The organism is Cellulophaga sp. L1A9 (assembly GCF_009797025.1).
In the GTDB taxonomy this organism is placed as follows: Bacteria; Bacteroidota; Bacteroidia; order Flavobacteriales; family Flavobacteriaceae; genus Cellulophaga.
The window spans coordinates 3,748,644-3,806,314 of sequence record NZ_CP047027.1 but is presented as its reverse complement, the minus strand read 5'-3'; the positions used below and the strand labels follow the sequence as shown (position 1 = coordinate 3,806,314).

Below are 57,671 nucleotides of genomic sequence, written 5' to 3'. Positions count from 1 at the left end.
AAGCTTCTTTGTATTTAGTAGCTATGTTTTCTGTAATTGCACAGAATACAATACTTACTTCATATGCAGTATTAGTTAGTAAGTCTTGTTGTGTTGTTGTTACGGTGATATTATTACCATTAATAGCTACAGATTCTGCAAGAACTCCCCCTTTTACAACAAAACCTTTATTATTAATTGCGTAAGCATGCAATTGACCAGATTTGTAGTATTGGTTGTATTCTGCTGGAATATCAATAGATAGTTGTAGTTGACCATTGGTAATATTTACCGTAGGTTTTACGTGAAAAGTAATTTTAAAACGATTATGCCAATTAGTAAAATCAATCCCTGTGTAATAAGTGTCTATAGATGGCTTTCCATTAAAATTGGTACTTACAAATCGTCTGTTACTCCAATTTCCAAATTCGGCTAATTGACTATCCTTTCTTCCTGTATTTGTAGGTGTATCACTTTTATCGTAAACAATAGCACCATTTTGAAGAATGGCATAGTTAATATCACCTTTATAATTAGTTGGAAAAATAGATGAGTTTAATTGCGAGAACCCTTGTTTTTTTGATAAAGAATGTTCGTTAACCAGTAGGCTATTTATAGAAAGGTTTTTATAATCTATGTTTAATGAATAGCTACTGGTGTAATTGGTAAAACTTCTGTTTTCTGAAATAGAAGTTTTCCAATTGTTATTCCAATAGGTATAATTATATGAATTAGTATAGTTGTCATAAGATTCTTGATTTACGGCTGTTAAACTGCTTTGAGAAAAGCAAATATTACTAATACTTATAAGTAGTAATATTAGTGAGAATCTTGATGTTATAAAACTGTTTTTTAGATGTTTGTTCATTTTTAAAGTTGAATAAATATTAATAATACGGTAATGATTTATGTTTAACATACAGGAATCTTTACTATGTATTAGTAATTTAAATATTTCGATTTGCTATATAAGTTATTTATTAGGTATCGCATATTTAGAATAATTCTCTTTTTTAGCTGTTAATTCTTTTCTGGTAGGCATTTCTGGATAACTCACTAAAAAGTTATGTTCATCAATTAAATTAATTACGTAATGCGTTGTTCCTTTTGGTAAGTCAACGATTACGGTGTTTTTAGAAGTTATCTTTGCATCTGCTTTGAACCATTCTTCGTAGTGATGTCCACCATTAGTTGTATAAATTAAATTGGCTTTTACAACCTTTGCACCATTTTCTTTATAGGTAAAAGTGACTTCATTTTTATTTTTAGATGCAACTATAGCTGTAGGTACAGTTTCTTTATGCTCTAAGTCTTTTTTATAATATGGATTGTAAGAAGGATAGCTAGCTTTCATTTCTGTTAAAAGAGAAGTAAGCTTATCATTCATTAGTTTGGCTCTTTCAGGGTCTGATGTTGCTAAGTTATTCGCTTCTTCAATATCCACTCTTTTTGATGTCCCTGTTGAGGTGTCATAGAGTTTATAAAGTTCAAATTCTGTTTTTCTTGGGTTTGGGTTATTTTTATAATCGTAATTTCTAATCAACTTATAATCATCAATACGGATTGTACTTTGATAAGAAGAATGGGGAAAATGCCACATCATAGTGGTTCTTTCTTTTCCTTTTTTATTTAAAACTAACTTAGAGTTGGTTGGGTCTTTTAACAATAGGGTTGATAAATCATCTCCATCTAAATTTTTGTCTTTTGGTTTGTCAATATTTAGCAAGGAAAGAATCGTTGGATAAAAATCAAGTCCGTTTACAGCAACGTCAGACTGAACACCTTTTTTAATTCCAGGACCTGAAATTAGTAAAGGAACTCTTGTGCCTCCTTCTTTTGCGTTTATTTTTCCCTTGTCTAGTGGGTAGTTATCTGTAATAACTTCTCCAGGATGGCTTTCCATACCTCCATTGTCAGAAGTAAAAATAATATAAGTGTTTTCGCTTAATTTATGTCCTGGCCAGCGAGGATCATCAGTAGTTTCTAAATAATTAAAAACCTGTCCTACATAATAATCTAACATCTCTACCATAGCACAATAAAAAGGGTTGTTCTGTCCTTCTAAGTCCCAATGTTTAGGGTCTGCTGGAAAAGCAACTCCTAGTTTTTTACAGTATTTTTCTAAAAGAGCCTTACTTCTCGTATGGATGGGTGAATGAACTAAAAAGGTAGCATAATACAAGAAAAATGGATCTTGTTTGTTTTCTTCTAAAAAGTTTAATGCATCTTGATTATTTTGATGAAAAGGAAAACCATTCTCATCCAATCGGTAAGGGTCAGATTCTTTATTAGTGGCAAAGTCCGTTAGTCTGTTAGGTCTTTGAGGACTTGTAACACCACGATTTGCTGTAGATACATCAAAACCTTGATCTGTTGGTTGAGGGTAGGCAGAGTGATCGATAGCCATGTGCCATTTTCCTGAATGACCCGTTTTGTAACCATTTTGCTGTAGCACTCGAGCCAAGGTCATTTCGTTTTCTGGCATACGTCCACTGTACCAAGGATCGATAATACGTTGTATGTTTTTATTGGCATAAACTGTAGGAGGTGCACCACCAACAACATGTGTTTTTTGTGCTCTTGCAGGATGATTTCCACTCATGATAGCACATCTACTAGGTGCACAAGTAGGGGCGGGAGAATACGCTTGCCAAAATTGTACTCCTTTTTTTGCGAATGCATCTAGGTTTGGTGTTTCGTAGGGAGATGGTTCGTCAATGTCGTAGCATTTTACGTCTTGCCAACCTAAGTCATCTGTAAGTATTAGAACTACATTTGGATTAGGTCTATTGTCTTTTAAATTTTTATAACTTGTGTATTGTTGTGCGTTTACGATAATAGTTAAGCTTGCTATTATAACTGTAAGAAAAAATTTTAATTTCATTTTAATAGTTGTTTTGTCAGTATTTTTTTTCTGTATTTTAAATTAAAGTGCACAGAATAAGTTTTTATTATATTTCAAGTACTTCATTGAAATTTTTTCTTATAGCAAAATTATTTTACACAGGTTTTGTACTCTCTTTATTTATTAAAGTTGTTAAAAATGCTTGTTGGTTTATTTGATGAAAATTATAAAATCTAGCAACAATAAAAATTGTTGCGTTCCTTAATCTAAATTGTTAATTTTTATGAGAATTTTAGTAGGTGTTGTCCTAAAATTAAATGTATTAGTGCCTCATTCTCATTATGGTGTCAATATGTTTATATCATGTTAAAACATTTTAATCGCTTAATAACTGTTTTTCCTTTAATAAGAAATACACATATGCAGAATGCACGAAATTTAGCATTACATATTTGTTTTATATTTAAAAGAAGAGGTATTGTAAACGTTCTTATATTAACCTGAATTTGATTAATGTTGTATCTTAATAAAAAACACACTACTATTCAGAACATTATTTTATTGTCAGGTTGAATGCAGTTAAAACTTCATTATTATTTTAAGAATTTTTGAATGTGTTCTAAGTGAAATATAATTGTTCTTTGTCTGTAAGTTTTTTTACTTTAATTAGTTATGGATCAAACTCAGGTTGTTGGGTAAATATTTCTATTTATTTGAAAATTGTTTTTTCAGAAATACTAAAAGTTTACTTTTTATTCTGTATTCCTGCTTTATTGAGTTCTGCTCCTCTTTTTTTACCGAAAGTTTCATTCACTTTTTTTCGAAATTCATCCCAGGATTCTACTCTTTTAGCTGCAATAGCTTCATCATCACCTTTTAGCTCTTGGCCTGCCTTGAATGCGGTACTGCTTTGTTCTAATTTTAATTCTAAAAGTTTTGTTTTTTCCTCAGGTGTGACTTTAATATTGCTAGCAACGAATTCGACATATTTAGTAGCATGTTTTACCACGTGCTGTGGGTAACCTTCTTGTGCTTTTGCTGTTAAAGTAACTGTAAAAAAGATTGTTAAAAGAATAATAATTTTTTTCATAATATGTTATAAATTTTAAGTTGAAACAAAGGTATTATAGGTAAGTAGTTTTTCGTTGCTTTATTCAATTAAGATGTTGCTCTATTCTTTTTAATATATTCATTAACAGCTATAGGTGTTTTGACCCCTATAAAACAAGAGTAATCTTTTAAATTTCGATTATAGCTTAAGCTGTTATTTTTTTCATTAGAATTAGGTGTTTATCAGCGTTCCATTTTTCCATTGGTGTAATACGCCCTAAGAGCCCATGTAACCTAGTATTGTTGTAAAAAGTCACATACCTTTTTAAGATTTGTTCAATTTGCCCAAAACATGTGTAATCCACTCTTTTAAAAATTTCTTTTTTTAGTATTCCATGATAGGCTTCTATATGCGCATTTTCTTCTGGTGTGGCTATATGTGTAAATTCTTGCTGAACCCCAATTAGTCCAAGGTATTCACGTACATTATTTGCAATAAACTGACTACCGTTGTCACTTCTAATAACAACGTTATCAGGGTATTGGTATTCTGCAAACAACTCTGATAAAAACGCTATCACCTTATCCTGTTTAATAGAAAAAGAAAAATAGTCTTTTAATATTCTACGAGTATGTACGTCTATGATGGATAATAAATAAGCGTTTTTACCCACATTAGGAATCCATACCATCTTTATATCCATCTCTAAACATTCCATTGGTCTTGAGGTATTTACTTTTCTGAATTTTACAAATTTACGCCCAGAACCACTCCTGTTTATCCGATTCTCTAGTTTTAGCATTCCCTGTTCTTTCATAATTCTGTAGAGCTTTTTATGATTAATCAGGTATGCTTCTTTTTTTAAGTAAGAAGTCATTAATCGGTAACCACAATCTATAAATTCATGACTTAAAATCTCTTTTATAGAAGCAATAACAGCGTCTTGATTAACCCAACCTCTAGATTTATGATAGGTGAGTTTACTAGGAGTATTACCCTTTTTACCAAAACTGGGAGTACGGTAATAGCTACTATGAACCATCCCTACCATATTAATTATGTTGGTTTTACTAATTTTATGCTTGCTATAAACAGCATTCACTAAATCTTTCTTGGATCGGACGTTCCAAACTTTTTTTTTAAAAGTTCTCGTTGTACTTCTAATTCAATTTCCTTATTGCTTAGAAGCTTACGTAGTATTCGGTTTTCTTCTTCTGCCTGCTTGTGTTCTTTACTTTTAGTATCATAGATGACTTTTAAGCCTGCTTCTCCTTGACTCTCATGTTTCGTCTTCCAACTATAAAAAGTACCTGTACTAACTCCGTATTTACGACAGGCTTCTATGATGCCGATCTCTTCTGAAATAGAGAGAATTTCTAACTTCTGATCTAAGGTCCATTTCTTGTATTTCATATCTCAAATATATTAAGTTTGAAATTTAAAAGATCACTCCGAACTTATTAGGGGCTAAACTACTTTGCACTAAAAAAGAAATTAAATTTTGATGAACTTAAAGACTTAGTTAAAGATATTCATACAATTAGGTCAGATAAATCGAATTATGTTCAGTTAACTTTATTCTCAAAAATAAACGATGACTCATTGTTAACAGAGTTAGATAATCAACTTAAGGAAAAATTAGCAAATGATGTAATATTGCACAATTCGCCTCAAGAATTGCATAAAATAAAAGAGGGAATTATAGAAGTCATTAATCCAAAAAAGTTGGAGAAATTTTACGAGTGTGACAAATTTAAAGTTAGGTTTTTAAAATCCTGGAGTAAGAATGACAGAGTTGTATCAGATAAAGAAGATTTATACTTTGAGTGTACTGAACATATATTTAATAGTCTAAAGAAAATAACAGATAAAAGTGAAATAAAATTAAAACTTTTTGACTTGAACGTAGTTGGCGTTATTGGCGAAAAGGATTCCACTTTTGGGCATTTTTATTCTCATATAGTTAGCGAAAGTACTTATCAATCAAAAAAGTATTTCAGAATAGATGCTAAATGGTATTATTTAGAAAATAAATTTTTAAAAAGAATAAATAAAGATGCAATTAACACTTATAGACAAAATGAACTTTCGGAAATTACTTTAAATGAATGGCCAAAAGATTGGGATGAGGATACTTATAATAAAAGTCATACTCAAAGTAATTACTTAGTTTTAGATAAAATATTAGAGGATTATATCGAATTATGTGACATTTTAGTCCACAAAAACAACACGCTTTATTTTGTACACGTGAAAAATGGATTTACAACTCAAATGCGAAACCTATACATTCAAGTAATTCTATCAGCAAAAAGATTGAATAATGATTTGTTCAACAATATAGGCAGTAGTTATTTCACAAAAACTATTAAAAAATACAACTCAATAAATAAAACTAAAATTGACGCTAAAGATTTACTTCAAAAAATAATTAATAATGAATTGAAAATTGAGTTTGTTATGGCATATAACAATTACTCATATATAGGAAATGCACCAGTAGATAAAATCAATTTAAGTGATTCAAATATTGCTAAATATTCTTTAGTTCAAACTGTAAGAGAAATGAGAGCATATCAACGCTTTGGAATAAAGGTTATTGATATATCGGGAATAAAAACTGCAGGTAACAATGTATATAAAACATAGCTAATAAAGGCTTTCCGAGAGGTTTGTGTGTATTTGCGAAGACCGCCAAATTTTTAAATTTGGCTTTTAGTAAAATAGAGAGAAAAATTTAAAAATTCGGCTCGTGTATAACCCGAAACGAAAGTGTCTTTTAACACGCTACTTTCCATATACAAACCGTTAGCCAAAATTATAAAAAAGCCCATGAAACTAATTTCAACTTTAATCATTTTCCTTTTCCATTTGTCATTATTCTCACAAAATATTGCGGAAGGCACAATCAAAGATTTAGAAACAAAAAATCCGATTCCATACGTGAATGTTGGAATTATTAAAAAGAACATAGGAACGGTGTCGGACTCGAACGGAAAGTTTGACTTTGAAATTCCGAAAGCATTTCAAAACGACTCAATTAAAATATCTTCAATCGGCTATAGACCAAAATCAATGCTTGTAAAGGACTTTTTATCAAACTTAAAAACTAATCCTGTGGTTGAACTTGTACCAGAGATTACGGAATTGAATGAAGTTGTAGTTACAAGTAAAAAAATGAAAGAAAAAATAGTCGGGAATAAAACTAAATCAGGAAAATTCAGAGGTGGATTTAGGAACGCAACGCTAGGTCACGAAGTCGGAATAAAAATAAAAATAAAGGATAGCCCAACGTATATTAAAAAATTTCATGCAAATGTAACATCGAACACAAGTGAAACCATGAAATTCCGAATGAACTTCTACAATGTAAAAAACGGACTGCCCAACGAGAAAATAGTCAAGGAAAATATAATATTCCCGATTAACGTAAAGGAAGGAGAATTTACCTTGAACCTTGAAAAATACAATATCGTGGTAGAAGAGGATTTCTACTGTACAATCGAATTGGTAGAAAATCAAAAATCCGAAGACGAAATATTCTTTTCAGCCGGATTTTTGGGTAACACCATGGCATTCAGATTAACTAGCCAAGGCGAATGGGATAAATCAGGTACGGTAGGAGTTGGATTTAATTACACGGTAAAGTACTAACGGGAAATAACTTTGGCTAACAAAACCTATAAACAATACGGGTTTCGGGCTTAATCGAAAGGTTTATGTATTTTTATGATGACCGCAAAATCTTTGGGATTTTGCTTTAAACAAGAAAAGAAAAAACAAAACAAAAAGATTTTGCTATTTGCGTGGCGGAAAGCAAACGCTAGTTTACTCCCGTACTGTTCATAGCTCCATCGTTGTAGCCAATTTAAAAAATGATAGAATTTCTAAAAAAATATATTTTACAAAAATGGTGGCTACCATTGATTTTGTTTCTTCTTTCGGCTTTAACCTTTCGAATATTCATATCCTCAACCGATAAAACGCTTCTAAACTTATCAGACTCCTTTCTTCTATTTACTATCTGTTTATTGCTAATTGCTGGAATTTGGCAACTCATCAAAGGAAAAGTGCATTTAGGATTATTACAACTAGCTATTTTATTTATTGGGGTTGTCGGATTAATTATTGTTTCAACTTTTATGTCAATGTTTGGACCTGACACAGATACGTTTGCGGATAATTTAAAATTACCCGAAAATATAGTGCTGGAAAAACCACTTGACACAAAAATGGGAGAAAATTTCGACGGAATAAGACCTGACAGTATAAATCAAATTATAAAAACCAAAATCGATTTTCAACTTTATAACTCTTTTCAACCGGGGCTATATGAATATGATTTGTGGTTTAATTCCAAAAAGAATGGAACAGTTTTTTTTAAAGCTTTTGAAATAACCCAAGAGATAGAACTGTCAGCTTCAAGACTAAGAGAAAGTTCTAGTATTAGAATTAATATAACTAATGACAGTATTAAGAGGTTTAGAACTCATGATGATTTCACAATTTATGAAGGAGATTGGGGAAAACCTTATGGAGCAAGATTTGAAATTTGGTTCAAACCAGACAATGAAGAAAATGAAATAAAAATACTGGAGAAAAATTATATAATTGAAGGCTGGATGCGCTAAAAACTGGCTACAACACAACCTATAAACAATACGGGCTTCGCACTTAATCGCTGGGTTTGCGTATTTTTATGAAGTCCGCAAAATCTTTTGGATTTTGATCTGGACAGGAAAAATAAATCAAAACAAAAAGATTTCGCTATATGCGTGGCGGAAAGCAAACGCTAGTTTGCTCCCGTACTGTTCATAGCTAAAACGTTGTTACCACACATTGCCTAAAATAGGTCTAAGCTGCACGGTAAATTGCAAAGTCATCGGGTTACGGCCTAGATCCCTGGCAGGATTCATATTTCCACCGAAAAGAGCGTTAAGAATCAAATGCTGTTTGAGCGATAGCGAGTTCATTTGATTTAGCGAATAAGGATGTGAAATATATCCGAAGGGTCAAGCCTTGATTTTTTTGGTTCGTTTTTTTATCAAGAAAAAAATGAATAAACAAATACCTAAATCTTTCTGAAATTGCAATAAACTAATAATCAGTACACTACAACAAATTTATTTTCATATTACCTTGGAAAGGAGTAACTTGAGAAAGTCGTGCAAGCGAGGAGCGCTTAAGCACAGAATGAACAAGTTACTCCCTACCCCTTAATTTGAACATCGATTTTTAGCAGATTTCTACGGTAATTATACCAATACTTCAAAAGGAATTTAGCTAGTTTACCTAAGCCGAAATTCTTACTCAAACGCAACTGTTACGGTCGGATTTTAGCCTGTTTATGCGCAAAAGAATTCTACACTCAAAACTAAATAGTAATCGCCAATCTTTACGGAAAATAAAAGCGGAAAAGCGTTACGTAGTCGTATGTTAGAATAAAAAACGTGTGGTAACAAACCCTATAAGTAATGCGGAGGTTTGGTGTTTAATTAAATCGTTTGTGTATATTTACTATGTCGCCAAACCAGTTTGATTAGACATTTAGAACCAAATAAAATTAAACGCAAATAAAATGCTTTGGCTAAGTGCTTAAAGGTAAGTTAAACGCAAGTTTGCTTCCGCACTACTCATAGCCTAAACGTTGTGATGCCATTTGCAATACCGCTAAGACATTTTTTTAAAGTTTATGAATAAAGGTTTATGAATAAAGAAATGGGAGATCTCCTGTTTTGTTAGTTATAAATTACAGCCTTTAGGATGGAATTATAACTCAAGTATTGCGCTTGATGGCGTAGAAAGAAGACTTTCTAAACGTTATCACGTTAAAATACTTGTTATAAGGACGTTAAAATAAAATACAAAGTCAAATAATTATGGATTTATAACAAAATAGGAGATCGATTTTTCTGTTTCCCATACTAACGTTTCATGCTTCTACATAAAAACATAAGTATGGGTAATCTTTAAAAAAATGGATCTATTACGTTCGGTATTTTAAACGGTTACCTTTTTTATTGCTAATTTTAGAAAAGTAAAAATTAAAATAAAACGGCACACAACACGCTGTATAATTTATGGCCTAAACTAACTGATATGAATAAAGGCCACAAATTATACATCTATCGTTACCAACCATATGAGAAAAACAATATTCTTAATACTATCATTATTGATTTTCCAAGTCGGAATTTCTCAAAACTTAACTGAATCTGATTTAATTGGAGAATGGGAGTTTATAGAATTGCAAGATGAGAATGGAGAAAAGCAAACTAAAATTCCTTTGATAAGATTCGGAAGAGATATGGGAATTGAAAATGTGAATAGAGATAGTTATATTTTCAATGAAGATGGAACATATAAAAGTTTTAATCCGTTGAATGTGTCATTTGGAACTTGGTATTTTGACAAAAAGACTCAAGAGATAAATTTAGAATTACAAATTGCACCTGACAGTCCATATTTGCCATCTCTGAAAAAAGCAAAAATTGTAAAGAAAAGAAAAGACGGATTTTATTATCAGAAACCTGTAAAGGAAAAAATATTGATTTATTCAAAAGATGGAATGACAATAGCAGATAGAGAAAAATACGTTTTAATTTACAAACGGAAATAAATACTGTTTACAACAATAGTAACCGTTGCACAACTCCATAATTTATAAAATAATGGCCTTTATAACCGCCTTTTAAGGCGGTTTCATTTTTCAATTAGTTAAGTAACTGGTTATTTTTGAGGTGCTTAAACATGAGTTTTTTAGAGCATATAAGGTCTTTTTTAGAAGAATGAATAAAGACCCCATTCCTGCTCCACTTTTTACGTGTTTTTGAGTGAATTTCAGGTACTCCTGCCTGCCGGCAGGCAGGTCTTCAGATTATAGGCTATTGCTGATAGGTGCATCACCTTATTGGCTTGTTTTAAGCCTAGCGTATTTATTTTCCGTAAGCCCATAAACTGCGTTAAAGTACCAAATACGGGTTCAACTGTACTTTGCCGTTTGCCTTTCATGTATCTGCCCTGTGGACTGTGTACCCTAGCATTATTACGTTCATATTCTTCTCGGTAATACGTTACACTAAACTTCTTTTCTTGGGCACTTTTCCCTAGACAACTACTGCGCATTGGGCAAGCAACACAAACATGTTTTCGTGCCCTATATTCTTTCTTTTTTGTTCCTGTTCTATAATCATTAAACGCTTTAGTAAAGGGGATAATCTTTCCTTGTGGACACTGATAATAATCTTCTTCTCTATTATAAATAAAACCATCCGGACCACCTTTATAGGTCCCATGTGGAGGAATAAAACTTCTAAGTCCTTTCTGCTCTAAATAAGCATAGTTCTCGCCACTACTGTAGCCAGTGTCCGCAACACAATTTTCCCAAAACAGACCCTGTTGCCACAAACGCTTATGTAAACGTTCTACTATATCTGGTAATTGTTGATTGTCTTTTCCATCAGCATGATACGCCCGAATGTCGGTGATGACATGACTAGCCGTATCCACACTTAACTGACTCAAGTAATTTAGCTTCCGAGCCTTGCCAGGCTTTACACTAATCCGAGCATCTGGATCAGTAGGACTATAATGGGTTTTATTACTGGTATACTTCGAGCCTTTGTTTCCTGACCCTGGTCGTTGTCTTGATCTGTACTCCATTTCTTATTTCTGCTTTGGATAGCACCTAGTTCTTTCTTGCTCGCTGTAACGATACGCTGACCTCTATCTGACTTATCGCCTTTGCTTTTACGATGCGGTGTTTCTTTGTCCATAGAACTAAACACACGAACCTTTCGCAAATGTGCTTGCAAATCTTCTTCAGGTACTTTAAGCTCCAAAGTATCCATACTTGCATTCGCTTTTATAGGGGCAGAATCAATAGCTTGTGTATGGCCACTCACCATGCCCTTTTCTATACACATACTAAGTACTTTAGTGAAAACTTCTTCAAATACTGACTCAGGAAACAACTGACGAGTCCTACTTATCGTACTGTGCCAAGGAAGCTCCTCGTCTAAATCGTAATCAATGAAATAGAGAATATCTAATCGCATAGAACAATGCTGTATTAATTTACGGTCACTGATAATATTCTCTAAATAACCAACTAAACACAACTTGAAAAACACTACCGGATCTATACTCTTCTGGCCACTGTCGCCATAGTAACTCTTGGTTTGAACATAGAGAAAATTTAAATCTAATACACCTTTTAATAAACGATAAAAATTGTCTTGAGGAACTCGTTCGCTTAAGCGAAAACTATTAAAAAGCTTTTCTTGATATGTTTTTTTGCCTTGCATCCTTAAAGTTAAGAAATCAATCAATAATTTACTTTAACGCTATGTCAATTAATTGCTAACTTGTGCAACAGGCACACTATATATAGCAAATTGGGAGATTAGTGTTTAATCCAAAGGTCTGTTTCTATTTGCAAAGTCGCCAAATCTTTTGATTTGGTATTAAATAAGAAAAATTAAAACAAAATAAAAAGATTTGGCTTGTGGTTAAACCGAAAGTAATCGCTTATTTTCTGCCCAACTTGCCATATATTTAACGTTACCAACTATTTTGACAAACATTAGAGATGGAAAAAAAATTAAAAGTTATCGAATTTAATAAAAAGCAAAAACTTGTAGATTTTGTGAATGCAAACACAAATAAGTTGGAAATTGTATCTATTTCTGGTTCACAATATGGCTCGTATCAGCATTTTTTATGGTATTACGAAGTCTAAACGAAGCGGAAAAAATACGTACGGATTTCTGAAAAACTATATGTGGGAATTTTTACTCTTGCGCAATCGAAACGCAGACGGACTTTTTAGCAAGTTTGCGCAGACCGATTCCAGTCGAACGGAAAAAAGTACGGATAGAATTGTAAATCTGAACGGATTCAAAAAAAGGAAAATGTGACGGACTTTTTACTCGAGCGGAATAAAAAGAGAAAGGAAACCCAAAGATAACGGAACACTCGGACGAAAAAAAACAGTTGGTAACAACAGTAACCGTTGCACAACTCCATAATTTATAAAATAATGGCCTTTATAACCGCCTTTTAAGGCGGTTTCATTTTTCAATTAGTCAAGTAATTGGTTATTTTTGAGGTGCTTAAACATGAGTTTTTTAGAGCATATAAAGTCTTTTTTAGAAGAATGAACAAAGACCCCATTCCTGCTCCACTTTTTACGTGTTTTTGAGTGAATTTCAGGTACTCCTGCCTGCCGGCAGGCAGGTCTTCAGATTATAGGCTATTGCTGATAGGTGCATCACCTTATTGGCTTGTTTTAAGCCTAGCGTATTTATTTTCCGTAAGCCCATAAACTGCGTTAAAGTACCAAATACGGGTTCAACTGTACTTTGGCGTTTGCCTTTCATGTATCTGCCCTGTGGACTGTGTACCCTAGCATTATTACGTTCATATTCTTCTCGGTAATACGTTACACTAAACTTCTTTTCTTGGGCACTTTTCCCTAGACAACTACTGCGCATTGGGCAAGCAACACAAACATGTTTTCGTGCCCTATATTCTTTCTTCTTTGTTCCCCGTTCTATAATCATTAAACGCTTTGGTAAAGGGAATAATCTTTCCTTGTGGGCACTGATAATAATCTTCTTCCCTATTATAAATAAAACCATCCGGTCCACCTTTATAGGTCCCATGTGGAGGAATAAAACTTTTAAGTCCTTTTTTGCTCTAAATAAGCATAGTTCTCGCCACTACTGTAGCCAGTGTCCGCAACACAATTTTCCCAAAACAGACCCTGTTGCCACAAACGCTTATGTAAACGTTCTACTATATCTGGCAATTGTTGATTGTCCTTACCATCAGCATGATACGCCCGAATGTCGGTGATGACATGACTAGCCGTATCCACACTTAACTGACTCAAGTAATTTAGCTTCCGAGCCTTGCCAGGCTTTACACTAATCCGAGCATCTGGATCAGTAGGACTATAATGGGTTTTATTACTGGTATACTTCGAGCCTTTGTTTCCTGACCCTGGTCGTTGGTCTTGATCTGTACTCCATTTCTTATTTCTGCTTTGGATAGCACCTAGTTCTTTCTTGCTCGCTGTAACGATACGCTGACCTCTATCTGACTTATCGCCTTTGCTTTTACGATGCGGTGTTTCTTTGTCCATAGAACTAAACACACGAACCTTTCGCAAATGTGCTTGCAAATCTTCTTCAGGTACTTTAAGCTCCAAAGTATCCATACTTGCATTCGCTTTTATAGGGGCAGAATCAATAGCTTGGGTATGACCACTCACCATGCCCTTTTCTATACACATACTAAGTACTTTAGTGAAAACTTCTTCAAATACTGACTCAGGAAACAACTGACGAGTCCTACTTATCGTACTGTGCCAAGGAAGCTCCTCGTCTAAATCGTAATCAATGAAATAGAGAATATCTAATCGCATAGAACAATGCTGTATTAATTTACGGTCACTGATAATATTCTCTAAATAACCAACTAAACACAACTTGAAAAACACTACCGGATCTATACTCTTCTGGCCGCTATCGCCATAGTAACTCTTGGTTTGAACATAGAGAAAATTTAAATCTAATACACCTTTTAATAAACGATAAAAATTGTCTTGAGGAACTCGTTCGCTTAAGCGAAAACTATTAAAAAGCTTTTCTTGATATGTTTTTTTGCCTTGCATCCTTAAAGTTAAGAAATCAATCAATAATTTACTTTAACGATATGTCAATTAATTGCTAACTTGTGCAACAGGCACACAACCTATAAACAATACGGACTGCGGGCTTAATCGCAGGGTTTGTGTATTTTTATAAAGTCCGCAAAATCTTTAGGATTTTGCTTTAAACAAGGAAAAGAAAAAACAAAACAAAAAGATTTCGCTATGTGCGTGGCGGAAAGCAAACGTTAGTTTGCTCCCGTACTGTTCATAGCTAAACCGTTGTATGTAATTACATACCTAAATATAAATAAAATCTTATTAAAAAAATGAGGTTTTATTTATAAAAAAGTAATCTAATCATGACAAAATATATATATTTAATAGCTACTACAATGTTTTTGTTTGCTTGTGATATTCAAAATGAAGCAGAAAATAAACGTATCAAAGAACTTGAACAAAAATTACGAATTACAAAAGATTCTCTTACTGATATAAAAATAAGATATAAGGATATTCTTCGAAATCAAGAAAATTTTCGTGATAGTGTTATTTTTTTAAAGCAAAAGTTAAAACAAAGTTCGAGCGTGTTAAATTATCTCCCTATAGATTATAAACAAACTGTTAAAGACGAATATTGGAAACGTGGTGAATTTTACACTTCGAAAAATGAAGGTGAAATATATTGTAACGTTAAAGTTAGTGAACTTAATGGAAAAATGTATTTTTATTTTTTAGGAATACAAAATTATTCAAAAAACAATTTTAATGTGGCTCTATATGAATTAGACGAGTTAAAGCAAATAATCGTAATAGATACTTTTAAAATACCTTCAAAAGGTGCATATTTTGATCATCATACTGAAGAGAGACATCTTGATGATTCTCTATTAAAGCAACTAGACAATATTATTATAAAGGGCAATGATGTATATTATTATAAATTAAACGCCGACCGTAAAAAGGAATTTTATGTTTACAAGATTAACTCTAAGAAAAAATCAGAAAGAGTTTATGATAATATTTTATCAGATGTTTATTTTAATGAAGGCTATCCTATGAGGGCATTTTTCAACTATAACAATTCAATAGTTGCGATTACTGATGCTTATTCAATTGATTTTAGATATAGACAATTTGAATCTTTTAGCTTTAACAAATTGAATAAATTAAAAAAGATTGATTTTAATTTTAATAGTTTTTTTACAGTTGATAACGATTATATTATAGATAATGACTCAGACAAAAAACTATTTTTTGGAGGATTAGACTGGCACAATACCAAGAATATACTATATTTTGATAATAGTGGTTTTAATTATCGATGTATTTGGGAAGCTGATTTAGAAAAAAAGCAAGTGATAAAAATAGTTCCAGAACATGAGGCCATTCATCCATTTTTTATTAATGAAAAATACATAGCATATATTCAAAACAACAAAATTATGATTTGCGAATCACCACATGTTAATTAAGTTTTTCTAAACAACCAACCAAATTTATATTTTACAAACTCAAATATCAGTTTTTTCATTTTAAAGTTAAGTGTTATTATACTTAGATAAATTCAAATCACAATACAATTGGGAGTTTCATTAAATACATAAGAAAATTATAAAAAATTGATGAATAAATAGTCAGAAATAAAGAAAAAATCTATAAACATATAACAAAACTACATACAACAAAGAACTGAGGTAAAAAACAAGTAAATTCTTCCTTAATCTGAGACACTATTATTCTAGGCTCATAAATTCAAAAAACAGATTCTTGAGCTTTTTTTATTCGGTTTATTCCCTATTTATTTAGGTAATACAGAAACATAAGCTTCATCATAGGGTCTGCCAGATTTTGAGATAGCAAAGGACTGTTTAAGTAGTTTGTTAGCAACTGCTATCAGTGCCAGTTTCTTGCTCTTCCCTTTGTTCACGATTCGCTCATATACCTCTCTGCATGCCTTGTTGTGTTTACAGGCATTGAAAGAACATAGAAACAATAGATTACGAAGCTTTCTATTACCGACCTTACTTATTCTCGCTCGACCTCTTACGCTGCTCCCCGACTCTCGTATCGTTGGGGTTATACCTACATAACTACAAAGCTGTGATGCCGTTTCGAACTTACTGAAACCATCAGTGACCACTATTAGGAACAATGCGGTCTTTTGCCCTATACCAGGTATTGACGTCAACAAGGTCAATTGCTCTTGTTGGTCCTCTTTCACTAATGATAGAATCTTTGATTCAATTGCCGTTACTTCTTTATTGAGCTGCTTCTTGTTGCGTATCAACGAACGATAAACAAACTTTGAGGGTATACCTAAAACCGCTTCCCCATGTATTTTGTTCTTGGTTGCCGTTCGTTGTTTTAAATAGGCATCCAATAACCGGAACAACTGTAGACACTCACTCTGGGTATCCGTCAAAGCATTGTAAATAGGAACCTCGTTGATAAGGGCATATTCACATATAGCCTTGGCATCGCTCTTGTCCGTTTTTACCTTGGCCAGTTTCATTTGAATGAACCGCTTTATCGATAATGGATTTACTACTGAAACTACTACTCCTTTCTTGTAAAGAAACTGTGCAAGTCTGTAATGATAATAACCGGTAGCTTCCATAACGACCAATGAACTTTTGGGTAATTCCTTAAGGAATTTCTTAAATCCAATTTCATCATTCTTATACTGGTCGTGACCTTGGTTACTACCATGTACATCAAAGACATCCCTGCCTGCCGGCAGGCAGGTTTACTGATGTCAACTCCAAAAGTTTCTTTATATTTATTCATAAGAAATGTTTTATGAAAGAACTAGCTACTTCTGCTCACAACAACTTGAAAACGAGATCTAAAGTCTCACACCTGTCTGCCGACAGGCAGGGAACTGAACGTGATTTAAGTAGTAAAAGAGAGAGGATTATCAATGTTGTCGAAGTCTAAAGCTTCACCGTGTATACTAACCTTAATTCTCTCTTTTGTTCTTTCTAGTTATAGCAACAATTTACTAAGAATCAAACTTAAGCCGTATATAAAAAATTGCTAGTTTTAGCTTAACCAATGTGAGTTGCTTTGTTTGCTTGCATCCGATTTTCCTTCGGAAAATCCACGCACTCAAACACGCAACTTTCCATATACATAAACGTTGTAAGTAATTTTAAAAACCATATAATTATGAGAAAAACACTAACATTATTACTATTAATTGCTAGCTATAATTTAAGCTCACAGAATTTAGTTCGTGAAGAGCTGAATATGGAAGAATTAGAATATCTGTCCAAAAATCTTGGAGGAGGAGTTTTCAAAGCTGAACAGAAAGACTATGATGCAGCAACAAAAAACAATTTGGTTAATTATGAATATGAAATTATTTATAACGAACAGGTCATTTATCGTGGAACTATAAAAAAGCCTGGGATTGCCGGACTTTCGGAAGGAATGAATAGGACTAATGGTGTTTTTTGTTTGGAATATGATTTATTTGACACCGAAACAAAACTTGAACTGACCGAGAATCGGAAAATAAATTTATCGGAATCAGAAACAGGAAAAAAATATTTTTGGGCGGACAGATTCGAGTTTTTCCCCAGACCCTCTTATCCGTCTAAAAAATTCACGGTCAACGACAAAATAGCTGAAAATATAAAAATAAAGTTTTATAAAACTTATTATTAGTCACTTTGCGTGTAAAAAACTAATTACAACACAACCTATAAACAATACGGGGTTCATTCTTAATCGCTGGGTTTGCGTATTTTAAGGAAGTCCGCAAAATCTTTTGGATTTTGCTCTGGACAGGAAAAAATAAATCAAAACAAAAAGATTTTGCTATGTGCGTGGCGGAAAGCAAACGCTAATTTGCTCCCGTACTGTTCATAGCTCCATCGTTGTACATAATGCCAAAAAAAATGAAATTTATATTCTTATTGACATTAATTTTATTTAATATTTCTTGTAAAGAGAGTCCTAAAACCAAAAACTCTAATTTAAAAATAGATGTGATTTCTAAAAAAACTGCACCTATTATTGATGATAAATTAGACTTTAATAAAGACACTATTATAAATAGCTATGACGAACTCGCTAATACTCAAAATAGAGAGAAATATACTGTTTCGGAATATAATACTGATGATAAAGAAATAGAAAACATAAAGCGTCCTAGTAAATCAATCGTTCGAAATCTTGAAATTGATACAACTAATGCTTTTGGAATTTGGACTTTAGACCCAGACGGCCCACACGCTGATTTTTTACTTGACAAAAACTCTTTTTATATCGTTGATTATGATGGTGATGGTGCAATGCCATATATTTTAGATAAAAATGAGATTACTGTATTTTATAATGACTTTATTCAAAAAGGAATCATTAACTCTTCAAATAAGGACACTCTGAAAATTAAATGGAAAGATTATAAAGAGGAAACTACTTATGTGAAATTCCCACAGTAAAACACTATGTACAACACTATATATAGCAAATAGGGCGGCTTATTGTTTATTCGAAAAGCCTTTGTTTGTTTGCTAGGTCGCCAAATCTTTTGATTTGGCTTTATGATAAAAAAGATAAATCAAAATACAAAAGTTTGGCTTAGTGCTTAACCGAAAGTAACTATTTATTTTCTGCCCTAAATGCCATATATTTAACGTTGTAAGTAATTTTGACCCGTCCTGAAATATGTATACAAAACACTTCAAGTATATGTATAAAAATGATGGATATGTAAAACGCTATAGTGAGAGCTTTAAGCTCAAAGTCTTGGCAGAACTTACCAAAGGAAACCATTCCAAAAGACAAATTGCATTAACTTACGGTATACAATCCAGTACTATAAATGTATGGATCAAAAAGTATGATCGTAAAGATTTAATGAACACCCGTGTAACCGTGCAAACAGACGATGAACTTTCCCGTATCAAAGCCCTTCAAAAAGAGCTGAAACAACTTAAGGACCTTCTTATTAAAAAGGACCTAGACAAACTGGTGACCGACAGCTATCTTGAGGTAGCCGCCGAAAACCTGGGCTATAGAGATGTTGAAGAATTAAAAAAAAACTTAAACATAAAGCCTTGATGAAAGTAGCACCGATAAACCGTAATGAAAGGCTGTATTCGATTGGTACTATCTGTAATGCCTTTGATATGAAAAGAGATGCCTATTACAAATTCCAAAAACGTTTTGTTATCAAAAAACAGATAGAACAAGATGTACTCGAACTTGTTCGAAAAAGCAGAAGAACACTACCTCGAGAAGGTACCAGAAAACTCATGAGATCATTAAAAGATGAGTTTCATAAGTACCACCTTAAAGTAGGTAGAGACCAGCTGTTCCGTATCTTAAGAGAAAATCGATTGCTCATTAGAAGAAAGAAGTACTCCTCTAGAACCACCAATTCATATCACCGGTTTTACAAGTATGGTAATATTATAAAAGACTTGAAAATCAATAGACCTAATCAGGTTTGGGCATCCGATATTACCTATATCAGAACCATAAAAGGATTCTGTTACCTAGCATTGATTACAGACATGTATTCCCGTAAAATCGTTGGATACGACCTAAGTGATAGCCTAGAGCTAAAAGGGTGTGTCAGAGCTTTAAATAAGGCTATTTACAATGCTAAGAACATTGATCACCTTATTCATCACTCGGACAGAGGTATTCAATATTGCAGTAACGTCTATACCCAAATACTAAAAAGAAAGAAAATTAAAATCAGTATGACAGAAGAAAATCACTGCTATGAAAACGCCCTAGCCGAAAGGGTCAATGGTATTCTAAAAGATGAATTCTATCTTGATCAAACATTTACCAGTGTGGTCCATGCTAAAAAAGCAGCCAAAAATGCAATCAAATTATACAACTCAAAAAGATTACATTTATCTTTAGATTATAAAACACCTAATTACGTGCATCAATATGCCGCTTAAAACTAATATTAATCTGTAGCCGTATTTTAGGACGTGACATAGTTTAAAACATATTTTTCTGAGCTATAAAATGGGTAACGAAACTTTCATATCTGATTACTTTAGTATATGAACACTCGAAGTTTTTAGCTTTCATAGAAGTCTGAGTGTTATTATAAAATGAACTTTATTCGAAAAAAAATAAAAACTCTTTAACCATGCGAAATATATTGCGAACTCATTTCTTTTTTCTTTTGCTATTTCTAGTGTCAAATACAATTTTATCTCAACAAGGTGAATATATTGTTGGTAAGCTAATGGATTCCGAAACACAGGAATCTATCGCCTTTGCTAGCATTCGAATAAAGGATCGAGCATTAGGAATTATTTCAAATATCGATGGAAGTTTTAAAATTCCTTTAAAGTATAAAGAGTACGGTGATATTATTGAAATATCATCTATGGAATATCAGACAAAAGAAATAATTATTCATGATTTTTCAATCTACGAGTTGAACGATGTGATACTGCAAGCATCGACATTGGAACTAGAAGAAGCCGTAGTAATCGCAGAAAAGAAAAATAAACTTACGGCAAGAAAAATAGTGCGCAGAGCCCTTAGGTTGATACCTGAAAATTACCCAGTCGAATCTTTTTCTACAGTAGGTTATTATCGTGATTACCAATTAGACAATTTGCGATATATAAATCTAAATGAAGCTATATTGGAAGTATTTGATGAAGGCTTTGATGCCATTGATTCCGCTACGACTAAAGTTAAGATTTTCGACTATCTAGAGAATAATGATTTTAAACGGGATACTCTGACATCGCGGTCGTACGACTATCAATTCAAAGAGGGTCGCAAGGTTATCGACAAGGCTTTTTTGGCGTCCTATGGCGGTAATGAATTTACCATTTTAAAGGTTCATGATGCTATACGCAATTATAAAATCGATTCTTACTCTTTCGTACATCGCCTTAAATCTGACTTACTCTCTGAACACAAGTTCAAAAAAGAGTCTGACACCTATCTTGATGACGAACCTCTCTATACCATTAAGTTCAACAAACTACTTTCGGGCTACAGTGCGTATGGCACCATGTACATATCAAAAAGAAATTTTGAAATCTATAAGATGGAGTACGCAGTATACGACCGTAAAAAAACTTTGCCGAACGGTATTTCCAACAGGCATAAAACAAATAACCAACAGGTTTTTGAGATTATCACGGAATACCGCCCTAAAAATGACAGAATGTACCTCAATTATATTTCTTTTCATAACACATTTAAAATCTGGGAGCCCCCTAAGTTTGTACTGGACTCAACAGATGTAGATATCGTTCAACGATGTTTTGCTATGTCCTTTAATCGACCTCCTGACTTACAGGGTGCTATAAACGGGGATAACTATATTCTGAAATACAAGGGGGAAAAAATAGGATTTAAGGAGATTGTGTATGATGATACTGACAAAAGCAGAAAAACTATACTCTTATACCCCAAGATGAAGTCTAACAAGGCGAAAGAAATGTTCAGGTCAATAGCTATTGCTGCCAGTAAAGGGACCATCGACTCATTGTTTTTTAGCTCGAAAGTGTACAATATGTATGATGTGGACGGTAATTTGATTAACGAGTGGACTTCTAAGGACTACGATCAATTTCGGGAATTTTTTGTACAAGAAGTAAAACCGAACGTAAATAGTCGAATGGATAGTCTATTTATGGACAAGCAAAGGCCTATTTTCAAAGACCAACCCATCATTAAACCTAATAATTTCGATGATTACTGGATGAATACACCACTTAAGAATATTATTAAATAAAAACTATTCGAAGACTGATACCAATCTTTACGCAAATGGACTTCACCTAGATAGGTTTCGTAAGGTGCCAATTTTCGTAATCGAAACGTAAGCTTAATTGAATCGTTGTGCAATCGTTGGTTAAGCTGTGTAAAGTGCCCTATGATTACTCTTGCGGGTCACGACTTTTGCTGACAAAACCTAAACGCAATGCGGAGTTTTGGGTATAACCGAAAGGTCTGTGTATATTTATAAAGTCGCAAAATCTTATGGATTTAGCTTTGGAAAAGAAAAACTAAACCACCCTGCACTAGAAGTGCAGGGGTTTGTTTACTAAGGACTAAAGTCCTTAACGTTCCAATACCGCGTTAAATCTTTGTAATTGCTTGTGAATTATAATCCTGAAGCGCTAGATTTTTTCGTATCACTAAAGTACTGCAATAAATTGCAGGGTTTTAGACCCTAATTTGAGACCAATAAAACAAAACAAAAAGTTTTTGCTACGGGGCGTGGCGCAACGGGAATTGCATTCCCGCTCCCCCACTACGTATAGGTACTGTGTTAAAAAACAAGTTTTTTCTTTAATAATTTAGGAAACAGGTTGATTTATCAAACTGTTATCCCGCGCAACAAGAGCTTCATGCTTTTGCTGCTTTTTTATTTCAAATTTAGCATCATAGACTTCTTCATTCTTCCATAAGGTGTACATTAAAATCAATAGTTTTCTCTGCTCCACTACAAGTGCTACTAAGGGCTTTGCCTTGTTCGGCTTCAGTCTATTGTAGAACTGTTTCAAAGTTGGGTTACAGCGTACACAGGTCATCGAAGGCATGTGCAATACCGCCCTTATATGGCTGTTCCCTTTTTTACTAATTCTGGTCTTTCCCTTGAAGTTCCCCGATTCCCTCAATACCACATCATAACCGGCGTAGTTCGCCAACTGCTTGGCATTGACTATCGATTCGAAGCCTAAAGTTTCTCCAATAATCGTAGCTGCCGATATAAACGATACACCAGGGATGCTTATCAAATAATCAAGCTTCCTTTTCAATACTTCCTTTTCAATACTTCATTTTTAGAGATCAGCATTCGCATCTCTTCTTCGACTGCCGCTATCTGGGTATTGAGAAGCTTTAACCTGATCTTATGCCTTTTTAATGCCCTTGCATTGCTATGAACGCTCGATGCGATAGTGACTTGTCGATTGGTCTCCATCGTTCTAACGTTCAGCAATGAACTGCGTTCCCTGCTCAGCCCTTTTAGCTCCTGCAACTCCTCACTGGGCGGGTGCCAAAGACGGATGTTTCTTTCTAGACCAAGCATACTGAGCATTCTACTGTCAAGTGCATCCGTTTTTGAACGTTGGTCCAAACTCTGTGCGTACCGCTTTACACGACCCGATTGCATTATACAAACGCTATATCCCTGTTCGTATAGATAATGCGCAATACCTTGATGATATACTCCGGTAGCTTCCATCACCACCAATAGCAACACCTCACTATCAACTGATGCTTTCAACCATTTTAAGAGTACCTTATAACCCTTTAGATCATTTGAAACATCGGGATGGGAGTCGAACTCCTTCACCAGCTTTTCATTTAGAACACCTAGTGATAATGACAAGTTCAATTTAGAAACATCGATACCCAGACTCTATTTTAAATACTTTTCCATTTCTTCGGTTTTTTAAGCTGTAATTCTCTTTATCATCTTTGCTCGCACTTGATTCGATCTCTATCTAAAGGACCTAGGTACTGTTCAGATTCCAAGAAAATAATAGAAGGGCGGGGTTTCTATGAAACGATATCACTTTACAATGTATCAAGCCGAGAACTCTCTGTCCCTCCTATTTTAGCTTTTGTTTGTATCCAAGCTACTATTTTTATAAAAGTAGTAGCTTAAGGAGAGTAGTTAATCTATGCAACGATATCAATAAAATTGTATCTAGCTCAGCCTCTAAATCTCTCTCATTTATTGTCTCCTTGATTGATAAAAAAATGTTATCTTCAAACTAATAACCAAACATACGAGCTAAACCGTTAGGTATAATTAGATAGAGATAAATTTGAGGATCTGGATATACTCAATCTTAACTTGTTAAAATCTATCTATATTTAGATCACTATGAGAATAAAAGTTCGCTTAACACTATTAAATTTCCTTCAGTTTTTTATCTGGGGAGCCTGGTTAATAACAATTGCGAACTATTGGTTTGGAAACAAAGGCTGGTCGCCACAAGAATTTGGTGCTGTCTTCTCAACATTGGGAATCTCATCTTTGTTTATGCCTACCCTTTCGGGGATAATCGCAGATAGGTGGCTTAACGCAGAAAAATTGTATGGAATACTTCATTTATTCGGAGGTGTAGCAATGCTATATTTACCGCAAGTTGACGATCCTACCTTATTTATTACAGTTATTTTACTGGCTATGATTTGCTATATGCCAACCATTGCTTTAATGAATTCAATTTCGTACACTATTCTAAAAAACAGCAAGTATGATGTTATCAAGGAATTTCCTCCTATTCGCGTTTGGGGAACCATTGGATTCATCGCAGCAATGTGGTTTACTAATTTAACAGGTTCGAAAGCATCAGCTAACCAATTTTATATTTCAGCAGTTGCATCATTCATTTTGGCGGTTTATTCATTTACAATGCCACAATGTAAACCTCAAAACCAAGGAAAAAAAGGTGCTACACTTATTGAAATGCTTGGTTTGAACGCTTTCAAGTTGTTCAAAAATTACAAAATGGCCCTATTCTTTATTTTTTCAATGTTATTGGGAGCAGCTTTGCAATTGACTAACATGTATGGAGATAGATTCTTATCAGAATTTGAAAAAGTACCACAATATGTTGATTCGTTCGTAGTAAAGTATTCAACAATTATCATGTCAATATCGCAAATCTCTGAAGCGTTATTCATACTAGCAATTCCATTCTTTTTAAAGAAATTTGGCATCAAAAAAGTCATGTTAATCAGTATGATTGCCTGGGTATTACGATTTGCCCTATTTGCTTATGGAGATCCTTCTGGAGGAGGACTATGGATGATTATTCTATCATGTATCATTTACGGTATGGCTTTTGACTTTTTTAATATTTCAGGCTCTCTGTTTGTTGAAACACAATGTGATTCTAATATCAGATCAAGTGCCCAAGGTCTATTCATGATGATGACCAATGGATTTGGAGCCATAGTAGGATCATGGGTAAGTGGAATCATTATCGGAAATTTTTTCACAAGTAATGAGGGCGACTTTATTTGGATGGATATTTGGAATTCTTTTGCTATTTATTCATTAATTATAGCCATATTCTTTGCGTTTCTGTTCAAACACAAGCACAATCCTGAAGATATTGGAAAAATAAACCATTAAGGATTTCCAAATTATAGACATGCATAAATTCAAACTTTTATTGACCACGAGTCAAGTTCCGAAGAATTACCACCAGATGCTAAAAATGGAATTAATTTATTTCAAGATCTTGACAATCAAAATCAATTATTCCATGACAAAGAAATTCTGACCAGTTATCCAAATTAGATGGAGAGGATATCTAATTGAGATTTAAACATTAAAATTCATCGGACTTCATCTCATGCAAAAATTTACAATAACTTAAGCCTACTTAGTTTAATCAATGACAACATAAGTAAATCCCAAAAATATTTAGAGTTAACAAGAAATACGCTCCATTTTATGAAAATGTATGGATCGAAAATCAATTGTACTTAGAATGGTATAAGGGAGATGAAAATGAACCTAATGGAATAGTCAAAAAATTGCCACTAGATTAAGGTGCTATGTAAAAACCACCTTTCAAAGAACCAATACATTAATCTTTTAAGAAGAAAAATAATTCTTAATTTTATTAAATAAAGAATAAACTATACCTAACAAAGAACTGGGGTAAAAAATCGCTAAATTAGTGCTTAAACAAAGATCGTTGCTTTTTTGTTACGTCTGATTTTCCTACGGAAAATCCTCGCTCACAAAAACGTAACTTTTCATACACAAACACGTTAGCAACAAGCTTAAAAAAGTGAGTGACCATTATATATCAATAGTTTCAGAAAAAACTAATCCGAGGGATTCTCAAGAATTGGCGGAAAGAATTGTTAGCTATTTAGCGGAAAAGAAAATTATTCAAAAAGAACTATCAGATTGTGTTTTAGGTTCTACTGGTCACAAACCCGCAGAAAATTTTGGTTCAGTTCTTGAAAAACAATACGAAGGATTTTTGGACTCAAAAGTAAATGGAGTCGAAATAATAACTGAAAGAAGAGTTTTCCATAACAGTGGAAATGGACTTGAAGGTGTTCACTGCCCTAATTGTGGACAAAACCAAATTGAGGAAGATTGGGGAAATGCATTGGATAATTGGTACGAGAAATTAAAATCAGACTTAGTAAAATGCTCTAATTGCTCATCCGAAAACTCAATAACTAAGTTCAATTTTGAGCCAAATTGGGGATTTGGGGATTTCGGGCTTATTTTTTGGAATTGGGGTAAATTCAAAAGTCATTTTTTTACCGATTTAGAAAAGATCATCGGAATGGAATTGAAAGTTGTTTACGGCAAACTCTGACGAAATAGCTAGTTGCTAACAAAACCTAGGAAGTAATACGGGGTATGGTGATTAATTTAATGTTTTATGTATATTTACTATGTCAGCAAAATCTTTCTGATTTTGCTCTGGAAACTAAAAATAAACCAAAACCAGCCTCGCCGGCAGGCAGGCAAAACAAAAAGCTTTTGTGACGTGCTAAGGCGGAAACAAATAGGCTTCCTTGCCTCCGATCTACACTAAAATCAAATGTTGTTATAGGTAATTTCAAAAGGAGCTTATAAAAAAATTTCTCATAAATTGATCCTGTAAAGAAAATAACTCCATTTGAATTTATTTTAGTTAGATTTAATGGTAGAAAAAATAAAGAAGTCTTTAGAAGAATAAAAAAAAATGTAGATTTTACAAGGCGCCTTTAGGAAGAAGTGAATCAATAGGTATTTTTGCCATTGTTTTGTTCAACATGTAACATTGAAATTACCGTACAGCTCAACCATGGTATAATTATTGTCTTGAATACACAGCATATTACCCTCTATTTCAAAGCTTCTTAACACTAACTAATTAACTAAAAAAAACCATTATATTTTATGCAGAACATAAGAATAGCATCTAAACTACTACTCCTTTTTCTAGCTTTAAATGTATTTTCATATAAAGCCACTGCTCAAGAAACTGAAACTGAAAATCCTACTCCTGAATATGATTTTTCAGAGATAGAAAAATCCCCTTTTCCAGAGCCTATTGGAATTATAAATGACTACGGACAAGTTTTTACCGAATCGCAACGTTCGGAATTGTACACACTACTTTATGATTATGAAAATGAAACTAATAGACAAATTGTAGTGGTTACTATAGAGCGCTTAACACCTTATGATAATATCCAAGAATACGGAACAGATTTAGGACAAGCTTGGGGAGTTGGCAGTAATGATAAAAATAATGGTATGGTAATAATTATATGTAAGCCTTGCAAACAGATAGGAATTGCAACGGGATCTGGAACTCGAGAGGTTTTAACGGATAGAATTTGTAATGAAATAATTACGAATACCATAGTACCTGAATTTAAGAACGGCAACTTTTATGACGGAATTAAAATTGGATTGAATGAATTAATTACCAACTGGGAATAAATTCGGCAAGAAAATTGACCTTAAAAACAGGTTTAGACTAAAATGAAGACATAGGTATAAATGCAGTATGCTATAGGTTGCTCACTTAGTAATGCATAATTATTCCGGTTTACTTTTCTACTGAAGTACTAGGTAAATAAGACTATTTTAATGCGCTTCTTTTAAATGAGGATGATTACTAATTAGCCCTGTTGGTTGAGTAACTCAACAACCAATGCTTTGGTTAAGGGAGTCCCCTTTGCTTTTTCTCGTAAAACATCAAAAGGATACCTAAACTTACACCCGTTTTGATAATCACTACACCCGTATGCTGTTTTACCTTTAATGACGGTTCCTTTTTTACACAAAGGACAAGGTATAGGGTTAGGGATAGTGTCTGGTTTTGATTTTGTGGCAGACTTCTTTTCTTCTAACTGCAATTCAAATTGCTCGTTAAAACGCAATAAACCTTCTTTAGGACCATTGGTTGTTTTAAAGCCTTTGAGGTTTACAGTACATCCTTTTTCTAATAAACGCAAATATTGTTTCTCAGATATTTTTTTCTCTTGGAAAGTAAAAGGGAGCACTAAGGCACATCCTGCTTTGTAAGCGCTGCATCCGTAAGCCGTTTTTCCTTTTAAAAGCGTTCCTTTTTTACATTTAGGGCAGGATTTTCCATGTACTACTCCTTTTTTATTTTCTTTTATCAACTTTGGCACTACTGCAGTGGTGGTATGGGAAATTTTAGTATGCCTTTTTTCGAGGCGGACTTCATACACCAAATCATCTATCATTTGTTTCATATTATTGATAAAAACACCTGCATGAAAACTTCCATTTTCAATCTCTTTCAATTGTTTTTCCCATAAACCTGTAAGCTCGGCCGAGGTTAACAATTTGTTTTTTATAGTACCAATAAGCTGTATTCCTGTTTGCGTAGGTAATAGTTGCTTTTTATTCCGTTCAATATATTTTCTTCTAAATAGTGTTTCTATAATATTAGCCCTAGTTGAAGGTCTACCTATACCGTTTTCCTTCATCAATTCTCTCATTTCATCATCGTCTACTTGCTTACCTGCTGTTTCCATAGCACGCAATAAAGTAGCTTCTGTAAATTGATTTGGTGGCTTTGTTTCTTTTTCTAAAAAAGAAGGTTCATGTGGTCCCTTCTCCCCTTTTATAAAAGAAGGTAATATTCCTTTTTCACTTGTAGTTTTTGCTTCTGGGTTTTCAAAGACAAGCCTCCACCCTTTTTCTAAAATTTCTTTTCCGGTTGTTTTAAATGTTACGGTATCTACATTTCCTAATACCGTTGTGTTAGATACTGTACAATCGGGATAAAAAACACCTATAAAACGTTTGGTAATAATATCATACACCTTTTGTTGGTTCTGCTGCAAATTCATTTGTACCCCTGTTGGAATAATAGCATGGTGGTCCGTTACTTTCTTGTCATTAAATACTTTAGCAGACTTTTTTATCTTCCCTCCTAAAATAGGCTCAGTAAGCTTTTGATATTTTGTTAATTTTTGTAAAATCCCTGGGACTTTAGGGTAAACATCATTCGGTAAAAATGTTGTATCCACCCTAGGATAAGTTACGACCTTTTGTTCGTATAACTTCTGAACCATTTTTAAGGTTTCATCTGCCGAAAAGCCAAATTTAGTATTACAATATACCTGCAACCCTGTAAGATCAAAAAGTTTAGGGGCATATTCCTTTCCCTTTTTCTTGGTTATGGATACGATTTCAAAATCGCTCTCTTTTACTTGTTTAGCAAAAGCTTCTCCCTCTTCTTTTTTTAAAAATCGTCCTTTTTCACAGTTAAATAAGGTATCTCGATACAACGTCTGTAACTCCCAATAAGGTTCAGGCTTAAAGTTTTCAATTTCCTTATAGCGGTTAACAATCATTGCCAATGTAGGGGTTTGCACCCTACCTACGGATAACATTTGCTTATAGCCACCGTGTTTAACGGTATATAAACGTGTAGCATTCATTCCCAAAAGCCAATCGCCAATAGCTCTAGAAAATCCTGCGTAATATAAATTGTCGTATTTGGAGGAAGGTTGTAATTTTTTAAAACCTTCTTTTATGGCTTCAGTGGTTAAGGAGGAAATCCATAAACGTTGTACTTCCCCTTTATAAGCTGCTTGGTCTATGACCCAACGTTGTATTAATTCTCCCTCTTGCCCAGCATCACCACAATTGATTACTAAAGTAGCTTTGTCAAATAACTTTTTTACAATATTAAATTGCTTTTGAATCCCTGCGTTGTCCACTACTTTTGTTCTAAACTTATCTGGTAACATTGGAAGGTTATTAAGGTCCCAACTTTTCCAATGTGGTTTATAATCATTAGGCTCAAATAGTGTACACAAATGACCAAATGTATAAGTTACGGCATAACCATTACCTTCATAATAGCCATCACATTTTACATTTGCTCCTAAAACGGCAGCAATTTCACGGGCAACACTTGGCTTTTCGGCGATACATACTTTCATTACAGAAACAAAAATAGTTAAAATACATTGATCATCGAACGCAAATGAAAACCAGAAACTACGATGGAGTTGATTCGTATATAGAATCGCTACAGTTTAAAAAGAAGAGTGCATTCGGTTTTAGAAAATAAAAAGTTTCCACCATCATCATTTCTAGTGTTTTATGTGCAGTAAAGGAAACTAGAAAGGGTGCCGAAAACCGATTGCAACACGAAAAACTTCTCTATAGTATTTGTTTTTTCTCTTACGTTCCAAAATAATTCAGTCCAAGTGACAATGCGCTTAATATAGAAATACCGATGCCCGTTCCTATGATTACGGTTATAGACTTCTCTTCAGGTAAACAATAGCTAGATTCCGGCTTAACCATAAGGCATCCGCATTAGTGAAAAGCCCATCTAATTTTTTAATGTGGCTTCAGGTCATGTTACTATATTGTAGCTGTTTTATATACCTGTCCTATAAAACAGGTTTCTATTGATGCAACTTTTTAATAATACGCGTATACTTTTTAAGGTATTTGTAATGAAGTTTATCGTTAAATACTAATGTGCTAAAAAATACACATCAATACGGTTTACATTTTAATATGCTTACTTTTAAGAGAAATTATCTAACCCATGAAATACATAATAATCTTTCTTATTACGCTACTTACCTTGGCATCATGTAAAAAAACAAGTGCTCCAGAAAAAAAAATTATTGAAATCACAGGTATAGACACCACATTAAAGCCTGGCGATAACTTTTATCGTTATGCAAATGGGAAATGGTACGATTCTATACCCATACCCGCTTCTCAAGCAGGAGTTGGCGCCTATATGTTTATGAATTATCCTCAGCGCTTGCGTCTACAGGGAATATTGGATAGTGTTTCAAAAGAGCTACATCCAGAAGGAAGTATAGAGCAAAAGGTTGGTGATTTTTATGCGTCAGGTATGGATACTGTCACCATTGAAAAACGAGGTTATAATCCCATTCAACCCATACTAACCTCTATTGAAACTATTAGTGATCTACCGTCTTTAATGGCATTTGTAGCAAATCAAATTAAAGTTGGTAACAGTTCTATTATGGCCTTTGGTGTGGGACCCGATGATAAAAATAGCAGCATGAATATTGCGCACGCCTACCAAACAGGTCTTGGTTTACCCGATAGGGATTATTACTTCAAATCAGATTCATCAACGGTCGCTATACAAGAAGCTTATAAGACATACCTTGCCACATTATTTGAACTTACAGGCAGCAATGCTGAAACGGCAAAAAATGATGCCGATATGGTTTACGCTATAGACAAGCAACTTGCCGAATCGCATAGAACAAGAGTAGAACGCCGCGATGTGATTGCTAATTACAATAAAATGGCCATAGCAGATCTTGAAAAATCGCAACCTAATATTGGTTGGGACAATTTCCTTCAACATTTAGGCGCTGAAACAGATTCTATAGATGTTGGGCAACCTGCCTACTATAATAAACTTAATGAGCATTTAAATGCTACTCCTATCCATAACTGGAAATTGTATTTAAAAGCAAATGCTATAGACAAATATGCGTCTGACTTAAGCAAACCTTTTGTTGATGCTACTTTTACGTTTACTAAAGTTATCTCTGGCCAAGCCGTGCAAAAATCTCGTGGTGAAATAATGGCAAGTGCGGTTGACAATTATCTAGGTGAAGCCTTAGGACAACTATATGTGAAAAAATATTTTCCTGAGGATGCTAAAAAACGAATGTTAGATTTGGTGAATAACATACAAAAAGCATACGCTGTACGAATAGATAACCTGGAATGGATGAGTGATGGCACAAAAATAAAAGCAAAAGAAAAATTGTTTGCTATGACTAAGAAGATAGGCTATCCTGACAAATGGAAAGATTACAGCGCAGTGCATATCGCTAGAGATACCTATTTTGAAAATAGTACATCTGCCGCTGCAGCCTCATATCAACGCGAACTTGCAAAATTGGGCAAGCCCGTAGATAAATCAGAATGGTATACAACACCATCAACCGTTACAGCCTACAATAATCCTTCTGCAAATGAAATTGTCTTTCCGGCTGGTATACTACAGTCGCCTTATTTTGATAATGAGGCAGATGATGCCCTTAACTACGGGGGAATCGGGATGGTAATAGGACATGAAATAACACATACGTTTGATGACCAAGGTGCACAATATGACAAAGATGGCAACGTAAAAAATTGGTGGACTAAAGACGATTATTCAAAGTTTAAGTCAAGAATACAACAAGTAATTGATCAGTACAGCACGTTTACTGTTTTGGACAGTTTACCTATTAAGGGTGCCATGACTGTTGGAGAAAACACTGCCGATATTGCCGGAATAGCTGTAGCGTATGATGCTTTTAAAATGACACAAGAAGGACAGGATTCCACAAAAATTGGCAAGTTCACTCCAGACCAGCGTTTCTTTTTGTCTATTGCTAGAATTTGGAAAGTAAAAATGAAAGAAGAGTTTCTTCGTTTATGGATCAATAACAACCCACACTCCCCACCTATTTGGCGTGTGAATGGACCTTTAATGAATACCACTCCTTTTTACAATGCATTTGATGTAAATCTTGGTGATAAAATGTTTCTTCCTGAAGAGGACAGAATTACTATTTGGTAAAGTAATAATCTCTTAAAAAGTATAAAAACTAGTAAATTCATCCCATTAAAACATAGCGCTGTACCTTGACCACCCAAAATACTTAAGAGAATCAAGGTACAGAATATGCTACAGTTTGTAGAGAAGGGTACACTAGGGCACTAATTTAACTAGAAAAATGGTATCCTTTTTTATCTTCCGAAAGCAATAGAAGCTGCGATTGGTAGCGCCGAACATTTGGAAATTGCTTCCTAATTACGTTAAAGTGATACCGCTGTGCATATGCTGGGCACCAAATCGAATGAGATACCATCTAAGACACTCGATGCCCTAAGAAGCCAAAGACTATTGAAGTCCGCTAGTTAAACGTTTTAATTAAACTAAGTCAACAATTAAGGATAACGAAAGGCCATGTTGAAGCGGAAGATTTAAAAAAGTTTTAGGATATCGGGTTGAAGCGAAAAAATGTTTCACTAAATATAATGAATGACGAGTTAGAAACTTTTGGGGTCTGTAAAAAAAATTCCCGATGAAAACATTTTCAAGAAAACAAGCTCTTGTAGTACCTTAAATAGCTCTTAGACCTTTTTGGAAGACTAGTTATTTTATTTTTAATTTTCTTACAAATATACCCTACATGCTTCTTCACAATCAGCAGATAGGATTAGAGTATTTTCTATTTTCTATAAAAAAAAGAAAATCATCTTTAAATAATTCAGCCTCAACATCTTTTAATCGATAAAAAAAGCACTTCATCGATTAAATAAGAAGTATACAGAAAATACTCACGAGTATTGCAATTGTTTAATTTCTCACAAAATTTTATATTAGACATATAATTCGTAAGAAATTACTTAAAATATTATCAACTAATTATTTTAATGACACAAATCGCTAATTGTATTCGTTCAACTCCCCCTAAAAACCTTTGTGTTTGTAGTTGTACTAAAAAATATTCCATAAAAAGATAAGTTTATGGCCCAAATTATTGCTTATCTAATACGGTTACTCATTCTTTTTTTTATTTAAATATGCAATGATTGCAATCTCATAAAATTACAAGGAGCACATTAAACTCGACTAATTATATTATTAAATACGGACAAACCAATTACTAAAAAAAAAATTCATGTAAAAAATTTGATTACGACATAACACAATACATCAACCACCTTTCAACCCAACTCACTTAATGAAATTTTTTAAAAAAATGGATAAAGTTCTAGCCGCATTTGGTAATGTGCGTGCTTTAGAACGAAATCATGTAGATACTATTACAGAAAAATCAATACAAAACATACCCGGTATTAAAATAGCAGAGTCAAGCGATGGCCAAATTTGGACAAGCTCTCAAAATTTAGCCGGATACTACTTTTTAAACACTACCGTGCTTTCTCATAGTAATATTAAAACCACAAAAGGTAGTAAACTAATGTTTTGTGATGGACAAAGTATTTTTATGATTAGCTCTGATAATGATGAAATACAATCAGATTTTTCCAACATATCAAAATGTTGGATTACCAAAATAAGCTATATCATTAATAAAGAGCAGCTCAAAAACATCAAAAAAAATAACATTAAGAAAATTAAGTTATGCTACAAAAAGAAAACGCTCGTTTTTTTTGGTAACCTTCATAATAAGGATTTATCTGTACTAACCCCACGTCTCATTCAATAAAATCCTTCCTATGACTAGAGAAGAGCACTTAGTTTTTTTTGCAAAAAATGCACCAACCGCAGCTTAGATATGCAACAAGGAATGCTTTGTAACCTTACCGGTTTAAAAGCAGATTTTGCTCCTACATGTTCAAGTTATATTCTAGATACTAGTATTGAAGAGCGCTTAAATGACGAAGAGCATTTACAGCGGGAAGATATTATAACATTGGTTTCGGATGAAAATCTAGCGAAAATAAAAGCGGAACAAAATTTACCAGCAGCTATCTTTGGTGGATTTTGTGCGGGAATAATAGGTGCTTTATTATGGGCTATCATCACTACTGCTACCGGATATCAAATTGGCTTTATGGCCATAGGTATTGGTGCTTTGGTAGGTCTTGCCACAGTATATTTTGGCAAAGGAATTGATCTGAAATTTGGATTATTAGGTGGTGGAATAGCTTTATTAAGTTGTGCTCTCGGAAACTTCTTTAGTATTATTGGGGCAATTGCTACTTATGAAGAGTTAGGTTATTTAGAAACATTAGTCCTTTTTGACTATGCGCAAGCAATTCCAATCATGTCGGAAACTTTCAGTCCTATTGATGTATTATTTTATGCGATAGCTACTTTTGAAGGCTATAAGTACGCATTTAGAAAGCTTACTGAAAAAGAACTTTTTCAGCGCAACAAATAACCCAATCCCTTGAGAAATTAACGCAAAACCTATTGTGTTAACATCGCTTGTTTCTAAGCTAGTATGTTTTTCTATATCACTCTACCTTAGAGCAATATAAAAAAAAAGCTTATGAAATTTAATATAGAAGGAAAAATAGCACTGATTACAGGTGCAGATTCAGGAATAGGAAAATCTACCGCTAGTTTTCTAGTCGATGAAGGAGTTACCATCATACTATCCGATAGAGATCAAGAGGCGTTAGATGATACTATCAAAGAATTAAAAGAAACTCGAAAGGACGCTAAAATATTTGGAATTACTGCAGATATTACTAAAAATGAAGAAGTTAAAGCCTTAGCCAAAAAAATTGAAGATGATTTTGGAGGGGCGCATATCGTAGTCAATGCTGCAGGGGCAAGAGGTGCTGCAGGAGATTTCTTAAGTCTTTCTGATGACGACTGGATGCAAACCATAGAAGTAGATTTAATGGGTGCTGTGCGTATCGCTAGAGCCTTCATTCCGCAAATGCAAGCACTTAATTGGGGTAGAATGATTATGATATCATCAGAAAATGCATACCAACCCTATGAAGAAGAGAGTCCGTACAATGCATGTAAAGCAGGAATCATCAACTTATCTAAATGCTTATCACGTTCTTATTCTAAAGAAAATATATTATTTAATTGTGTATCTCCCGCATATGTAAAAACACCAATGACCGATGCCATGATGGAAGATTTAGCTGAAGAACGTAATTGTTCCATAGAAGAAGCGGTTGAATGGTTCGTAAAAAACAAAAGACCACACATTGCCATGGAACGCAGGGGAAAACCAGAAGAAGTTGGGTCTACCATCGCATTTTTATGTTCTGATCATGCCACGTATATCAACGGAGCAAATATACGCGTGGATGGCGGAGCAGTAGAGTCTGCCTTTTAAGCTATAATTTGTTTTAAAAGAAGTGCTAATTTTTTTGGTGCCTCTAGAGGCACCAAATGACCGATACCTTTTAAAGGAATGGGTGTTGCTTTTTTAAGATAAGGCAACACCTCTTTTTGTATAGCTTCTTCTGTAATAACAGGATCATCCGTAGAAAAAATAACGCTTACCGGAGTCTCTAAATTTTTTACGTGTGTGGCGATAGAATTATTCATTCCCGTGTTTAACCACCATTGCCAAGAAACCTCTGCTATGCGCAATTGCGAGTTTACCGCATAGTCAAAACGTTCTTTTTTCAAGGTCTTGACGGTTCCATTTTTTACTGTTTGTATAGCTTCTGCCCTATCTGGGTGCTTTAGCATACGCTCTTTTTCTTCAGCAGACATGTCTTCTGTTGTAGGAGGAGAAGGTGCAATTAATACAATTTTACGAGGAGGGTTATCTACATTCTGTAGGGCCGCACTTAATGCTAATTTACCTCCCATAGAGTGTCCTACGAGGATATAATCTTTAAGATTTAGTGCAACAATTTCATCATTAATATATTTTGAAAAACTAGAAATAGTAGGAGTTTCTGAAACCGAGGTACCATCGAATCCTGGAAGATTTAAAGGGAAGCATTTAAATTCTTTTTCTAGATGTTTACACACCCATTGCCAACTCCCTGCATCACCACCAAAATAATGAAGAAACACAATTGCTTTTTTAGACGTTGTAAAGGCTGTTGGTTTCTCCATATTGTATGTTTTATTTTTTCTTTTTAAACAGTTTTTTAAAAATTTGAACAAATAGCACCGTTATCGCTCCAAACACTAGTCCTACTACAAATTCTTTTACCATACCCGGAACCATGTTAAAATGATCATGTAGCCAGTGTATGTTGTGAACAAAGATTCCGCCTGCCACCAATAGTAGCGCAATTGTACCCACTACAGCTAGTGTTTTAATCACCCATGGCAAAGCATTTACTAAGAGGTGACCTACCTTATCAGAAAAACTATCCTCTTGTTCATTAAGGTTGATTAATCGCATACCAAATTCATCCATTCTTACAATGAGCGCCACAATACCATAAACTCCTACTGTTGCTAAGATAGCAATGATGGTCACTACCATAATTTGGATAGAAATTTCTTTTTCAGTAACGGTTCCTAATGCGATTATGACAATTTCTACGGAAAGAATAAAATCGGTAACAATGGCTGCTTTCACTCGATCTTTCTCCAATGCAAGAATCTCTTCATTGGTCATATCTATATCTAGATTCTTCTTTTCATGATGTTTCAGCACCCCTAAAAATTCTAGTATTTTTTCAGCCCCTTCATAGGCCAAATAGATGCCTCCTAAAACCAAAATAACAGTAATTGCTGCGGGTAGAAATGCACTTAATAGAAAAGCGAAAGGCAGGATAATTAATTTATTTAAAAATGAGCCTTTAGTAATTGCCCATAATACCGGTATTTCTCTGTCGGACATAAAGCCCGAAGCTTTTTCTGCATTTACGGCCAAATCATCGCCTAAAATGCCTGCTGTTTTTTTTGTTGCAATTTTACTCATTACAGCAACGTCATCCATTAAAGCTGCGATGTCGTCTAATAATGCAAAAAAACCTGATGCCATAGTTGTCGTGTATAAATTTCAGGTTGCAAATTAACCTTTTTCCTTTATTCCAGTAAACCAATTGTAAATAATTAAAACTATAGCGAGCACTAAAAGGATATGAATGATCCCTCCTAAAATTTTAAATACTAAAAAACCAAGAATCCATCCTATAAAAAGTACTATAATTATACCCCAAAGTATTTTATTCATAAATTCATTTTTTACTTCAACACCGTAAATTGAAGTCGCTTATCGTCTGACTTCCCTAAATTAGTCTTGATTGTTTCTAAACATTGATAAAGCACTGTTTTTAATTGATTAAAAGAACTAGGCTTTTGCAGGTAGCTGTTCGCTCCCATTACTTGCAGTTTTTCAACCTCCCAATCGTTAAAAGATGTGGAATAAATAACAACATCTATACCTTTAAATTTTTCTTCTGCCTTAATATCTGCAAGACATTCAAAACCATCCATCATCGGCATTTTTAAATCTAAAAATATTGCTTGGGGCAAAGATTCCTTAGAAAACAAATCTGCCATTAAGTCTACCCCATTTTGAAATGTTGTTAACTCAATATGTATAGGCAATTCTTGTAAAGCATCTGAAAAAAACTGACGGTCATCTTGATCATCATCGGCTAAATAAACTCTCATAAGGCTGCATACGATTACGGCTAATACTACAAAAAAACATAGCCTATTTTCAAAAATTAAAAATAGGCTGTGTTTTAATAAGGTATTAACTTTAAAAAACTAGAAATTAACTCAAATGAATTTTTTAGAAAAAATCGAACAAGGCTACTACCCCATTGTAGGAGATTACACAGGCAAAGAATAAGGCTGCGAATAGCCCAATGTTTAGGCCCAATCCTGCTTTATATTCTTTCATTAAGCCCTTATTATTTACTAATAAAATAATCCCTAGAATAACTAAAGGAAGCACAAACACGTTAAATACTTGTGATAATATCTGCATTTGTATAGGATTTGCGCCAAAAATTGGGACAATTAATGCAAAACAAGACGCTATTCCTGTTACAATTTTAAATTGTTTTGATGTGGTATCTAATTCTCCCGATTGATAATCTGCTAACAAAATAGGAGCAATTAACAAACATGGAAAAATTGATGAAAGTCCGGCACTTAGTGTCCCAAAAAAGAAGAGTGTTAAAGCAAATTTTCCTGCGACAGGTTCTAAAGTATTAACCATATCTAAAACTTGAGTTACAGGTTTACCTTGATGGAATAAAGCACCAGAGGCTACTGCCATTACCGAGCCACTTATAATGAATACTAAAATTGCGGCAATAATAGCATCTTTCTTTTGTTGTTCTCTATTGCTCATGTTCCACCCTTTCCCTTTTACAAATAAAGGTCTTGATAAGAACGTTGCTGCAGCCATGGTTGTCCCCACAAATGCAGCAACCATCATTTTACCACCTTCTACTTGTGGAATACTGGGTATTAATCCTTGGGCTACCTCAATTGGTAATGGGTATACCATAAATAAAGATATGATAAAGGATAACCCCATAATCGTTACAAAAATGACAAGTATTTTTTCAAAAAAGGTATATTTCCCTACCAGTAAGAGGCTATACATAATGGCAATCACAATTAAAGCAACAATGAGTACTACTTCATACCTACTGCCAGATAAATTTGGAAAATAAATGACGATAATTTCAAAAATTATATTTGAGGAGATCCCTAGAATACCCATTAAAGAATTCCATTGCCCTAAGGAAATTCCGACTATAATTAGGATGGCTATAAGCTTTCCGTATTTCAAATGCTTCTTAAAGGCATACAGTGCTGTTTCTCCTGTTACTAAGGCAAAATTCCCATAAGCATACATTAAGATACCCGAGAAAATACAACTTAAAAGTAATACCCAAAGCAGTTGCATACCATAAGTACTTCCTGCAACAATCATAGAGGTTACACTCCCTGTACCAATGGTATACCCAATGGCAAAAATCCCTGGTCCAAAGGCTAATACTAATGCTAAAATCTTTTTTAAAAGTGATGGTTTGTTAGACAACTTGTCCATACATGATTGTTTTAAATGGATATTGTTATGCGTAAATGAGTTAGATTCACAAAAAATACCTAAATTGGTTATCCACATTGGTTCACCAAAAATAGACATATTATTGACATTTTCAAGTTTTTGCTATGAATTACAATTATAATCTTAAAATTACACCTAAAATTATATGAATAATTTATCTCGCGAAGAATTTTTAAAATTATCTGCAATGGGTATTGCTGCCATTCCTCTACTAGGAATGAATAGCTCAGAAAAAATAAGTACGCCTGTATCAAGTAAACCACTAAACGTACATTTGTTTTCTAAACATTTACAGTTTTTAAAATATACAGAAATGTCTGAAGCTGCTTTAGACATGGGGTTTAACGGATTAGATATAACCGTTAGAAAAGGCGGGCATGTAGCTCCCGAAAATGTGGCAACCGATTTGCCGAAAGTAGCAAAAGCCATGCGGGCAGTTGGCCTATCTACTACATTAATTACCACCAATATTACAGATGCTACCGCTCCAGAAACTTATAATATTCTGGAAACAGCTAGCACCTTGGGTTTTAATAATTATAGGATGGGATGGTTAGAATATCCTGAAACTATTTCTATCCCTGAAAGTATTGAAAATTTTATACTCCAGTTTGAACAACTTGAAATTCTAAATAAAAAACTGAACATTACGGGTTCTTATCAAAACCATGCAGGAATTCATGTAGGTGCTCCGATATGGGACATCTATCAAATAATAAAAGATAGAAATCCAGAGTTTATAGCCTCACAATATGATATCCGGCATGCAGTAGTAGAAGGTGGTACTAATTGGCCTTTAGGCTTACGCCTGTTGCATAAACATATAAAATGTATTGTTATTAAAGATTTTAAATGGGGACAAGAAAATGGTGTATGGACTCCAATAAATGTTCCTTTAGGAGAAGGGATGGTAGATTTTAAAAGCTACTTCTTATTGCTTAAAAAATATGGCCTCACAAATATTCCCATTTCATTACATTGTGAATATGATTTAGGAGGTGCAGAACATGGAAAAAAAGAAATAACACTCCCTAAAACTGAAGTCTTTAAACGCATAAAGAAAGATCTTGACTTTCTTAAAAATGCATGGCCACAAACCGAATAAAAACGATATTTAAAAAGCGCATATTCATAGCTTAATGCTCAGAAAAAACACATTCCTGTAGCGCTAATTTGTGTCACAAAAACCTTTAAGCCGCTTCTGTATCCGCCAATTTAGGTTTTAGAAAACTTACCGCGGTTCCTTTAGTTATTGCTCTTACTCCAATAATAAATATTGATTAGTATGCCGAAATCTAAATTCAGAAAAAACTAAAGTTTTGCTCCGTAAGCTAAATCGCCAGCATCGCCAAGACCTGGAATAATATAACCTTTAGCATTCAGTTTTTTATCTACAGCAGCGATCCACAATTGGGTGCTTTCCGGAAAGACTGAATTTACATAGGTGATTCCTTCTTCAGAACCTATTACCGAAACAATATGAATTTCTTTCGGGGTGCCATACCCTTTTAATCCTTTTAAAACGTTTTCCAAGGTTCTGCCTGTCGCGAGCATTGGATCTACAAGCAATAATATCTTGCCCTCTAAATTTGGAGCTGCAAAATAATTGACAATAACTTCAAAATCATCAGAATCTCCTTCATGATGTCTATATGCCGAAATAAATCCATTTTCAGCATCATCAAAATAATTTAAAATCCCTTGATGGAAAGGTAATCCTGCTCTAAGAATAGAACAGATCACAATATCTGAAGCCGCTAAAGCTATTGTCTTTTCTCCTAACGGAGTTGTCGTTGACTGATCTGTGTATTCTAAGGTCTTACTTAATTCATAACTCAGCACCTCTCCTACGCGTTCAATATTTTTTCGAAAACGCATACTGTCTTTTTGTATGGTAACATCACGTAGTTCTGCGATAAATTTGTTTAAAATTGAATTTTTAGTTTCAAAATTATGAATAGTCATAAAAGGTAAATTTCTCTAAAATTACACTTTTTAATAAGAGATTGAAAAATCTAGTTAGCTCCTTTTCTCTTTTTGTGTATTCTTATTCATTTTATACACTACCAAAAACCCAAAAACAGCAATTAGCAACCACATTAAATCTACAGTATAAGAGGAAGAATTTCCATTTTTAAGACTGACCCAAAGCCAATTGCCCGATACAACACCATTACTAACTGGTACTAACACCCCAAAAACACTTCCTAAAAGCAACGAAGTTTTGTTTGTAAACGCATTATCTTTTTTAAAGATAAATAGCAGTGTTAGTAGTAGCCATCCCACAAAATAAAAAGTATAGACAAAAGACTGACTCGCAGGGGCAAATACTTTAACCGCTATGAAACTCAAGGCTGTAATAGGGAACATACTTAAACAAATAGCGAGATAAATTTGAACAACCCGCTCATTAAAACGTCGTTTTTTTTCTGGTATATTTTTTTTATCCCGAGCAACCAACCAAATCATAACTCCAGATATAATTACAAAACACGTAACAAAACCCAATAACATGCTCAGTAATTTTAATGCCAGGCCACCATAATCTCCATAGTGAATTCTATACAAGATATTTTTAACGGCTTCTACGTAGCTTTGCTCGGTAATTGGATTTTTCTCTGAAACTATTTTTCCCGTTTTAGCATTGTAGATAACCTCTCCTATGCCATTAAAACGATCTGTATAGGCCAAATGCCCACTAAGCAAAACATGCATATTTTCATCGCCATAATTAAAAATATGCACTTCTGTAATTTCAAAATCGCTCCATTTCTCTTGGATCTCTTTCATATAAGCAACTACAGAAACATCTGACTGTAATTTTTTATGCTCTGGTTCAAAACTAGGGTGTGCATAACCTAGTTCTTCATAGAACTTTGCTTGATCACCATTATACATAATTAAAACATTAGGTGCGACTAAAAGCAATTTTATCATAAAAAACGCCCCGGTGACCGCATACACAAATTGAAATGGGAGCCCTAACATTCCCAAAGTAGTATGTGCATCTGTCCACATGGTTTTTAGTTTTTCTAAAGGTCTAAAAACATAAAAATTAGTTATTATTTTCTTCCAATGTACTAGTACTCCTGTGATAATGGCAAATAGGAAAAATAAGGCGACAAAGCCCGATAAATAATATCCGATGGGATAGGGTATTTGAGCAAAGAAATGTAATCGATATAAAAACTCTCCCAATGAATACGATTCTGAATAGGTATTTTCTTTAAAGTCTTTGGTATCTAGATAAAAGAAATGTGCAGTTTTAGTTTTTTCTGGTGCTAGGGAATCTTTTGATGCCGCAATGGAGACACCGACTTGTTGTTCAATGAAATATTTTTTTAGCTCAACATCTCTGCCGTACAAATTGTGATTTTTATTGATCGTATCTAGAACAGCATCTACATTAAAGTTAATATCATCTGTGATTTCCACGATATCATTTCGTTCCCAATTCACAATTTCATCCCTAAAAAAAGAAAAAGAACCTGCAAAAAAAATCACATATAAGGCTACACTGATTACGATACCACTAACAGTATGGGTATGAAAAAGAATATTATAGGTGCGGTTTTTCATTAGGATATAATTGGATTATAGAGTTTACCTATGTAAATTAAAAAGGAAAATACTAAAGTGATTAAAAGATAAATTGCCCATATTCTCCAACCATTTTTAGCTAAAAAAGCAACAATCATAAGCACCACCCAAAGAATGAACCCCGTAAAAGTGGCCGTGATTAGTAGTGCAGTATGCTCTATAACATAGGCAAGCGCTATATGAAAAGAAATGGTCACTAAATACCCTCCAATTATTCCAGCTGTAATTTTAGCAAAGCGCTGCCAATTAGAGGATAGATATTTTTTATTTGCTGGCATAGTACTTATAAAAGAAAAGTTTCAAAACAGATACAGGGAGTGAAAATTAGAAATGCAATTTTATACGTGATTAAATGTAAAGGAGTCAACAAAATAATACTACTTCCAAAGAGCATCAGCGTTATTAGGAAAATAAGAATTCCTCCACCTATGCCAAACAAATGAATATGTAAAAAAATTGCAATAGCTATTAAAAGAGTAGCTATTAATTTTCCTAAAATTTGATGGGTTTCTATCCAATTTTCAAAACCGAAACCAACATACTTTACAGCTCTACCGGAGGTGTTGTAAAACATATAGAATGAAATGAAAACAAGAAAAATTGCTGTTGAAATCATAAATTAAAAACATTAAAACAACCCTGAACGCATGAGCTCATTCAGAGTTGTTTGAGAAAAAATAAACTAACTCACTCAAATAATGCTATTGAATACAATACGTTGCACAGTGCCAAATAAACTCATAGGCATCCCCTTTATAGGTACCTGGAACGCGTTCCTCAAAAGTAGTTTCGATGATGTATTTAGTATCCCATGGCTTTTTAAATTGCACATACCCATTTTCATCGGTTTCTAAAGTTTTAGTCCACAAATCGGCCACATATACTTTAAATTCATTTTTTGCTAAAGGCTTATTTTTAAATAAGACTTGTAATTTTACTTCTTCTTTATTCTCGGAAACATCTTTAACTGTTATTCCTGAGCTGTTTAAGATTGCTGTTTCACCTTTCGCTTTTCCTATAACTATTTTTGCGATAGCATTGTAATGTGTTTTAAAAATTCCGAAATCATACTCGGTATAATCAATTACATTAATAGCATCATTATTTAAAACTACGGTATATACTCCCTCTTGCTTTGGTGTAAAATAGCCTACATAATAGTCTTCTTTAGCGCGTACAGACAATTCGCTTTTTATTCCTTGACCGTCTACAATCCAAAGTGTAAAATCTTTTACGTTGGGGAATGCTTCTCCATTTACTTTTTCTACCACACCGTAGGTATATTCTCCAAAGTAGACTCTTACTTCCTGTTTTTTTCCTTTTTCACCTTGCGGATTTGCTTCGATCCACAAATAATGGGCAAAACTTTGTGCGGTAACAAAAAGTAGTATTACTAAAGTTGCAATTGATTTTTTCATAATTTATATCGTGTTAAAATGAATAAGTTACTGTTACTCTTCCGTTAATTCCTGGTTCCGATTGCCAGTATAAATAGGTGCCGTAGTTAGAGCCTGAATATAAATATTCATTCAAAATATTATTCACATTTGCTTGTATTCTGAGCTTGCTATTTTGCCATGAAAGTCCACCATCTAGTCTGAAATAATCAGGTAAATCACTTTGGTTACCTGCTCCCCAGGCCCAAGTAGAACGGTCTATTTGGTATTGGTATCCTAGTGATGCTCCAAAACCTTTTAATTTTGAAGTTTCTGGAAAACTATAATTTAACCATCCGTTGGTCATATGTTTTGCATGCCCTGCTACTCTTGTTCCCACATTATCTGGATCGGTATCTTCTGTGATTTCAACATTGGTATTGGCATAATTTAAAATGATGTTCAATTCCGGAGTAATTTCCCCTTGCAAATCAAATTCGACACCCTTTGATTGTATTTCCCCTAACTGAATAGAAAAATTTACGTTATCAGGATCCGTTACCAATACATTCTCTTTTGTAATTTGATATACTCCTAAAGAGGTTTTTAAACGTCCGTCAAAGAAAGTTTTCTTCATACCTGCTTCAATATCATTAGCCTCCTCAGGATCAAAATAATCTCCTGCGGCACTAATTCCTGTCTGCCCTTGAAAAGATTGGTCATACAAAGCATAGGCTTTTAATGTTGGTAATACATCTACACTTAATCCTACTCTAGGGGTAAATTTTTCATCGCTCTCGTCTTTTCCAATTGTCTTTAAATTAGTATATCTCCCAGCCAATGTAAGTCTAAGCTTATCCTGAAAAAAGCCTATTTCGTCCTGAAAGTAGAATGCGCTAACGGTAGTACCATAATTGTAAACACCATCTCTAAATTTTAAATCTACTGATCTATCAAAATTTGGTAAAACAGAATTGCCATACCTCGGATTATAAATATTAAAGGGCTCGTCTATATCAATAACAGCGAACTGGCTAAAATCTGCCCAATATTCTTTCTGACTAAAATCATATCCTCCTAAAATTTTATGACTCACACTTCCGGTATCAAATTTTCCGTTTACATAGGTCTGAAAATATTTTCCAACAGATAAAGCATCCCAAATACTCATGTAACGAGCAGCGTCTCCGGTATCGGAATCTAAACTCCAAAGCCATATAGAATTTCCCACCTGATCATAGCGCATATAAGCAAATTGTGATGCTATACTCCAGTTCTTAGAGAAATCGTGGTTAAAGTTTGTAAACAAAGAGGTTTCTTGAATGTCGGTTGCTGGATAATTTGAATCTGTAAACTTAAAATCACGATCTAAACTACCATAACCACCATCTACAGGAGCAAAAACGTAAGCAGAACCTAAATAACTTTCTGCGTCTTGTATACTTAACTGTGTTGTTAAGGATGTTTTATCAGAAATATTGTAGGTTATGGACGGGGAGATTCCGAAACGTTCTGCGTCTTCTCCTCCTCTATGAGAATCTGCTGTTTGGTACATTCCATTTAATCGGTAAAGCAACTTCCCGTTTTCTGTAAGTTTCCCTCCAAAATCTGCCGTAGCTCTATAACTATCAAAACTACCTGCTGCTACAGAAACTTCAGCAACCGGATTTACGGTTGGCATTTTAGTAACTACATTATAAAATCCGCCAGGTTCTCCGGCAGACATCATGAATCCGGCAGGTCCCTTAACAAATTCTATACGCGCTACGCTACTCATATCTTCAGATAGCGGCCCCCAAGTATCTTGAATATTCACTCCGTTTCTAAAAGCTGGTAACCGAAATCCACGCATATTCACCCGTGCAAAATTCCCCCAATGCTCTAGCATCGTAACGCCACTCACATTACGGATTAGACCATCCATAATATTGGTTACCTGTTGGTCTTTAAGTAAATCACTACTTACCACTTGAATGTTTTGGGGTAGGTTTACAATTTCTGTTTTTAAACGTAAAGAAGTGGATGGTGTTTTTACACTATACTTATTCTGTCGCCCATTTACGACTACTTCTTGTAGTGCTTCTTCATGTTCCGTAAGCTTTATGATCCCTACATTTGTGGTTTTGTTCGCTGTAACAGTAATTGCTTTTTTTACTGTAGAAAATCCAATAGAAGATACATTTAACGTGTACGTTCCTGCAGGAACGGCCGAAATATTAAACTGTCCTTTAGCATTCGTCATAACCCCATAAGAAGTCTGTTCTAATAGCACCGTAACATCTGCAATAGGTTTATTTTGTGAGTTCACTATGCTACCTTTTACGGAACTGGTTTGAGCTACAGAAAAAGATATCATTCCGAAAATTGCTACAAACGCAAATAAATTTTTAAGCATTATAATTTGTTATTTTTAATTAGTCTAAATAAGTTTGTGACTGCAAACTTAAAAAGTACTGTCCAATTCTAAACGACGAGTTATGATAAAAAAAAGACGCGATTTTAATAATGAAGACGTATATGATTTGCGCTTATCTATTGCGTATTTAAAAGATGAAATTGGAATAAAAACCAACACTTTTACCAGTAATGGCGTTAGTGTACACCAATACCAACTGTTGCCCAAATATGGGAATGGTACTCTAAATTACTTCATTTCGGAAGACATTGAAATTACAATGAGTAGATTTCAACTACATAAAGACATCTTGTATAAACCTGTTATAGATAAAGAGATATTGCAAATTTGTTTTCTAATTACGGGTGAAAAAATTATTTATATTGATGAGGTCCAACAAATATTTTATGAAAACAGAGCATCCTATATGGCGAGTATTGATCATTTTAGTGGTCATAGCAGAATTTTAGGCAAGAAACAATTTAAAGAAATCAAAGTGGTGGTCCCAAAAACTTTTTTAATCAATCATGGCTTTTTAAACGATTATGATTTCAAAAAACTAAGCGATGAAAAACTAATTCTACCCATAACCGAAGAGCTTTTAAATATTCTCTTAAGTATTGAAAAAAAAGATAGTGTTGAAAAAGCAAATCGTTTGTATTTAAGAGCAAAGGTATTTGAGCTTATTGCCTTACAAATAGAGTTGTATAAAAAAAATGAGGTAAATCCAAATAAAACAACTCAAAACAAGATATTAAATATTTTATATGACGTAAAAAAGTTCATTAAAACCAATATTCATAGGAACATGACTCTAACAGAACTAGGTGATGAAGTGGGAATCACAGGGCCCGCATTAAATAAGGAATTCATCAGGGTTTTTGGTTGTAGTATACACGATTATACGATTACAGAAAAAATGGATCATGCCAAGCTTTTATTGGAAAACTCGCAAAAAATGGTCTATCAAATTGCGGAGGAAGTGGGGTATAAAAATGCAACTCATTTCACTGCTGCTTTCAGAAAGAAAACAGGAACTACCCCTAAACAGTTTAAAAAACAACTATAAATTGCACCTGCTCCTTATTCCAAGAAATTAGTTTTGAAAAACTATAAATTCTGATCTACGATTTAATGCATGTTCTTCTTCGGTACATGGAACATCATTATCACATTTATTCACCAATAAAGTTTCTCCATAACCAGTTCCAGTAATACGACTTTCTGAAATCCCCATAGAAATGATATAGGAAACCGTAGATTTAGCTCTACGATCTGATAGCCATAGGTTGTAGCGATCACTATCTCTACTATCGGAGTGTGACCCTACCTCAACACGAGCTTTAGGATGTGCTTCCATATACGCGACCACTTTATCTAGTTCTGGATAAGCATCTGGATTTAAATAAGAACTATTGGTATTAAAAAATATAGTTTTAAGCTTTAAAATTTCTACTAAATCGGCACCAATTACAGAAGATTTGTCTCCTTTTTCCATTGGAATAATAAACTTCAATTCTTCTAAAGTTTCATCAACGGTATCCATGGGAGTTATTAGATATACCGTTTCATCATTATACCCTTCTACCTCAGCAACAAAGCGGTATTTTTTACTTGGAAATTCTATTGGAGAAAAGAATTCTCCTTTCGCATCAGCATTAATTTCAAACAGATTATTGTTGGCATAATCATACACGGTAACTTTTCCGTAAGGAAGTTGTTCCCCCGTTACTTTATCTATAATAGAACCGTTTATTTTTGAAACAATTTCTTCTGGTTCTTCTTCTATTTTCTCGAAGCTAAAAGCATAAATATCATCATCTCCCATACCTCCTGCTCTATTTGAGGCAAAGTATCCGTTTAATTTCTCTTCATTTAGAATAATAGAAAAATCATCTTCTTTACTATTTATAGGTACTCCTACATTAGAGATAGCACCTGTTTTAGCCGATACTGTATAGACATCTAACCCTCCCAAACCAGGATGTCCATCTGAAGAAAAATAGAGATCTCCGCTTTCTGCTATGAAAGGGAAGGTCTCCCGAGCTTCTGTATTGATGGTATTTCCTAAATTCTCAGGAGTACCAAAAGTACCATCCTCATTTAGTGTTACTTTAAAAATATCAGAAGCTCCAAAACTAGGCGACATATCCGATGCAAAATATAAGGTTTTCTCATCGGCACTCAAACTAGGATGCGCAGTAGAATATTCATTACTATTAAAAGGGAGCTCAGTAACACTTCCCCAAATCCCATTCTCTAAGGTAGCACTATAAATCTTTAGGCGACTTAAACCCGCTTCATCTTCTACAAAATTGCCGTCTTTACTATTGTTTCGAGTAAAGTAAACCGTAGTCCCTTCTTTCGTGAAAGCGGTTGACGATTCGTGCGTTTTAGAATTTAATGTTTTAGAAAAAACTTCTGGCGTTTTAAATGTACCTTCCTCATTGGTAGAATCTGCTTGGTATAAATTCAAATAGGCCGAATTAGTCCATTTATGAATATTATTCACCAGCAAACCAGTATCTCTGGCACTTGCAAAAACTAAATTACCTTGATATACGGACGGTGCAAATTCTGAATTCTTAGAATTGACAGAGATCTTTTTTAAAGTGAATCGTTTTGTTTTTGATCTTATTTGCTCCAAATAATCGCTATTTTCAGAAAATTTCTGAGCCCTTGAATCGGTCGCTTTCATTTTTTGGAATTTTCTCATATAAGTATCTGACTTCTTATACGCTTCCGTTGATTTTAAGGACTGTGCATACCTAAAATAGTATTCTGCTCCAATAGCATCAGATTTCAAAGCAAAAAGCTTCTCATACCATTCTGCCGCTTTTACATAATCACCATTATTAAAATTAGCATCACCAAGGTTTTTATAAATCACATCAGACGTATATCCCTTTGCTATTAATTCTTCGTAACTCTTAATTGCTAAGGCATACGAATGATTATTAAAATTCTCTTCTGCTTTTTTTAATTTACCTTCTTGTGCATAACTAAATGTTAGCATTCCAAAAAAACAAAATAGATAGTTGTATAGTGTCTTTTTCATACTTAGAAGAATCTTGGGGTTAATGCATTTCTAGTTTTAGCCTTAAATTCATAACGGATAAATACTTCAAAAGAACCATCGTTGAAACTGGTATCTCCCAAAGCTGTTGTTTCTTTATCATACGCTAAACCCACCATTAAACGTTCGGAGAGCTGAAAACCTATTAAAGCACTTAAAGCTGCATTTAAACGGTACCCTGCACCCAATGAAAATTTTTCGTTGTATAACATAGTCGCCGAAATATCGGTTTGCAAAGGAGCACCATTTACTGCTTTTACCAGTACTGCTGGTTTTAATTTTAGATTATAACTTAAATCAAACACATAACCAGATATTAGATACCAATTCATACGTTCTGTACCTACGGTGGATGCTGATCCTGATGCATTATCAAAATGCTCTGTTTCTAAAAAATTAGGTATGGAAAGTCCCGCGTAAAAACGTTCATTATGAAAATACACACCTGCTCCAAAATTAGGAGAAAACTTTTTATCAATAGATTCCACTCCTGCGGGAGCTGTAGACGGATTATAGTTTCTTAATTTATTAAAGTCGATGTTTAAAAAATGACCCCCTGCTTTTAATCCGAAGCTAAGTTTATTACTTTCTGAGGTTAAAATGGTATATGAAAAAGTAGCATCAAAATAAGTATCTTGATTCGTCCCATTTCCTATTTCATCATTCACTATAGATAACCCCGCTCCTACATTAGTAGAAATTGGACTATGAATATTTAAGGTTTGTGTGGTAGGAGCACCATCTAATCCTACCCATTGTGATCTATGCAAAGCAGCAATACTCAATGCACCACGAGATCCTGCATAGGCAGGATTCACGGCTAATGTATTGTACATATATTGCGTGTACTGAGCATCTTGCTGTGCTTTTAGACTTCCAAAAAGAGGGAGTACCACAAGCACTACGAGCATTATTATCTTTATGTAGTTACGAAGTTTCATGACATTCGTTGTATTATCTATTTATATATAAGTAACCCGATTTCTGTTTAGCTTCTCCTCTTTTTATATATTTTATGACATAAAAATAGGTTCCCGCAGGTAAATAATCGTTGGCTTTAATTACGGCTTGTCCATTAGACAAGCCTGAAAATGAATTTGAACTATTGTTGTAAGCACTTGTTCCATAAACTTTATTTCCCCAACGGTTAAATACCTCCACCGTGTTTTCTGGAAATGCTTCTATATTAATGATTCGGAATAGTCCATCGTTAGCATCTGGAGTAATAAGATCACTAGCAATACTAATGTCACACGCCACATCTATTGGTGGAGTACCGCCAACAGAATCGCAAGCATCTAACGGATCTGTGGTATCTATCACTTCTTGCCCATCTGTAATCCCATCATTATCACTATCAGGATCAAAAGGATCTGTTCCTAAATTCTCTTCTTCTGCATTGGTCAAGCCGTCTGCATCACAATCCGTTGTTGGTAGCGGTGTACCATTCAACGAGTCACAATCATCTAATGGATTGGTATCATCCATAACCTCTTCACCATCTTCAACACCATCACCATCCGTATCCGGGTTGTTAGGATCCGTACCTAAAGCAGCTTCTTCACTATTGGTTAACCCATCATCATCAAAATCGTCTGTAATAGTCGTATTACCAATGATGGAGTTCCCCGCAATATCTGTAGCTGTTATGGTTAGAATTGTTGGATAATTTAAAGTAGGCAACATTCCGGTAATAGGTGTCGCAGTTTCGGTAGCTAAGGACCAGGTTCCTAAACTATCCGTAGTTACCGTATAGCTTACTTCTGGTACACCATCTTCATCCGTATCTATTGTCATAGTAATGGTTTCATTCGGAGCACCCTGTCCTGTAATTACAGGGGTAAGATTATCCGTAATTTCTTCATTAATCATAGGTGCTTGCGTATCAATAACCACTATAAAATCTATAGAAGAATTACTAACGTTTCCAAAGGCATCAGAAGCTATTGCCGTAAGGGTATAACTACCATCTAAAAGCGTAGTGGACGTATAATCAAAATCCCAAATTCCAGAAGCAGCTGTTGTTGCTGTTCCGATACTGACGCCATCTAAAAATAGTTCTACTTGCGTATTTGGTACTGATGTTCCAAAAATATCAAGCGTATTATCTGAAGTGATTCCGTCTGTAGGAATATTTGTATCTGTACTAATTTCTGTAATTGTTGGCGGATTAACTATTCCTACTTCAACATTATACACTTTGATGGTTGAAGTATTTCCTGGGTTACCAGCAGTATCTGTGGTTGAAAAAGTAGCATCAACTGTTGTATCTGAATCTAAAGCTAAATTGTTTCCTAAACCGACAATACTAAACACACCTGAAGCATTTACTGTGCCCGATACTGTAACTCCATTAATAACCAAGTCTACAACGTCTCCAGAATTAAAATCTCCAGAAACAGTTCCGGTAATCGTTACGTTCCCTGCTGCTTCCAACGTATTGACTACATTATCTGCGGTAATATTATCTATGATTATTGTAGCCACCGGCAAAGTAACATCTACGGTATAGCTTTTGGTTGTAGTTGCTGCTCCTGTATTTCCTGCAGTATCTGTTGTACTTACACTTCCATTGACTGTAGTATCTGCATCATTTGAAAGATCTGCTCCTATCACAACAATGCTGAATATACCTGAACTATTTACAGGTCCTGTAGTTGTTATTCCGTTAATCGCTAAGCTAACTGTATCGCCAGAATTAAAATCTCCAGAAACAGTTCCGGTAATTGTTATATTGCCGGAAGCTTCACTAGCATTAACAAGATTATCAGCTGTAATATCATTGATGGTAAGTACAGGAATTGGTAGGCTTGTAGCGATACTATATACTTTATCATGTATTGCTGTTCCTTCATTACCTGCCGCATCTGAACTGGTTATACTACCCGCAACAGTAGTATCTGGATCTAAAGCTAAATCTGAACCAGACACTATAGTTGTAAATTCTCCTGCCGTGTTTAGCGTGCTAGGATACGTATTTCCGTTTATGGTTAAGCTAACAGTATCACCTGTATTGTAATCGCCTGTAACGGTTCCTGTAATTGTTATTGTCCCTGAGGCTTCACTAGCATTGATGGTGTTATCTGCAGTAATATCATTTATTACTAAAGTCATTACAGGAATGACGGTATCTAAAGTATATAATTTATCTGCTGTGATTGTTCCTAGATTGCCTGCCAAATCTACACTGGAAACGCTTCCTGAAACCGTAGTATCTGCGTCTAGGGCTAAATCTGAACCGTCAACTATACTCGTAAAGATCCCCAAGTTATCTACTGTCCCTGTACTTGTCACACCATTAATTACAAGTGTTACGGTATCTCCTGTATTAAAATCTCCTCCTACAGTTCCTGTAATTGATACACTTCCAGAAGCCTCAGTAGCATTCACTACATTATCTGCCGTAATATCATCAATAACTAATGTTATTGCGGGTAACGTTGTATCAATTGTGATTGGAAAATCTGCTGAAATAATACCTGTATTGCCTGCCGTATCTGTTGCCTGAGCTGTAAGGATATAATCTCCATCTGCTAAAACTGTAGCGGTATAATCAAAGGTCCAATTCCCTAAAGCATCTGCTGTAGTAGTACCTACGCTTATTGCATCTATAAACACTTCTACACTACTATCTACTTCTGCTGTTCCGTTGATAAACAACGTATTATCTGAGGTTATTCCGTCCAAAGGATTACTTCCTGTATCTGTACTTATAGATGTAACGTTTGTACTTACAGGAGCAGTCACATCAATATTATATAATTTATTGGTTGTTGCAACGCCTTCATTACCGTAAATATCTGTAGTTGTTACAGAACCTTCAACTGTCGTATCAGAATCTATTAAAAGATCATTTCCTGAAACTACAATACTGAAAATTCCAGAAGCATTAATCGCACCAGTTAGTATAACAGAATTAATATTCAAGGTCACAGTATCTCCTGAATTAGCATCTCCGCCTACCGTTCCTGTAATAGTAACATTGGCTATTGCTTCTGTACTATTAATTGTATTATCACTAGTAATATCATTTATTATTAATGTTGGAATTGGGAGGGTAGTTTCTACGTTATATAATTTTGTTGCAGTAGTAGTGGTTGAATTACCGGCAGTATCTGTAACTACTACACTACCTTCTACTGTAGTATCAGCATCTAACACTAAATCGCTTCCTTCAACACTAATACTAAATAACCCAAGAGCATCAATTGTTCCTGTTGTAGCCACTGAATTTATAACCAAGCTAACAGTATCACCTGCTGTAGACTCACCAGAAACAGATCCGGTTATGATAACATTATTTGAACCTTCTGAAGCATTTACTATATTATCTGCAGTAATATTATCTATATCTAAGCTAGCTATAGGGGATGTCACATCTATGTTATACGCTTTATCTGCAACAGTAGTTCCAGAATTTCCGGCGCTATCAATGGTGGTAATAGATCCATCAACCGTAGTATCGGCATCATTTAACAGATCATTCTCATCTACAGAAATACTAAAAACACCCATTGCGTCAACAGGTCCTGAAGTAGTAACCCCATTGATGACTAAATTAACAAGATCACCCGAGGCAAAATCTCCTGTGACTTGCCCTGTAATGGTGATAGGAGCAACTGCTTCTGCACTATTTATAATATTGTCTGTCGTGATATTGTCTATAGTAAGTATTGGTGCTGGTAGTGTTGTATTTACAGCATACAGCTTGTTATTTGTTGCTATCCCTATATTTCCTACCGTATCACTAGAAGAAATACTACCTGCCACTGTGGTATCTGCATCTAGTGCTAAATTATTTCCAGATACTATAATGGTAAAATATCCAGAAGCATCAATCGCTCCGCTTGTGGAAACTCCATTAATAGTTAGCGTCACTAAATCTCCTAAATTAAATTCTCCAGTTACTTTCCCTGTAATGCTTATAGTTCCTGCTGCTTCAGTTGCATTTACAATATTATCTGAGGTAATATCATAAATCTCCAAAACAACAATAGGAGCAGTTGCATCTATTGTTATAGGGAATGCTGTAGATAATGGCCCTGAATTCCCAGCTAAATCTATGGTTTGTGCAGTTATTGTATAATTACCATCAGCTAAAGTAGTGCCCGAATAATCAAAGGTCCAATCTCCCGCTCCATCTGCTAGAACTGTTCCAATACTAACACCATCTATAAAAACCTCTACAGTATTATTGGCTTCTGCAGTTCCTGTAATTTGCAAGGTATTATCTGAGGTAATTCCGTCTGATGTATTGCTCCCTGTATCATCACTAATTGCGGTAACTGCAGGTGCTGCCGGAGCACTTGTGTCCACCGTAAAATCAAAATCTGTGGAAACTATACTGCTGTTTCCTGCAAGGTCTGTTGCTTGTGCTGTTAGCGTATAATCTCCATCCGCTAGTGTGGTTCCTGTATAATCGTAACTCCAAACTCCTGTACTGTTGGTCACTATTGCTCCTAAACTTGTGCCGTCTAAAAAGACTTCTACACTACTAGCGGCTTCTGCCGTACCAGAAAACACCAAGGTATTGTCTGAGGTGATTCCGTCTGATGTACTACTTCCATTATCATCTGTAATTGCAGTAACCACGGGAGCATCTGGCGCTGTAGTGTCAATCGTAAATGGAAAATCTAGAGAAACGGTACTCTTAACCCCAGAAATAGAAATTGCTTGAGCGGTTAATATATAGGCCCCATCGGGAATAATAGTCCCGGTATAATCAAAAGTCACCTGTCCAAATGTATTTGACATGGTAAACCCTATACTAATGCCATCTAAGAATACTTCAATAATTTTATCTGGCTGAGAAGCCCCTATAAATATCAAAGTATTGTCCGATGTAATTTGGTCATTATTACCCCCCACTGTAGCATCTGTATCATCCGTGATATCGTAAAGAACAGGTGTATTTGGTTTTGTATTATCAATAAGAATTGGAAAATCAACAGAAATTCCGCTGACATTCCCACTATTATCTGTGGCTTGTGCTGTTATAGTATGCGCTCCATTTGAAACTGTTGTGCCTGTGTAATCTAAGGTCCAAACTCCTAAAGCATTAGTGTTTGTGGTACCGATAACAGTTCCGTCTAAAAATACGTCTACCAAACTATTAGCATCTGCAGTTCCTCTAATTATTAAGGTTTGATCTGTTGTAATTCCGTCTGTATTACTCGTTCCTGTATCATCGCTAATACTGGTCACTACCGGTACATTTGGTGCAGTTGTATCTATTAAGGCTGAATCGTTACCCTCAATTCCAATATTTGTAACGCTATCCGTAATAAATGCGACAACGGTTAACGTATTACCCTCTCCAGGACTTGTAAAACTTGTTGTTACTTCTCCATTTAGAATAGCTGTAGCTGTAAGCGTTTGTGAAACTCCATTAATAGTCAGGATATCATTTTCAACAGCCACTAGTGGCAAGGTAATGGTAACATCAATATCCCCTAAAAGTTCGGTGCTGTTTATAATCCCATCATTATTAATATCTTCTGTAATGGTAACTATTGGGGCTTCTGGTGCAGTGTCATTAAACGTTAAAATAGCTTCGTTTGAAAGTAATGAAGTACACACAAAAGAATCGTCAGTGATTAAAACTTTAAATTGATCTCCATTATTTGCCGCGGTAACTCCAGTAACTGTTAAGGTAGACGTATCACTACCGGTATACATATCTGTGGCGTTTGTAGGATCTATCGTTACAAAACCTCCTCCAGATTGATCATCTACTTGCCATTGATATTGTAATGAATTTCCTGTTGCAGTTACACTAAATGTAACTGGACTGGTTCCGTTGGTAGTCGCATTCTTAGGTTGATCTAATGGGTTAGGGATTAAAATTGCTTGTCCTTCCTGTTGAAAATCAAATTGAGTATTTCCTGAACTACTATCTGCATTTGAAGGAATTGCATACCCATCTATAACAGTGCTACCAGTAACTAAACCATTAGCATCTACAATAGTTGGTAATTCTCCTAGAATTCCGTCTCCATTTAGGTCTGTATATCCTGCTTCTTGCGTATCATTACAAACATCGCCATCTGAATCTAACTCCATAAAATCTGGAATTCCGTCTGGGGAGGCTTCTGAATCTGCTAAGGTATAATTTACGGTTTCACTGTTTTCATTCCCACTTGCCTGAACGGAATCTGCAATACCATCCGTTCCGACGGTACCCGTTAATCTTCCTAAA

The 57,671-nt window shown here is 34.4% G+C and carries 43 protein-coding genes and 2 pseudogenes (2 of these 45 cut by a window edge); 19 read left to right on the top strand and 26 right to left on the bottom strand.

The genetic code is table 11. The features are described 5' to 3' along the window. The 5 genes from GQR94_RS16745 to GQR94_RS16725 form a co-directional block, all read right to left on the bottom strand. Positions 1-847 carry the 5' portion of a hypothetical protein gene (locus GQR94_RS16745; protein ID WP_158977230.1) on the bottom strand. Its footprint begins 1,763 nt before the window's first position, so 847 of the gene's 2,610 nt are visible here — the first part of the coding sequence; it begins with the start codon at positions 845-847; its stop codon lies beyond the left edge, outside the window. 105 nt (positions 848-952) lie between these two features. After that, on the bottom strand, positions 953-2,863 hold the full coding sequence (locus tag GQR94_RS16740; protein ID WP_158977227.1) for a sulfatase: 1,911 nt from the start codon (positions 2,861-2,863) through the stop codon (positions 953-955). Positions 2,864-3,569: 706 nt separating this feature from the next. Further along, on the bottom strand, positions 3,570-3,914 hold the full coding sequence (locus GQR94_RS16735) for a hypothetical protein (RefSeq protein WP_158977225.1): 345 nt from the start codon (positions 3,912-3,914) through the stop codon (positions 3,570-3,572). A gap of 166 nt (positions 3,915-4,080) precedes the next feature. After that, positions 4,081-4,977, bottom strand: a complete 897-nt coding sequence (locus GQR94_RS16730; protein ID WP_233268392.1) for an IS3 family transposase — start codon at positions 4,975-4,977, stop codon at positions 4,081-4,083. Beyond that, the gene (locus GQR94_RS16725; protein WP_158974992.1) at positions 4,977-5,288 is read right to left on the bottom strand and encodes a transposase; all 312 of its coding nucleotides are present in this window, start codon (positions 5,286-5,288) and stop codon (positions 4,977-4,979) included. Before GQR94_RS16725 ends, GQR94_RS16730 begins: the two co-directional genes overlap by 1 nt. A gap of 78 nt (positions 5,289-5,366) precedes the next feature. Here GQR94_RS16725 and GQR94_RS16720 point away from each other — a divergent pair. The 4 genes and pseudogenes from GQR94_RS16720 to GQR94_RS16705 form a co-directional block, all read left to right on the top strand. Further along, positions 5,367-6,524 (top strand): annotated as a pseudogene (locus tag GQR94_RS16720) (DUF6119 family protein); the annotation flags it as partial. Positions 6,525-6,707: 183 nt separating this feature from the next. Continuing rightward, entirely contained in the window at positions 6,708-7,529 is an 822-nt protein-coding gene (locus GQR94_RS16715; RefSeq protein ID WP_158977222.1) for a carboxypeptidase-like regulatory domain-containing protein, read from the top strand. A 221-nt stretch (positions 7,530-7,750) separates the two neighbouring features. Then, a complete protein-coding gene (locus tag GQR94_RS16710; protein WP_158977220.1) occupies positions 7,751-8,506 on the top strand; it encodes a hypothetical protein in 756 nt (251 codons plus the stop codon). Positions 8,507-10,050: 1,544 nt separating this feature from the next. Then, entirely contained in the window at positions 10,051-10,494 is a 444-nt protein-coding gene (locus GQR94_RS16705; RefSeq protein ID WP_158977217.1) for a lipocalin-like domain-containing protein, read from the top strand. 221 nt (positions 10,495-10,715) lie between these two features. Here the strand turns inward: GQR94_RS16705 and GQR94_RS22705 are convergent, their stop codons facing one another. From GQR94_RS22705 to GQR94_RS16690, 4 genes are all read right to left on the bottom strand, one after another. Then, positions 10,716-11,537 (bottom strand): transposase, encoded by an 822-nt coding sequence (locus tag GQR94_RS22705; RefSeq protein ID WP_233268390.1) that lies wholly within the window; start codon positions 11,535-11,537, stop codon positions 10,716-10,718. Next, a complete protein-coding gene (locus GQR94_RS22700) occupies positions 11,429-12,181 on the bottom strand; it encodes a transposase (protein WP_233268388.1) in 753 nt (250 codons plus the stop codon). Before GQR94_RS22700 ends, GQR94_RS22705 begins: the two co-directional genes overlap by 109 nt. A gap of 903 nt (positions 12,182-13,084) precedes the next feature. Next, the gene (locus GQR94_RS22695) at positions 13,085-13,516 is read right to left on the bottom strand and encodes a transposase (protein WP_233268386.1); all 432 of its coding nucleotides are present in this window, start codon (positions 13,514-13,516) and stop codon (positions 13,085-13,087) included. Positions 13,517-13,557: 41 nt separating this feature from the next. Then, positions 13,558-14,553 carry a transposase gene (locus GQR94_RS16690; RefSeq protein ID WP_158977214.1) on the bottom strand — a complete coding sequence of 332 codons (996 nt, stop codon included), beginning with the start codon at positions 14,551-14,553 and terminating at the stop codon, positions 13,558-13,560. 338 nt (positions 14,554-14,891) lie between these two features. Here GQR94_RS16690 and GQR94_RS16685 point away from each other — a divergent pair, with 338 nt between their 5' ends. Further along, complete coding sequence (locus GQR94_RS16685; protein WP_158977205.1) at positions 14,892-16,004, top strand: hypothetical protein; 1,113 nt, start codon at positions 14,892-14,894, stop codon at positions 16,002-16,004. Positions 16,005-16,330: 326 nt separating this feature from the next. On the opposite strand, the pseudogene GQR94_RS16680 reads toward GQR94_RS16685, so the two are convergent. After that, positions 16,331-17,319: pseudogene (locus GQR94_RS16680) on the bottom strand (IS110 family transposase). 381 nt (positions 17,320-17,700) lie between these two features. Here GQR94_RS16680 and GQR94_RS16675 point away from each other — a divergent pair. From GQR94_RS16675 to GQR94_RS16655, 5 genes are all read left to right on the top strand, one after another. Further along, complete coding sequence (locus GQR94_RS16675; RefSeq protein WP_158977203.1) at positions 17,701-18,201, top strand: hypothetical protein; 501 nt, start codon at positions 17,701-17,703, stop codon at positions 18,199-18,201. Positions 18,202-18,434: 233 nt separating this feature from the next. Continuing rightward, the gene (locus GQR94_RS16670; RefSeq protein WP_158977201.1) at positions 18,435-18,980 is read left to right on the top strand and encodes a hypothetical protein; all 546 of its coding nucleotides are present in this window, start codon (positions 18,435-18,437) and stop codon (positions 18,978-18,980) included. Between the two features lie 250 nt (positions 18,981-19,230). Next, positions 19,231-19,602, top strand: coding sequence for a transposase (locus tag GQR94_RS16665; RefSeq protein WP_024479941.1), 372 nt, complete (start codon positions 19,231-19,233; stop codon positions 19,600-19,602). Next, on the top strand, positions 19,602-20,459 hold the full coding sequence (locus GQR94_RS16660; protein ID WP_158977079.1) for an IS3 family transposase: 858 nt from the start codon (positions 19,602-19,604) through the stop codon (positions 20,457-20,459). The genes GQR94_RS16665 and GQR94_RS16660 overlap by 1 nt, the downstream gene beginning before the upstream one ends. A gap of 197 nt (positions 20,460-20,656) precedes the next feature. Then, positions 20,657-22,270, top strand: a complete 1,614-nt coding sequence (locus GQR94_RS16655) for a carboxypeptidase-like regulatory domain-containing protein (RefSeq protein ID WP_255451525.1) — start codon at positions 20,657-20,659, stop codon at positions 22,268-22,270. Positions 22,271-22,838: 568 nt separating this feature from the next. Here the strand turns inward: GQR94_RS16655 and GQR94_RS16650 are convergent. Together GQR94_RS16650 and GQR94_RS16645 are read right to left on the bottom strand one after the other, a co-directional pair. Then, complete coding sequence (locus tag GQR94_RS16650; protein WP_158977075.1) at positions 22,839-23,300, bottom strand: transposase; 462 nt, start codon at positions 23,298-23,300, stop codon at positions 22,839-22,841. Then, a complete protein-coding gene (locus tag GQR94_RS16645) occupies positions 23,297-23,896 on the bottom strand; it encodes a transposase (RefSeq protein ID WP_255451572.1) in 600 nt (199 codons plus the stop codon). Before GQR94_RS16645 ends, GQR94_RS16650 begins: the two co-directional genes overlap by 4 nt. A 480-nt stretch (positions 23,897-24,376) precedes the next feature. On the opposite strand from GQR94_RS16645, the gene GQR94_RS16640 reads away from it, so the two are divergent. From GQR94_RS16640 to GQR94_RS16630, 3 genes are all read left to right on the top strand, one after another. Beyond that, positions 24,377-25,636, top strand: coding sequence for a nucleoside permease (locus tag GQR94_RS16640; protein WP_158977071.1), 1,260 nt, complete (start codon positions 24,377-24,379; stop codon positions 25,634-25,636). Between the two features lie 667 nt (positions 25,637-26,303). Then, a complete protein-coding gene (locus GQR94_RS16635; protein ID WP_158977069.1) occupies positions 26,304-26,849 on the top strand; it encodes a hypothetical protein in 546 nt (181 codons plus the stop codon). Between the two features lie 569 nt (positions 26,850-27,418). Then, positions 27,419-27,967, top strand: coding sequence for a YgcG family protein (locus tag GQR94_RS16630; RefSeq protein ID WP_158977067.1), 549 nt, complete (start codon positions 27,419-27,421; stop codon positions 27,965-27,967). A 182-nt stretch (positions 27,968-28,149) separates the two neighbouring features. On the opposite strand, the gene GQR94_RS16625 is transcribed toward GQR94_RS16630, so the two are convergent. Next, positions 28,150-30,453, bottom strand: a complete 2,304-nt coding sequence (locus GQR94_RS16625) for a DNA topoisomerase 3 (RefSeq protein ID WP_158977065.1) — start codon at positions 30,451-30,453, stop codon at positions 28,150-28,152. 620 nt (positions 30,454-31,073) lie between these two features. Between GQR94_RS16625 and GQR94_RS16620 the strand changes: the two genes are divergently transcribed. From GQR94_RS16620 to GQR94_RS16605, 4 genes are all read left to right on the top strand, one after another. Then, a complete protein-coding gene (locus GQR94_RS16620; RefSeq protein ID WP_158977063.1) occupies positions 31,074-33,092 on the top strand; it encodes a M13 family metallopeptidase in 2,019 nt (672 codons plus the stop codon). 1,189 nt (positions 33,093-34,281) lie between these two features. Further along, the gene (locus GQR94_RS16615) at positions 34,282-34,752 is read left to right on the top strand and encodes a hypothetical protein (protein WP_158977061.1); all 471 of its coding nucleotides are present in this window, start codon (positions 34,282-34,284) and stop codon (positions 34,750-34,752) included. A gap of 69 nt (positions 34,753-34,821) precedes the next feature. Then, positions 34,822-35,430 (top strand): hypothetical protein, encoded by a 609-nt coding sequence (locus GQR94_RS16610; protein WP_233268384.1) that lies wholly within the window; start codon positions 34,822-34,824, stop codon positions 35,428-35,430. A 111-nt stretch (positions 35,431-35,541) separates the two neighbouring features. Further along, complete coding sequence (locus GQR94_RS16605; protein WP_158977059.1) at positions 35,542-36,351, top strand: SDR family NAD(P)-dependent oxidoreductase; 810 nt, start codon at positions 35,542-35,544, stop codon at positions 36,349-36,351. Here GQR94_RS16605 and GQR94_RS16600 read toward each other — a convergent pair. From GQR94_RS16600 to GQR94_RS16580, 5 genes are all read right to left on the bottom strand, one after another. Continuing rightward, positions 36,348-37,088, bottom strand: coding sequence for an alpha/beta fold hydrolase (locus GQR94_RS16600; protein ID WP_158977057.1), 741 nt, complete (start codon positions 37,086-37,088; stop codon positions 36,348-36,350). The genes GQR94_RS16605 and GQR94_RS16600 overlap by 4 nt on opposite strands. Before the next feature lie 10 nt (positions 37,089-37,098). After that, a complete protein-coding gene (locus GQR94_RS16595) occupies positions 37,099-37,971 on the bottom strand; it encodes a DUF808 domain-containing protein (RefSeq protein ID WP_158977055.1) in 873 nt (290 codons plus the stop codon). 30 nt (positions 37,972-38,001) lie between these two features. Beyond that, positions 38,002-38,163, bottom strand: coding sequence for a lmo0937 family membrane protein (locus GQR94_RS16590; protein ID WP_158977053.1), 162 nt, complete (start codon positions 38,161-38,163; stop codon positions 38,002-38,004). An 11-nt stretch (positions 38,164-38,174) separates the two neighbouring features. Continuing rightward, positions 38,175-38,606: a response regulator gene (locus GQR94_RS16585; RefSeq protein WP_158977050.1), complete on the bottom strand. Its 432-nt coding sequence runs from the start codon at positions 38,604-38,606 to the stop codon at positions 38,175-38,177. A 124-nt stretch (positions 38,607-38,730) separates the two neighbouring features. Beyond that, entirely contained in the window at positions 38,731-40,005 is a 1,275-nt protein-coding gene (locus GQR94_RS16580) for an Nramp family divalent metal transporter (RefSeq protein ID WP_158977048.1), read from the bottom strand. Between the two features lie 166 nt (positions 40,006-40,171). On the opposite strand from GQR94_RS16580, the gene GQR94_RS16575 reads away from it, so the two are divergent. After that, the gene (locus GQR94_RS16575; RefSeq protein ID WP_158977046.1) at positions 40,172-41,131 is read left to right on the top strand and encodes a sugar phosphate isomerase/epimerase; all 960 of its coding nucleotides are present in this window, start codon (positions 40,172-40,174) and stop codon (positions 41,129-41,131) included. A gap of 206 nt (positions 41,132-41,337) precedes the next feature. On the opposite strand, the gene upp is transcribed toward GQR94_RS16575, so the two are convergent. From upp to GQR94_RS16550, 5 genes are all read right to left on the bottom strand, one after another. Then, a complete protein-coding gene (gene upp, locus GQR94_RS16570; protein WP_158977044.1) occupies positions 41,338-41,991 on the bottom strand; it encodes a uracil phosphoribosyltransferase in 654 nt (217 codons plus the stop codon). Positions 41,992-42,045: 54 nt separating this feature from the next. Further along, positions 42,046-43,605: a PepSY domain-containing protein gene (locus GQR94_RS16565; RefSeq protein WP_158977042.1), complete on the bottom strand. Its 1,560-nt coding sequence runs from the start codon at positions 43,603-43,605 to the stop codon at positions 42,046-42,048. Next, positions 43,605-43,904, bottom strand: coding sequence for a hypothetical protein (locus tag GQR94_RS16560; RefSeq protein WP_158977040.1), 300 nt, complete (start codon positions 43,902-43,904; stop codon positions 43,605-43,607). Before GQR94_RS16560 ends, GQR94_RS16565 begins: the two co-directional genes overlap by 1 nt. Before the next feature lie 423 nt (positions 43,905-44,327). Beyond that, positions 44,328-45,044: a DUF4198 domain-containing protein gene (locus GQR94_RS16555; protein WP_158977038.1), complete on the bottom strand. Its 717-nt coding sequence runs from the start codon at positions 45,042-45,044 to the stop codon at positions 44,328-44,330. Between the two features lie 13 nt (positions 45,045-45,057). Continuing rightward, a complete protein-coding gene (locus GQR94_RS16550) occupies positions 45,058-47,397 on the bottom strand; it encodes a TonB-dependent receptor (RefSeq protein ID WP_158977036.1) in 2,340 nt (779 codons plus the stop codon). A gap of 82 nt (positions 47,398-47,479) precedes the next feature. Between GQR94_RS16550 and GQR94_RS16545 the strand changes: the two genes are divergently transcribed. Beyond that, positions 47,480-48,466, top strand: a complete 987-nt coding sequence (locus tag GQR94_RS16545; protein WP_158977034.1) for an AraC family transcriptional regulator — start codon at positions 47,480-47,482, stop codon at positions 48,464-48,466. Positions 48,467-48,493: 27 nt separating this feature from the next. On the opposite strand, the gene GQR94_RS16540 is transcribed toward GQR94_RS16545, so the two are convergent. The 3 genes in view from GQR94_RS16540 to GQR94_RS16530 are tightly spaced (at most 13 nt apart) and all read right to left on the bottom strand, a layout consistent with a single transcriptional unit that may run on beyond the window. Next, positions 48,494-50,455, bottom strand: coding sequence for an OmpA family protein (locus tag GQR94_RS16540; RefSeq protein ID WP_233268382.1), 1,962 nt, complete (start codon positions 50,453-50,455; stop codon positions 48,494-48,496). Positions 50,456-50,457: 2 nt separating this feature from the next. Next, a complete protein-coding gene (locus GQR94_RS16535; protein ID WP_370458258.1) occupies positions 50,458-51,414 on the bottom strand; it encodes a type IX secretion system membrane protein PorP/SprF in 957 nt (318 codons plus the stop codon). A 13-nt stretch (positions 51,415-51,427) separates the two neighbouring features. Beyond that, a protein-coding gene (locus tag GQR94_RS16530; RefSeq protein WP_158977032.1) for an Ig-like domain-containing protein crosses the window boundary here: on the bottom strand, positions 51,428-57,671 show its 3' portion. Its footprint extends 1,463 nt past the window's final position; the window shows 6,244 of its 7,707 coding nt (coding positions 1,464-7,707); its start codon lies off the right edge, out of view; the stop codon is at positions 51,428-51,430.

What these genes read in the sequence shown, in the direction of transcription:
- GQR94_RS16740 (WP_158977227.1), bottom strand. Translation starts at nt 2,863, where the DNA reads ATGAAATTAAAATTTTTTCTTACAGTTATAATAGCAAGCTTAACTATT.
- GQR94_RS16555 (WP_158977038.1), bottom strand. Translation starts at nt 45,044, where the DNA reads ATGAAAAAATCAATTGCAACTTTAGTAATACTACTTTTTGTTACCGCA.
- GQR94_RS16675 (WP_158977203.1), top strand. Translation starts at nt 17,701, where the DNA reads ATGAGAAAAACACTAACATTATTACTATTAATTGCTAGCTATAATTTA.
- GQR94_RS16560 (WP_158977040.1), bottom strand. Translation starts at nt 43,904, where the DNA reads ATGCCAGCAAATAAAAAATATCTATCCTCTAATTGGCAGCGCTTTGCT.
- GQR94_RS16580 (WP_158977048.1), bottom strand. Translation starts at nt 40,005, where the DNA reads ATGGACAAGTTGTCTAACAAACCATCACTTTTAAAAAAGATTTTAGCA.
- GQR94_RS22700 (WP_233268388.1), bottom strand. Translation starts at nt 12,181, where the DNA reads ATGCAAGGCAAAAAAACATATCAAGAAAAGCTTTTTAATAGTTTTCGC.
- GQR94_RS16535 (WP_370458258.1), bottom strand. Translation starts at nt 51,414, where the DNA reads ATGAAACTTCGTAACTACATAAAGATAATAATGCTCGTAGTGCTTGTG.
- GQR94_RS16615 (WP_158977061.1), top strand. Translation starts at nt 34,282, where the DNA reads ATGGATAAAGTTCTAGCCGCATTTGGTAATGTGCGTGCTTTAGAACGA.
- upp (WP_158977044.1), bottom strand. Translation starts at nt 41,991, where the DNA reads ATGACTATTCATAATTTTGAAACTAAAAATTCAATTTTAAACAAATTT.
- GQR94_RS22695 (WP_233268386.1), bottom strand. Translation starts at nt 13,516, where the DNA reads ATGGTTTTATTTATAATAGGGAAGAAGATTATTATCAGTGCCCACAAG.
- GQR94_RS16630 (WP_158977067.1), top strand. Translation starts at nt 27,419, where the DNA reads ATGCAGAACATAAGAATAGCATCTAAACTACTACTCCTTTTTCTAGCT.
- GQR94_RS16565 (WP_158977042.1), bottom strand. Translation starts at nt 43,605, where the DNA reads ATGAAAAACCGCACCTATAATATTCTTTTTCATACCCATACTGTTAGT.
- GQR94_RS16715 (WP_158977222.1), top strand. Translation starts at nt 6,708, where the DNA reads ATGAAACTAATTTCAACTTTAATCATTTTCCTTTTCCATTTGTCATTA.
- GQR94_RS16590 (WP_158977053.1), bottom strand. Translation starts at nt 38,163, where the DNA reads ATGAATAAAATACTTTGGGGTATAATTATAGTACTTTTTATAGGATGG.
- GQR94_RS16605 (WP_158977059.1), top strand. Translation starts at nt 35,542, where the DNA reads ATGAAATTTAATATAGAAGGAAAAATAGCACTGATTACAGGTGCAGAT.
- GQR94_RS16540 (WP_233268382.1), bottom strand. Translation starts at nt 50,455, where the DNA reads ATGAAAAAGACACTATACAACTATCTATTTTGTTTTTTTGGAATGCTA.
- GQR94_RS16600 (WP_158977057.1), bottom strand. Translation starts at nt 37,088, where the DNA reads ATGGAGAAACCAACAGCCTTTACAACGTCTAAAAAAGCAATTGTGTTT.
- GQR94_RS16640 (WP_158977071.1), top strand. Translation starts at nt 24,377, where the DNA reads ATGAGAATAAAAGTTCGCTTAACACTATTAAATTTCCTTCAGTTTTTT.
- GQR94_RS16665 (WP_024479941.1), top strand. Translation starts at nt 19,231, where the DNA reads ATGTATAAAAATGATGGATATGTAAAACGCTATAGTGAGAGCTTTAAG.
- GQR94_RS16685 (WP_158977205.1), top strand. Translation starts at nt 14,892, where the DNA reads ATGACAAAATATATATATTTAATAGCTACTACAATGTTTTTGTTTGCT.
- GQR94_RS16575 (WP_158977046.1), top strand. Translation starts at nt 40,172, where the DNA reads ATGAATAATTTATCTCGCGAAGAATTTTTAAAATTATCTGCAATGGGT.
- GQR94_RS16625 (WP_158977065.1), bottom strand. Translation starts at nt 30,453, where the DNA reads ATGAAAGTATGTATCGCCGAAAAGCCAAGTGTTGCCCGTGAAATTGCT.
- GQR94_RS22705 (WP_233268390.1), bottom strand. Translation starts at nt 11,537, where the DNA reads ATGGAGTACAGATCAAGACAACGACCAGGGTCAGGAAACAAAGGCTCG.
- GQR94_RS16660 (WP_158977079.1), top strand. Translation starts at nt 19,602, where the DNA reads ATGAAAGTAGCACCGATAAACCGTAATGAAAGGCTGTATTCGATTGGT.
- GQR94_RS16655 (WP_255451525.1), top strand. Translation starts at nt 20,657, where the DNA reads ATGCGAAATATATTGCGAACTCATTTCTTTTTTCTTTTGCTATTTCTA.
- GQR94_RS16670 (WP_158977201.1), top strand. Translation starts at nt 18,435, where the DNA reads ATGAAATTTATATTCTTATTGACATTAATTTTATTTAATATTTCTTGT.
- GQR94_RS16585 (WP_158977050.1), bottom strand. Translation starts at nt 38,606, where the DNA reads ATGAGAGTTTATTTAGCCGATGATGATCAAGATGACCGTCAGTTTTTT.
- GQR94_RS16735 (WP_158977225.1), bottom strand. Translation starts at nt 3,914, where the DNA reads ATGAAAAAAATTATTATTCTTTTAACAATCTTTTTTACAGTTACTTTA.
- GQR94_RS16620 (WP_158977063.1), top strand. Translation starts at nt 31,074, where the DNA reads ATGAAATACATAATAATCTTTCTTATTACGCTACTTACCTTGGCATCA.
- GQR94_RS16690 (WP_158977214.1), bottom strand. Translation starts at nt 14,553, where the DNA reads ATGCAAGGCAAAAAAACATATCAAGAAAAGCTTTTTAATAGTTTTCGC.
- GQR94_RS16545 (WP_158977034.1), top strand. Translation starts at nt 47,480, where the DNA reads ATGATAAAAAAAAGACGCGATTTTAATAATGAAGACGTATATGATTTG.
- GQR94_RS16595 (WP_158977055.1), bottom strand. Translation starts at nt 37,971, where the DNA reads ATGGCATCAGGTTTTTTTGCATTATTAGACGACATCGCAGCTTTAATG.
- GQR94_RS16550 (WP_158977036.1), bottom strand. Translation starts at nt 47,397, where the DNA reads ATGCTTAAAAATTTATTTGCGTTTGTAGCAATTTTCGGAATGATATCT.
- GQR94_RS16710 (WP_158977220.1), top strand. Translation starts at nt 7,751, where the DNA reads ATGATAGAATTTCTAAAAAAATATATTTTACAAAAATGGTGGCTACCA.
- GQR94_RS16610 (WP_233268384.1), top strand. Translation starts at nt 34,822, where the DNA reads ATGCAACAAGGAATGCTTTGTAACCTTACCGGTTTAAAAGCAGATTTT.
- GQR94_RS16725 (WP_158974992.1), bottom strand. Translation starts at nt 5,288, where the DNA reads ATGAAATACAAGAAATGGACCTTAGATCAGAAGTTAGAAATTCTCTCT.